A 57671-nucleotide genomic window follows, 5' to 3' on the forward strand; every position below is an offset into this window, starting at 1 on the left:
GGCTGGATAGGTCAGGAAGAGTCGCGGAAGAGGGATCAGGTGAATACGTGGGGCGGGGAGTCTTGAAAAGAGGGGACTCCAGAGGCGGGAAGGTGGCACTCGAAGGAAGAAAAGGCGGCGTTCGAGGGAAGAAAACGCCTCAAAGCGGTGCTTTGGCGGCCTTCCGCGCGCACTCCGCGCAGACCGTCATCCTGCGAGACGAGCTCAGCACCGACAAGATTCCCGATTCGTCCGCCGCTCTGGGGTAAAAAACCTAGGTGACCGCTACGGCGGGTTTTCCTGAAGGCTCTTGCTCAGCGGCGGAGCCGGACTCGGGATGTCCCGGGGCGGCAGGCTTGCCGTAGACTCTTTCCCGCAAGGCCTTGGAAATCGGACTGAGCCGCATCTTTCCCAACGTCCCCTCTCGACGCGGGGCCATCGCCAACAGCGTCGCAAACGCGGCGTGCACCACCATCACCGCCCCCACCTCCGCCGTAAACCGCCGGGCCCCGACGATGTTCCCGTCATCCACCCCCCAAAACACCTTCAGCCGGGCATTTACCCGTTCCACCGCCGTCCGCCCGCGGTACAACCGCTCAAACTTCCGCGTCGCCCGGGGTATCGCCGGAAACCGCCGCAAGTCGATCTCCCGCGGCACACGCACCGTCTTCCCGTAGGACTTCCCCGCATTGCAAATCTTGCTCATCAGACACTCCCACCCCTCGTGCTTGGCCGGACACCGATACTTGATCGTCTCCCGCGACGGCTCATACCCGATGTAGGCCATCCGATACCGCACCATCGGTTGGCTCACCCGATCGTAACAGTACACCGTCCCCGCCTCGTCGTAGACGATGTTCGAGTTCCCATCGTGGCCGGGCAACATCCGCTCCGCCTCCTCCTTCCACAAACTCCGATTCTCGATTACCGCCTTGATCCCCTCCCGCGACAACAACTCATGCACCGGATTCGTGTCGGCCGCCTTGTCATAGGCCAGACTCTTGATCCGACCTTGCGGCAGATTCCGTTTCACCTGCTCCAAAACCGCCGGCAACGTCTCGGCATCCCCGGCCGTACTCTCCGTGACCTTGTACCCCAACACCACTTCGTGCTTCACATCCACCGCCAGGTGCAGCTTGAACCCGAACCACTCCACCACCCGCGTCACGTTCCCGTCCTTGTCCGTGTACTCCTTGCGACCGCCCTTGGGTTGCGGAAGACCTTCCGCCTTCTCCTCCTCCGCCGCCTGTCCCTCCTTCCGCCGCGCCTTCAGCCCCGTGGCGTCCCCGGCCAGGTTCTCTCCCAAGTCCGGCACCACCTCGGCCAACCGTTGCACCATGGTGTTGAACATCTTTTGCAGGAGGCTGCGAAACGGTTCCCGGCCCAGCAGCTCCATAAACCGCGACATGTTCCAGGCGTTGGGAACCTGATCCTCCGATTCGATCCCAATCAGCTTCCGCAGCTCCGCGTTCCGCCTCAGTTCGGCCAGGCACGACTCCACGGTCGGATGCCGCAAGGCGATCTTCAAAAGCCACGTCCCCCAGAGCACACGGACCGGGTAGTCGTTCCGCCCCTTGCCCCGGGATCTCTCCAGAGATGTGAGAAACTCCTCGTCGGGAATGGACGTTAGAAATTCCCGCAGGGTGCGAATGGTGGGACTATCTTCCAGGGTATCCCAGGCGAAGAGAGGTCGGAGGTTGGGGATTTGCATAAAGGTCTTCCTGAGCCGCAGGACAAGGGATTCAGCCAACGCTTTGCGTGCTTTGCAGGGAAAGTTCTTGTTCCGCACCACCCAAGGGGCTTTGGATCAAGCCGATCCTTGTGAACGCATACCTTTACTACGCACCAAATCCCCGCTTGTTCGCAGGCTTGGTCGAAAAATCGTGAAAAATCGCTCCATCGCGGGAAAAACCGCCCCTTTTCCGCACATCCTGCGGGGAAGACCCTTTCCAGGCCCTTCCTAACTTCAATCCATCACGCGAGATGGGAACAACGCAAAGGGCTCGCGTCCAGCAGGCCTGGTATGCATGCGCCGCCGCCGGTGATTAGAATCGTGCGGGGCATCTCCGCATCGTCTCGCCGTAATCGTTCCAGCGCGCGAGCCAGATCGTCGTAAGCTTGCCGCCGAAATTGCTCGAGGTGCGGCAAAAACCGACCCAAATCCTCGAGGAGGCGTCGATCGCGAGAATAACGGTCAGCGGCGGAGTAGGTTACTTTCAAACCCTTCGCGATGGTGCGGATCCAGGCCTCGCCCGCGATACCCAGCCCGATGCTTTTTACGAGGCTTGGGGCGACATAGAAGGCTTGCGACGCCGTGTTCCCAATGTCGACCAACAAAAGCGGCATTTCGTATTGCGGCAAATGTGCCCCGTTGTTTTCGCCGGTGGACGCTGGGTTGATCAGCGAGGCTTGCCGGATGCAGTCGGCGGCAAGCCAATTTATGAGGGCGATTGGTTCGGCGGTCACGGCGTCGGGTACCACGTCCGCGGTGTGGAGTCGATCGAGCGCCTCATTGAGGAAGATGCGATTCATCGCGCCGAGGATCGCGCACGTCTGAGATCCGCCGGAGGGGAGGCCCAAGGCATCGTTCCAAGTGCCGAATTGCCAGGTCATGTTTTCGCCCTTATCGGGCAACAGCCGTTTGGCCTCGAAGGCAAGGACGGTCTCCAGTTGGTCCGGTTCGAAACGAGGCAGGACTGCGGCGGTGGTCACGCTCAGAGTCGGAGGAAAGGTAAGGATCAATTCGTCCGCCGCCTCTTCCTGACGGGAGAAGATTTGCTGCACGCCGTCCTTCAGAATGTCCAAGGTCTGGCCGCGATTCGCGGTGTGCGAGAGCGGTTTTTCGTGCGTGACGAGATCGACGTGCGTAAGTGTCAATCCGCCCGCGACGTTCCGTTCCAGTCGCGCGGCACGGATTGCCGTACCTCCGAAGGACACTCCCCAAGCCGATCGTGCCTTGGGTCGCAGCCAGCGCGAGAGCCGATCCATGAGACGCGCGGACTCGGCCGGAATCAAATTGAGTGAGATCGTCCCCGCGCCCAGTGCTTGCAAAGCGGCCCCCACTGTCGATAGGAACGCCCCCGGGTGTTGTCGCAGTAGTGCGCGATCCACCGTATCGGCCGATTCGATGCGGCGGAATTGCGTGATCCACTCCACGCGCGGCCCCAAAGCCGATCGCGGGGCGTCACGGAGAGGCCGCGCCCACGCCTTCGGTGAGTTCGGCGGAGCTTGGAGATCGGCGACCTCCTTTTCGGAGAGAATCGGCGGATGACCGGGCGGCAGAACCGCGGTCAAGTATCCGATCATGTTTTCCAAATAGGGATATGTGTAGTGGGCCGCCCGAACGAGGCCGACGATGCCGTGCAGGCCGGCGAGTCGCTCCTTCAAGGCCGCCAGATCGGACTCCCAACAGGACTCCGGCAGGGTCTCCAGTACGCGGAGAGCGTCGGCGAACCGGTTTTCTTGGACACACTTCTCCACGAGCTTTTTGACCACCGGTTGAAGTTTGCGGACGACTTCCAAGGCGGACTTGTGTTTCGGTTGCAGGGCCAAGAGTTCCCTCGCCACTTCGAGCGTCCGTCGTAAGTCCTTCCGTTGAATGCAGAGATTCAGTTCCGATTCGAATCGAGCGATTGCCGCGAGGTGAGTCTGATACTGCTTCAGCGACGAGATCACCTCCGGGATTTGCATGTCGCGAGGCAAGCCGGCCAAGATTCGGACGGCTTCTTCATAGTTTCCCGCCCGGGCTTGCTCGGCTGCCCGCGCTAGGACCGTCTCGGTCTCCGCTTTCCGTCGCGCCAAGAGCGGAGCCAGCGAGGCTTGCAATTGATCGGCTTGGCGGAGGAGTTGCGCATGTTCGTACCATGCCTGTTTTCCTCGCGGGATTTGTTCTAGGCAGGCGGCGGCATCCCACGGCTTTCCCTGGACCCTCAATTCCTCGGCTCGGGCAAGGAGATGCCGAATCTTGGACACGAATTTCGCTAGTTCCTCGGAGATGAGGTAGCCGCACACGCCGCAGAAGGTCTCGTCGCTGGGTATACGCGACCGGCAACCCGGGCAAACGCACCACAAGCCTGCTCCGCACCGTCCGCAAAAATTCCTCCGTCCCGAATTCGTTGTACCGCATTCCCGGCAGACGACATCGCGAGCGATCTCGTCCTCTGCGTTGTCTCCCGAGGACTTAGCGGCGGGAGGCGACGTCGCGGCGGGTGTCTGCGGCACCGCTTGCAGGTCCGCCGTCAATTTCATGAGGGCGGCATTGAACAGTCGCCAATCGCGTTCGGGCACGCCGTCCGGAACGATGTCGAGGATCGAATTCAGGTAAGCCGCCAAGGCCCCCGGTTCGCGGGAAAGGTTCAGCGACTTCGCCTCATGCAACAGGGCCGCGTGATCGAACGGCAACCCCAAGTTGCGGAGTTGTCGCCATGCCGTGAACAACGATTGCACAATCTCTCGCTGTTCGGGCGCCACACCGTGGGCCGGAACGGACGGGGCATCGGTGGATTCCATGCGTGGATCACTCATCGTGGTAAGCTGATCTCAGGATCGACGACCGCGGCCCAAATCTGAAACTCAAAGGATGTTGCGCCGGGATCATCGAAGGTGACCCTTACCGTCGCGGGGCGACCGCGGAGACGCACGAAACGGGGACAATCGGACGGAATCTCGATGCTCAAACGATAGTTTCCCTGCACCGCGGGGTCCGGTTTCAACGCCGCGCGTAAGTGGGGCGGGTCGCAGACCGCTTCCTTGATCGCTAACGGTCGAGGCAGGTCGCGCGTTCGCACCGACAGCACCGCCGCGGCACGCTTGCCCTGAGGAATTCGGCCGAAGTTCAAATGCCGTCCGCCGCCCAGAAAAGGGCTGTCGATCGTGATATTAGCGGGTGGTGCGCCGGCGAACGGAATCACCAGCGATCGCGTTTCCGCGTCCGCCGTCGTGTGGACGGCAAGCCGCACCTCGCCCTCCAGTTTCTCGCTCGTGAGTGCGGTCGGGACCTCGACGTCCACGCGATAGGCGCTCCGCGCGTCGAGATGCCGCACGGCATCCGCCGAGAGCGGCGTCACGTTACAGGAAACGCCCTCGGGCGTAACGCTTTCGATTTCCAGCCAGAACTCCGGCCACATTTGGGAGAACACCGTCATGCTCCGTCTCGCCGGCAGTCCGGGTGTCATGCCCGAAAAGTCCAATTGTTTGGGATCCACGGCCAAACGACTTTTGACGATCCCGCTGATGGTCAGCGTCACGCGGCGTCGGTCGGGGTCGTTGGTCAGGATTTCGGCGTGCTGCCGAAACGGTCCGAAATGCCGATCCTCCAGAAATCGGACCGTGACCTCGGCCTCTCCGCCCGGCGGGATCGGTTCGGCGGGCACGTCGCCCGTGGTGCAGCGACACGTGGACTCACCCAATTGCAGTTTAAGCGGCGCCGTGCCCCGATTCTCGATCTTAAAGCGGTGGACGGCCTCCTCGCTCAAGTCCACCGAGCCGAAATCGTGCTCCGGTTCCGGGACGAAGATTTCGGGTCGCAAGGCGGGAACGTCTTTGGTCGGGGTGGAGCCGCGTGTTTGCGTCGTCTCCACCGCCGGGACGGATTCGCCGACCGCCGACGTGTTTCCCTTCAAACGCGAGAGTCCCACCGCCAGGCCGAGGGTGCCCACCACCAAGGCAAACCCCGCAAAAACGCCAATCCAACGCAACATCACTGCGACTCCTATTTTCCGCCGTGATCACCGGTCCGTTGTCGTCGTCTCGGCGACGGTCGACTTTTCCGGCGAAGCGACCGCGGCTTGCACCCGCAGGATTTCCACGATCAAGTCTTGCTGTTCCTGAACCGGCTTGCCTGGGGCGACCGCCGTAATGCGCACGTCCACCGAGACGCGGAGATCGCTCTCGTTCGCCGAAGCATCCAGCCACAAGCCGTTCGGCAAGGGCCTTTCCCTCGCACCGGAGATCATGCGGCGATAATACGAAACCACGGCGGCGGGACGTGCGGCGTCGGCCAGACGGATGTAGCTCACCTCCACCAAGGGGCCTTTCATTGAATCGACGTCGTCGGGCCGGGCCGGAAGCGGAGCGAGGGAGACGGCGCAGCCCGGACAGCCGGCCGAGTGCACGGCGAAACCCACCATCGTTTCCGCGTCCCAAGACCGTCGCCGATCCATGATCGCACCCTCGCCCAGGCGATCCATCCAGCCCGCGATCAAGGCGTAGGTTTCGTCCAACCAGGCCTGATATTCCCATCGCGTCTTTCCTTGGGATGCGAACAGGGGCGCTGCCGGCATTTCCCTGGGTCGGCGCGGCGCGGCGCCGCCAGTTTGGGCTCGGGCGGCCGTGCTCACGGGTCGCGGACCGTACCGCGTCACCGCCGAGTCTTGATGCTCGCGGAGAACGTCCTTCATGACCGGGATCAGGCCCGGGTCCGCGTATTCCAGCGACGACAGGATGCCCTGCGGTTCTTCGGTCCAGCGCCGCCGCAGCAGTTCGCCCAGCGCCCACCGCGTTTCAGGGTGAGGAAGAGTGGCGGCGAAACCCACCACTCCCGCCGATTCCCGTAAATACACGACTCGATCCAACGCTCGGCTGGTCTTCTCCGCGACTTCCTCCGTCCACGGTCCGCCGACAAGCACGCCTCCCGAGGCGGCCAAACCGACGGGCGAAGCCCCGCGCCGGCCCTCCAGCAGCAACCGCCATTGAGAGAAATTCCACTCTTGGGCTCTTTCCCACTCTTGTGCTTGCAAATCGGGCGGCAGTGTCGCGATTACATCCAGCAGCAAGCGAATGTTGGCGTCTTCGGCGCGGGTCACGACATTGAGCACGGTTTTGCGTAGCGGCGAGTCGGGGATGGCGCTGATGCGTTCCCAGATCGCTTGCCGCACATCGCCGTCGGCCGACGGCAGGGCGCCGCCCACGGCCTCCGCCAACCACTGGGAATCCGATGAGGGCGCCAGTCGCACGATGTCGTCCGCCACCGCGGAAAAAACGCGGCTCGAGGCGGCGGCCTCCGCCGTGAAGACCGTCTCCAAAAAGACCCGGGCTGTTGCGGCGTCGCGACGATCCACGACCCGACGCCAACCCCGCAACACGGTGTCTTCCGCGACCGCCGTGCGGTTCCGCAGCAGACCGCCGACAATGCCTCGGAGATGAAGGGTGTCGTCCGCGGTACGGGCTGGGTCGGCGGAGGATGCTTTCCCTTCGAAAAACAGATCCATCAGACGTCCCAACTTCTCGGCCGCCGTAGGGTCGCCCACATGCAAGGCCCCTAGCGCCGACACGGCAGGTAGAAAACGCGGGGATTGCTCGCGCCAGGCCTTCTCGAAGTGCTCCATGGTCCAATCGGAGAATTCGGCCGGATACTCCGTCTTGACGGCGGGGGGAGAGGCCGGTGCCGGAGTCGGCGCCGCCGCAACCTCGTCCTCCGCCTCCAACGAGCGGTTGGGATCGGGGCCTTTCGCCTTGGACGCGGATCGGGGTTTCCTTGCGCGCGCGGCCGCAGCCTCAGTGTCCGCCTTTCTTTGCGCGGCCGCCGCCTCCTGCGCGGCTTTCTCCTCCGCCTGCTCTTGTTCCTTCCGCTGTTTGTACTGCGCCAGCCATTCCTCTTGGCCCATCCCGCCCCAAGCTTGAAGGCGCGGATCGCTCTTGCCGCAACCTGACAGCGCGGACGCCGCCAGCGCTAGCGCCAGCAGCAGCCCGATCCCGCGCTTTCCTCGCGGAGCCGAGCGGAAGATTCGGCGGCCCGGTCCAATCGTTCGGCTCATGATGGATTCCTCGATTCGCGGTCGATCGCTCGGGCGCAAGGACGCGAAGGCCGTCCCCGTCCCCTTTCCCAACTCCTTTCCGATCCAGTCGATTCCCATTTACGTATCCTTCGCGAAGACGGTTGACCCGGGCGAATTGTTAGAAATTGGTTAAAGAGCCTTCGGCGTGTCGCGTTCGCAACTAACATGGGATTTGGTCCCGAATCTTCCGGACATCGCCGGGGTGTCGAGTTCACCCCGGTGGGGCGGGCCGTATTCGTGGGAAACCGACCCGCCCATTTAGAGTGCTCACGGGAGGGATGGTCATGCCGGTACGAAAAAAACGTTCCATGCCGATCGGTCCATTGACTGCGGGCGGCATCGCCGCCGTGTCGTTGCTCGTTTTGGTGTGGTTTGTGTTCCTGCGTCCCAAGCCTAAACCGGTCGTCGCGGAGGCCGCCGCGTCGGACAAGGCCGCCGCCACCGCCGCGCCGCCTCGACCGGCAGTTCCGAATCCCGCTCCCGCCTCGGCTCCGGCCTCCGGTTTGGCGGAGCGTGTCGCGCGTTTGGAGGCCTTCCTGCCCGCCGACGCCGAACCGACCGAAGACCTCATATCGCGGTTGAGTCGTTTGGAGGCCCGGATCGAACACTTGCAGTCCCAGCTTGACGCCAAGACCACCGGTTCGATCATCAATGAGTGGCGGGTCTCCGCCCAATCGCCCGATTCCCCGCCCGCCGTGTCCAACGATTTTTTGGTGACGCGGCCGGTGTGGCGGGTGGCGTGCCGGGTGGCGAAGGAGGTCGGCCCGACGCGGCAGGTCTTGGTCCAGGTCTATCTGCGGCAGGAACCCGACCGTGTCATCGCCGAAATTCCCGCCAACAGCAGCATGGAGATTCGCGGCCGACCGGGCGTCTATTTCTTCCGCGTGACCGCCGTGGGCGCCGATGTCGTCGTCGCCTGGGAAAGTTGATCCGCGCCCGACGAGGCAAAATGTCGCACGCTCCCTTGGCGGTTTCCATGCATTGTCGGTCATCGGGGCGGGCTTTTTGAGGCATCGTCCGTTGCGTACGGCGTCTTTGGGCGGTTGAATCGTTTCGTCGAGGCCGCGTGCCGCGTCCGCCAACCTCTCGGTCATAAACCAAGCTTGCGGCGCCGTTACGCCCCCGACCGGGTTCGCGTGTCTGCGTTTTCCGCTCTTGTGATTTATCAGCGGCACTCCCTCTTGCGGTAACGTCCGTGGCAAATCTCTAGCAAAAGGCAAGACCGGGGACTCATTGGCATAAGTCCCCGGCCCGCATTCCCCGCGGTTGCAAGTCCCCGACATATGCGACCGTCCTCGGACGGTGACGATTCAGGTCAACAAGCACCGAGACATCCTTTCCAGGATGAACGGGCCTATCATTCGAAGTTCAGCGGCTTGCCCGCGTTGTTGTTGCGGATGAACACGCCGTTGAAGCAGCGGAACGGTTCCATCTCCACCGGACCGGGGCGGTAACCGGTCTTGAAGTAGTCCTCGGCCTCGCCGGCCGTTCCGTCACCGTCGTCGTCCCAAACAGAGCCCTTTGCGTTGTTCCCATCTCGCGTGATGGATTGAAGTTAGGAAGGGCCTGGAAAGGGTCTTCCCCGCAGGATGTGCGGAAAAGGGGCGGTTTTTCCCGCGATGGAGCGATTTTTCACGATTTTTCGACCAAGCCTGCGAACAAGCGGGGATGTCATGCGTAGTAAATGTATGCGTTCACAAGGATCGGCTTGATCCAAAGCCCCTTGGGTGGTGCGGAACAAGAGCTTTCCCTGCGAAAGCACGCAAAGCGTTGGCTCAATCCCTTGTTCTCCGGCTCAGGAAGACCTCCATGCAAATCCCCAACCTCCGACCTCTCTTCGCCTGGGATACCCTGGAAGATAGTCCCACCATTCGCACCCTGCGGGAATTTCTAACGTCCATTCCCGACGAGGAATTTCTCGCATCTCTGGAGAGATCCCGGGGCAAGGGGCGGAACGACTACCCGGTCCGTGTGCTCTGGGGGACGTGGCTTTTGAAGATCGCCTTGCGGCATCCGACCGTGGAGTCGTGCCTGGCCGAACTGAGGCGGAACGCGGAGCTGCGGAAGCTGATTGGGATCGAATCGGAGGACCGGGTCCCCAACGCCTGGAACATGTCGCGGTTCATGGAGCTGCTGGGCCGGGAACCGTTTCGCAGCCTCCTGCAGGAGATGTTCAACACGATGGTGCGGCGATTAGGCGAGGTGGTGCCGGACTTGGGAGAGAACCTGGCCGGAGACGCCACGGGGCTGAAGGCGCGGCGGAAGGAGGGACAGGCGGCGGAGGAGGAGAAGGCGGAAGGTCTTCCGCAACCCAAGGGCGGTCGCAAGGAGTACACGGACAAGGACGGGAACGTGACGCGGGTGGTGGAGTGGTTCGGGTTCAAGCTGCACCTGGCGGTGGATGTGAAGCACGAAGTGGTGTTGGGGTACAAGGTCACGGAGAGTACGGCCGGGGATGCCGAGACGTTGCCGGCGGTTTTGGAGCAGGTGAAACGGAATCTGCCGCAAGGTCGGATCAAGAGTCTGGCCTATGACAAGGCGGCCGACACGAATCCGGTGCATGAGTTGTTGTCGCGGGAGGGGATCAAGGCGGTAATCGAGAATCGGAGTTTGTGGAAGGAGGAGGCGGAGCGGATGTTGCCCGGCCACGATGGGAACTCGAACATCGTCTACGACGAGGCGGGGACGGTGTACTGTTACGATCGGGTCAGCCAACCGATGGTGCGGTATCGGATGGCCTACATCGGGTATGAGCCGTCACGGGAGACGATCAAGTATCGGTGTCCGGCCAAGCACGAGGGGTGGGAGTGTCCGATGAGCAAGATTTGCAATGCGGGGAAGTCCTATGGGAAGACGGTGCGTGTGCCGCGGGAGATTGACCTGCGACGGTTTCCGGCGATACCCCGGGCGACGCGGAAGTTTGAGCGGTTGTACCGCGGGCGGACGGCGGTGGAACGGGTAAATGCCCGGCTGAAGGTGTTTTGGGGAGTGGATGACGGGAACATCGTCGGGGCCCGGCGGTTTACGGCGGAGGTGGGGGCGGTGATGGTGGTGCACGCCGCGTTTGCGACGCTGTTGGCGATGGCCCCGCGTCGAGAGGGGACGTTGGGAAAGATGCGGCTCAGTCCGATTTCCAAGGCCTTGCGGGAAAGAGTCTACGGCAAGCCTGCCGCCCCGGGACATCCCGAGTCCGGCTCCGCCGCTGAGCAAGAGCCTTCAGGAAAACCCGCCGTAGCGGTCACCTAGGTTTTTTACCCCAGAGCAGCGGACGAATCGGGAATCTTGTCGGTGCTGAGCTCGTCTCGCAGGATGACGGTCTGCGCGGAGTGCGCGCGGAAGGCCGCCAAAGCACCGCTTTGAGGCGTTTTCTTCCCTCGAACGCCGCCTTTTCTTCCTTCGAGTGCCACCTTCCCGCCTCTGGAGTCCCCTCTTTTCAAGACTCCCCGCCCCACGTATTCACCTGATCCCTCTTCCGCGACTCTTCCTGACCTATCCAGCCTCGCGCTCTTAACTCACTCCCCCGCCAAAAAGTTTACAACGCAAACGGCTCGCTGGACGCCATGATCCTCGGTCCCACCCTTTCCCCGCATCCGAACGCCTGACGTTGCTCCGGACTCTTGGGGCAAGCATCCGCGTCGTTTGGCCGCCTCACGTTCGTGACCTGGTTCCCGCTCGAGCGGCGACAAGAGGGCGGCTGGAACGGCAATCGCTTCGACGGCAGCCGCCTGCTGCAAAAGGCACGGCGTGACCGTCGCTCGCGCCGTGCGAGACAACCCGTACCGGCCGCGACCTTCGCAGGCGTCGGTCGCACCCGTGCGGCCTTTTCTTAATTCATAAAAAAAGTCCGGACTCCCAAGGATGTCCGGACTGTGCGAAAAATGGAGCGGAGGGGAGTCGAACCCCCGACCTCTAGAGTGCGATTCTAGCGCTCTCCCAACTGAGCTACCGCCCCGCACAATCTTTTCGGTTGTCCCGCCGAGAAACGTCGCCGAAACTCCGTAAGGAAGCAGCGCGTTTCGCCTTGCGGTCGCCGCCCAAAAGCTTCACGAGTTCTCTCATGCGACCTAGAGACTGATTCTATGTTTTCTCTTACGGCATGTCAAAGGCGGGTGGCGCAAAAGAGCCCTTTGCGTTGTTCCCATCTCGCGTGATGGATTGAAGTTAGGAAGGGCCTGGAAAGGGCCTTCCCGCAGGATGTGCGGAAAACGGGCGGTTTTTCCCGCGATGGAGCGATTTTTCACGATTTTTCGACCAAGCCTGCGAACAAGCGGGGATTGCATGCGTAGTAAGGGTGTGCTTTCACAAGGATCGGCTTGATCCAAAGCCCCTTGGGTGGTGCGGAACAAGAACTTTCCCTGCAAAGCACGCAAAGCGTTGGCTGAATCCCTTGTTCTCCGGCTCAGGAAGACCTTTATGCAAATCCCCAACCTCCGACCTCTCTTCGCCTGGGATACCCTGGAAGATAGTCCCACCATTCGCACCCTGCGGGAATTTCTAACGTCCATTCCCGACGAGGAGTTTCTCACATCTCTGGAGAGATCCCGGGGCAAGGGGCGGAACGACTACCCGGTCCGTGTGCTCTGGGGGACGTGGCTTTTGAAGATCGCCTTGCGGCATCCGACCGTGGAGTCGTGCCTGGCCGAACTGAGGCGGAACGCGGAGCTGCGGAAGCTGATTGGGATCGAATCGGAGGATCAGGTTCCCAACGCCTGGAACATGTCGCGGTTTATGGAGCTGCTGGGCCGGGAACCGTTTCGCAGCCTCCTGCAAAAGATGTTCAACACCATGGTGCAACGGTTGGCCGAGGTGGTGCCGGACTTGGGAGAGAACCTGGCCGGGGACGCCACGGGGCTGAAGGCGCGGCGGAAGGAGGGACAGGCGGCGGAGGAGGAGAAGGCGGAAGGTCTTCCGCAACCCAAGGGCGGTCGCAAGGAGTACACGGACAAGGACGGGAACGTGACGCGGGTGGTGGAGTGGTTCGGGTTCAAGCTGCACCTGGCGGTGGATGTGAAGCACGAAGTGGTGTTGGGGTACAAGGTCACGGAGAGTACGGCCGGGGATGCCGAGACGTTGCCGGCGGTTTTGGAGCAGGTGAAACGGAATCTGCCGCAAGGTCGGATCAAGAGTCTGGCCTATGACAAGGCGGCCGACACGAATCCGGTGCATGAGCTGTTGTCGCGGGAGGGGATCAAGGCGGTGATCGAGAATCGGAGTTTGTGGAAGGAGGAGGCGGAGCGGATGTTGCCCGGCCACGATGGGAACTCGAACATCGTCTACGACGAGGCGGGGACGGTGTACTGTTACGATCGGGTGAGCCAACCGATGGTGCGGTATCGGATGGCCTACATCGGGTATGAGCCGTCGCGGGAGACGATCAAGTATCGGTGTCCGGCCAAGCACGAGGGGTGGGAGTGTCTGATGAGCAAGATTTGCAATGCGGGGAAGTCCTATGGGAAGACGGTGCGTGTGCCGCGGGAGATCGACTTGCGGCGATTTCCGGCGATTCCGCGGGCGACGCGGAAGTTTGAGCGGTTGTACCGCGGGCGGACGGCGGTGGAACGGGTGAATGCCCGGCTGAAGGTGTTTTGGGGGGTGGATGACGGGAACATCGTCGGGGCCCGGCGGTTTACGGCGGAGGTGGGGGCGGTGATGGTGGTGCACGCCGCGTTTGCGACGCTGTTGGCGATGGCCCCGCGTCGAGAGGGGACGTTGGGAAAGATGCGGCTCAGTCCGATTTCCAAGGCCTTGCGGGAAAGAGTCTACGGCAAGCCTGCCGCCCCGGGACATCCCGAGTCCGGCTCCGCCGCTGAGCAAGAGCCTTCAGGAAAACCCGCCGTAGCGGTCACCTAGGTTTTTTACCCCAGAGCGGCGGACGAATCGGGAATCTTGTCGGTGCTGAGCTCGTCTCGCAGGATGACGGTCTGCGCGGAGTGCGCGCGGAAGGCCGATCAAAGACCGCTTTGAGGCGTTTTCTTCCCTCGAACGCCGCCTTTTCTTCCTTCGAGTGCCGCCTTCCCGGCTCCAGAGTCCCCTCTTTTCAAGACTCCCCGCCCCACGTATTCACTTGATCGCTCTTCCACGACTCTTCCTGACCTATCCAGCCTCGCGCTCTTAACTCACTCCCCCGCCAAAAAGTTTACAACGCAAACGGCTCGGCGCAAAACCGCTTGGCGACACCCCTTTCGCCTTAGCCCATTGCGACATCCAACGCCCCGACGACCCCAGCCGAGAAATGAGGCGACGCCGCACTTCCTCGGCTTCTCTCGCTAACTTTTTTCGTTCGACGCCCGCAACGTTTCGCCGGTTTCAGCCAAGCGTCCGAGATTGAAACAAATTGGAGGCTTGACAGCAGATAACTACCGTGGTAGTATTACCACGGTAGACGAAACACGCGGTTCGCTTGCTGACGGGCTATCACTGACGCGTTCTCGGTTTTCCTTCATCATTCATGGAGTCGATCATGCGTCCCGGAAAACTGCGGCTGGGAGACCTGCAGTTGAAAATACTTCGGGTCTTATGGCACCGAGGCGAGTGCGGTGTCACGGAAGTGCATCAGGCCCTGGGGTCCGGGCGATACGCTTACACCACGGTCGCCACGATGCTCCGCAAAATGGAAGCCCGCAAGCTCGTCGCCCATCGTTCGGAAGGCCGCCGGTTCGTGTACTTTCCTTTGGTGCGAGAGGACGCCGTGGCACGCTCCGCCGCGGCCGAATTCGTCGACCGAATCTTCAAGGGCAGCCTGACGGCGGCGGTGTGCCAGCTCTTGGATTCGCGCGACGTCAGTCGCGAGGAATTGGAGGCATTGGAGCGTTTGATCGCGGAGCGCAAAGACCTAGAAACACCCCGGCATCCGGAGTGTTGATAAAGAAGAGAGAGATGGTTGTCCCGGAAGGACCGACGCGAGGAAAGCTACGCCCCCAAAAACGGTGAACGAGGTTTCGCATCATGCAAGCAGCGTGGTACTTTCCCTGGGCGTTCGCCGCCGTGACGGTGGGCATAATTTACCTGGCTGCGGCGCTTGTGGAACGCATGTGCGCCGCACCGGACCGTCGCCGCTTGGCATGGCGGATCGGCGCGACATGCACTCTTGCCCTGGGTCTGCTGGTTCTCACCGGACTGGATCGCGCCGTGGGGGCGCTACTCTTGGAGTATTTTCCGCCTTCCGTGCGGATCGCATCATCGGTATCAGATTTCCAAGCTGATCCCACCCCGGGCGATCTTGTCGGCGACTCCACGGCACTTGCCGTAAAAATCGACGCGACTCGATACGGCGCCGACCGCCCCTTTCCGCCGCGTGCCTTCGACAATGCGACCGACTTCGCGACCGCGAACGTCGTCGAACCGGCAGGCCAAGGCGAGTCACCCACCCCGCTGGAATCGGGAGCCAACGGCGGCGAAGGCGAATTCAACAAGGCCGCCCTGGTCGGCGGCGTCTGGCTGTTGGGCTCGCTTCTGTGTTGGCTGCGTCTGCAATGGGCACATCTGCGGTTGTGGTGGACTTGCAAGCCGACTCGCAAGCTGACCGGCAGTGCGGTCAACGAATTCGTCGCCCGTTGGGCGAAACCCCTGCATCTGCCGCCGGATATTCCCGTCTATCTCTTGCCCATGCTGAAGACGCCCGTGGCGTGCGGTGTCTTTCGGCCTACGCTCGGATTGCCGGAGAGCTTCAATACCGCGCGACCCGATCCGGCGGAGCAGGCGATCCTGCTGCATGAGATGGCACATTTGGCGTCCCGCGATCCGGGGTGGCGCTACTTGGCCGGTCTCGGCGCGGCCGTCCTTTGGTGGCATCCCGCGGCTTGGGTGATTCGTCGCCGCCTGGATTGGGCCTGCGAGTTTGCGGCGGATGAGGCGTCGCTCCTGCTGGCGGACGGCCCTCGCCATCTTGCCCGCGGACTATTGCGCTACGGGCGAATCGTCGCTCCCGGTCTCCGTTCGGCGGTGGCGGCCGGCGGAGACGGTTTCGGCTCGGGTCTGGCTCGACGAGTCGCCAGGCTGATCAGCATCTCGCGTCAACCGACCAAACAAAGTCGACGCAGTTCCTTTCGAACCGCTTCGACGATCACGATCGTTGTGACCGCGCTGGCGGTCGCTTGTACCACGGTTTGGGCAGGGGTCGTTCAGCCGCTGCCCCAAGAAGAAGGAGGAACGGTGATGACCAAGTTTACGGCATCGTGGCGAGGCTCGTTGTCGGCCGTGGCGCTGGCGGCGATCCTCTCCCCATGGAGTTCGGCGACGGCGGAAGAAGGTCGCCGCGAAGGCCCGCCCCCGCCCAAAGATCGGCCGCCCGCGGTGGAACGAGACCGCGATCGGGGACCGGAGCGAGACCGCGGGCCTGAGCGGGATCGTCCTGAAGGAGAACGGGGCGACCGGGTCGAGCGACCCCGCCCCCCTCAACCGGAAGGCATGCGGGAGGAACTGGAACAGGCCATGCGCCGCATTCAAGGAGCGCAGGCTGAACTGAAGGAGCGGGCCCAGGCCCTCCGCCGTGAAATGGAAGGCGCCTCCGACGAAGCAAAGGCGAGAATCCACGAGGCCATGGAGGGGCTGGAACGCGAAATGCGCGAACTCGAGGCCAAGAAACGCGAGGTGATGGAACGATTCGGTTTCCGTCGTCCGCCGGAAGCGGGTCCGCCGGGTCCTCCGCCCGAGGCCTTGGAGCGCCGCTTGGAGGATCTCCGCAAAGAAATCGGCCGGGCGCGTGAAGAGAATCGCATGGATGCGGTCGAACGTTTGGAGCGAGAGATCGCCGAAGTGGAACGTGCCCTGCATGCCGCTCGTGAGGGAAGGCCCAGGCCGCCGGAAGCCGGTCCTCCCGGTCCGCCTCCCGAAGTCTTCGAACGCCGCATGCGGGAATTGCACGAGCAGCTCGAGCGAGCACGACAAGAGGGCAAGGAAGAACGGGTACGCGAGTTGGAGCGGAGAATCGACGAACTTCACCGGATGCTGCGTGCCCGTGAAGAAGGACGCCCCGTTCCCCCGCCCATGCCGCCGGAGAGAATGGAGCGACTGCAACGGGCTGCGGAATTGCTACGGCGCGAAGGTCTAGGTGATATGGCCGAGCTATTGCTGCGGTCGGCCCGCCCGACGCCGCCAGGCCCCCACGGACCTCCTCCGCCTCCTCCGCCGCCCGACGAACCTCGGTGATTCGCCCCGGCTAAGCTACGGACAAAGCGAATCCGCTCTCCGACCCGGAAGACCGGTGTGACGGAGAGCGATCCGGCGATTACCGAAAGTGTGACACCGGGGAGAGGACTTCCGTCCTCTCCCTCCTTTTTGCGCCAGGGTGCCGGGAGGATCGCCCACCGACTCTTGCGATCTCAATAGCAAGGGCAGTCCGGGCGGGGCGTCACCATCGCCTGACCCTCGAACTCGCGATCCACCACCGCGCTGACGGTGAACTTCCTGCCCGTGAAGTCGATCGCACAATGCCTCAGAGCGTTGAGAAACGGACGGTGACTCAGGGAGACGCAAACGGTAACCCGAATCTCGCCCGGGTTGAGGGTCGGCAACCCGCTGATGTCGCACGGTAAATCACCGCGGACTTGAACGGGATTGTCCGACAGGGGGTCTTCCAGAACCAGCGTCATCGCCGGACCGACGCTCAAGCCGTGCAAACCGAGAACGCTGTGAGCCGAGAGCGCCGTGGCGTCGATGTCCGCTCCCTTCGCCGCCTCCCGTGCAGCGACCGTGGCCGCGTGAACGATGGTTTGTTCGACCAGCATCAAGATCCCGAACTGGATAACGGCCAGAAAGGTCAACACCAGGATGGGCAAGATCAGCACGGCCTCCAGCGTCAGCGAGCCGCCGCGCATGCGACGGCGCCAAAGCAATGGTTTCGTTCGGAAACGATGTGCTCCGGTCGACAACGCCGTCGCGGACTGCGGACGTTGCTCCAAAGCATATCGCGCCGAACGATCGCCGGTTTCGCCGGCCTGAGCGACGGATGGTAGCCTAATGTTCATCCTCACGGTCCCGGGCAGATGTATCGGTCCACGCGCACCAAGCGCGGCCGACCTTCGGCACACGAATAGGCGGCAATGGTGAAAGCGGTGATTCGATAGGCCGGCATGTTCAAGCCGAAAACACGGCAGATCGGGCTGGGCACTTCCATCACGGCTTGAGCACGCACGGCATATTCCGTTCCTACTCCGCCGCCGATTTCCACATAGGATTGCCCGTTATTGTTGGGCGAACTCGCGGGAGGGCACGGCAAGTCGGGAATCCCCGATGGATGAACCGGACAGGTCGGCGAGCAGTCGTTCGAAGTCTCGGTGTTGTCGAAGAAGACCCCGGTGACGGGCGGCAGGGGTGTCCCGTTGATTGCGAACACCACCGTCACCCGAACGCCGTCGCGACCGATTCCGTCGCCGTCATCCTGTCCGCTCCCGTTGGAAACCCCCGCTGTCCGGGCCCCAAAACGGATGCGATCCCCCGGTTCGAAGCCCAAGTCTCCCGAGTTCGGGTCGGGGGAAAAATTGATCGTCAGTGTCGGCGACGTTCCGGCGGTCGGCACGAACTGCACCTGGTTGGCGGGATCGGTGAAACCGAAGACGTCCGTTTGGCAGGGCAGGATCGAGGCCGGCGAATCGTCCGAGAGGATCGGCCCCGCCGAGCTGAAATCAAAGACGCCGCTCCCCCCGCCCGCCTGAAGGTCGATGGTCACGGTTTGGATCGTCAGTCCCGGCGGCGCGTTCGGGTCCGGGCGAAAAGCGATTCCCCAGGCGTTATCTTGAGCCAAATTCCCCGGTCCCTGGGCCGAGGCGTCGATCAACACCGATCCGGCACTGCAACCCGGCCGAATCCCCGCGTTAAAGGTCAAAGGACAGTTCGGATCGTCCGTGAGGATCGCGCCGAAGATCAAGTTCCCCTCCGGCAAGACCGCTCCCCCCGGCCTAAAAACCGTAGCCGTGCACGCGAGGTTCTGATTAGGGTTTGCCGGTCCCGCCGCGGGATCGTAATTCAGACCCAAGACCAAGGGATAGCTCCGAACCGTATTGTTGGCGGCATAAGCCGCCCCGACTTGGCGTGGGATGTAGGTGTCCGTACCGCCCGATTCGGCCCAGTTCTGTACGGCAGCCAAGGCGGCGGATTCCAAACCGTTTTCCAATTCGACTCGCGCCACCCACAAGTGCCCCATTTCGAAGACGAAGGCGAACAGAGTGAGGAAAATGGGCAACGTGAGGATCAACCACAACGTCGAGAAACCTCGGCGCCCTCGGCGGGTACCTCCGCCGACGCGCAATCTCGGTCGTTCGCTGCTTCCAGCAACGATCCCAATGGACTCGACCGATCTCATCGAATTCCGAAGATTCATGGGAATACGCCGATTGAAGCCCGATTTCCCGTTGCGACGCCGGTCGCCGATTCACTCCCGCGGCAAGGCCGTGCGTTGTGACGACCTTGGGAAACGCACACAACGCTCACAGGGTGTAATAAAACACGTTGGAAAATGCCGTAATGTTGCCGGGGAGCACCAAATGCAAACCGCAGGCCCGAAGGATGTCCGGCATGACGGCGGCCCGAGGAACAATTACGATCACTCGGACGTAGCGTCCGGGAGGCGGCACGGAGATGGAATCCACGTCGACCGCAACATTCTGCGGCGATTGGAGCAAGACGGGGGCGCCGTCTAGGTTGTGCTCCAAAGCAATGACCGCGCTGTGAATGCCAACACTCGCCAGTTGTTGGGTCACCGCATCCACGACCGCGGCGGGAACGGGACCCCCCGACACGGCGGAAATATTGGGCGTCCGTGAGGCCGCCAAACCGCCGATCCGCGCCGCGAGCGAGATCTCCTGCATGTTGGCAAAGTATTTTCCGAATTGGATGGCCGCTAAGAGCGCGATTAAAATGAGCGGCAGCACCAACACCAATTCCAAAATCAGCGTGCCCCGCCTTTGCCGCGCAGCGCGAAAGGCTGCCACCCGGCGGCTATCCGGCTTTAGGCGACTTTGGAATTCGTGCATCGAAAAGGCCTTTCCTACCGCGTGCCGTTTTCGCGATCTTCGCGCGTTCCGTCCCGGCGCGAACGTCAACCCGAATTGCCACGCAACTTACATGCCCCCAATTGGATGCCCTAAAGGAGCATAGCTTGCGGAGGAAGGACACGCCCCGACCGCCTCAGGCGTTTTTTGCTGTTCCGTTCCGAATTTTATAAACCGTATTTTGAAACGGGCGTCGACCGCCCTTGGTACGGCGGCACAATCGACGTGATAGGGGTCGCTCCGAACCTTCGACAAGCTTTACGGCGTGCGCCGGACCGCTTTGAACCGTCAATTCGGTTTATGCCGGATTTGACAGGCATGCACCGAATCGACAGGAAGATTTCGCCGCGGCCATGTTTGTACCGGAGCGGCTCACCGGAAAAACTGTCGCCCGGAAGCAACAGAAATTGTTGACGAAAGTCGCCGCCCTCAAGCCGGGATACTCACTCTGCCTCCCGTTAAGAAGCCCCAGTACGTCTTCGAAACGTATAATGGGCAATGCGTCCGCGAGGAACTCGCGCGGACTTGCTGATTTGAAAGGAACATCGTCCCTCAATTCTTTAGGATCACATCCCGATGACGCTGCCGTCTCCCTATGACGCCGTTCTGTTGGTCTCGTTCGGCGGACCGGAGAAGCCCGAGGATGTCATGCCGTTTCTCGAAAACGTGGTCCGCGGTCGTCCCGTTCCGCGTGAACGTCTGCTCGAGGTCGCGGAACATTACCATCATTTCGGGGGAAGAAGTCCCATCAACGACCACTGCCGAGAACTGAAGACGGCCATCGAGCGGGAATTGGCCGCGGCCGGGCGCCCTTTGCCGGTTTACTGGGGAAACCGAAATTGGCACCCCTTTCTGACGGATACGGTTCGCGAGATGGCGGACCGCGGTGTGCGTCGGGCCTTGGCCGTGGTCACTTCGGCCTTCGGTTCCTACTCCGGATGCCGTCGCTATCTGGAGGACATCGAAGAGGCCCGGCGCAACGTTGGCGCCAATGCCCCGCAAATCGACCGCTTGCGCCTTTTCTTCAACCACCCAAGCTTCATCTCAGCCTGGGCCGACCGGATAACAGACGCCAAGCGGCAACTGCCCGACGGTCAGCCGATCCTGGTCTTTACGGCCCACAGCATCCCCACTGCCATGGCACGTTCCGGACCGTACGCTGAGCAACTCCGCGAGGCGTGTCGCATGATCGCGGAGGAATCGGGCCTGCCGCGTTGGGAACTGGTGTACCAAAGCCGCAGCGGTCCGCCGCATGTGCCCTGGTTGGAACCGGATGTCCTCGATTTCCTTCGCGATCTGGCCGCGACCCCGCCCGTCCCGCCGGTCGTGCTGGCTCCCGTCGGATTCCTTTCCGACCACATCGAGGTACTCTACGACCTGGATGTTGAGGCGATGGACCTTGCGCGGCAACTCGGAATCCGGATGACGCGAGCCAAAACGATCCTGGATCACCCCCAATTCATCCGCGGACTCCGCGAAATGCTCGAAGAGCGCCTATCCGGGAGTCCACAGCGGCGCAGCGTGGGACAACTGCCCCCCTGCCCCGACGTTTGTCCCGCCGACTGCTGCGCGGTCCGGTAACCGGACCGTACCATGTCGTTTCGTACCGGACAAAGCACGCAAGCATGCGGGGATCGACAAGAAATAAAAAACCCCGATGCGGCGAACCGACATCGGGGCGTATATGCCTAGTAGCGTGCGATGTTGCTTATAGTGTACCGATTTACCGGCTCCATGTCGTCGAGCGTGAGACTCGACTAGCTGAAATCCTTAGAAAGGAGGTGATCCAGCCGCAGGTTCCCCTACGGCTACCTTGTTACGACTTAGTCCCAATCGCGGAGTTCATCTTCGGCACCTGCCTCCCTTTCGGGTTAGCTCGGCGACTTCGGATGCCCCCCACTTTCGTGGCTTGACGGGCGGTGTGTACAAGGCTCAGGAACACATTCACCGCGGCATTCTGATCCGCGATTACTAGCGATTCCGGCTTCATGCAGGCGAGTTGCAGCCTGCAATCTGAACTGGGGCGCGCTTTTTGGGATTTGCTCCCCCTCGCGGGTTTGCTTCCCTTTGTACGCGCCATTGTAGGACGTGTGCAGCCCTGGTCATAAAGGCCATGAGGACTTGACGTCATCCCCACCTTCCTCCGGTTTAACACCGGCAGTCTCGCTAGAGTACCCGGCATGACCCGCTGGCAACTAACGACAGGGGTTTCGCTCGTTAAGGGACTTAACCCGACATCTCACGACACGAGCTGACGACAGCCATGCAGCACCTGTGCACGTTCCACCTCAGAGAGGCGTGGCCCCGCTTTCACGGGGTTAATCCGTGCATGTCAAGACCAGGATAAGGTTCTTCGCGTAGCCTCGAATTAAGCCACATCCTCCACCGCTTGTGTGAGCCCCCGTCAATTCCTTTGAGTTTCAGCCTTGCGACCATACTCCCCAGGCGGAGCACTTAACGGTTTCCCTACGACCAAGAAGTCATGGAGAACTCCTCGGTCTAGTGCTCATCGTTTAGGGCTAGGACTACCGGGGTATCTAATCCCGTTTGCTCCCCTAGCTTTCGTGCCTCAGCGTCAGAAAAGACCCAGTGAGCCGCTTTCGCCTCCGGTGTTCCTTGGGATATCAACGCATTTCACCGCTCCACCCCAAGTTCCGCTCACCTCTATCTCTCTCGAGCTTTACAGTTTCGAATGCAGTTCCTCGGTTAAGCCGGGGTATTTCACATCCGACTTGCAAAGCCGCCTACGCACCCTTTAAGCCCAGTAATTCCGAGTAACGTTTGGACGGTTCGTCTTACCGCGGCTGCTGGCACGAACTTAGCCCGTCCTTCCTCTGGGGATAGGTCAAGCCGACCCTGAGGGCCGACATTTCCTCCCCCCTGACAGCGGTTTACAACACAACGGCCTTCGTCCCGCACGCGGCGTCGCTCGGTCAGGCTTGCGCCCATTGCCGAAGATTCTCGACTGCAGCCACCCGTAGGTGTCTGGGCAGTGTCTCAGTCCCAGTGAGCGGGGACATGCTCTCACACCCCGTACCCGTCATAGCCTTGGTGAGCCGTTACCTCACCAACAAGCTGATAGGACACGGGCCCCTCCTCGGGCGGATTCGCACCTTTGGTCCGAAGACGTCATCTGGTATTACCCGCAGTTTCCCGCGGCTATCCCAGCCCCGAGGGCAGGTGACCCATGCATTACTCTCCCTTTCGCCGCTCGAGCACCCTTGCGGGCCTCGTCGCACGACTTGCATGCCTAATCCACGCCGCCAACGTTCACTCTGAGCCAGGATCAAACCCTTCAATTTTTTGTTTGCTTACCCCCGGGCAAAACCCAAGGGAATGGCTAACAAATTGAAAGACTTGATCGTTGCTGCCGTGGTCACGGCAGCTTACGTGATCCGGTCGCACCGGCACACGTATGGGGCTACATCAACACGCTACTAAGTTGTCAAAGATCGGCGGTCGATTTCGGATCCATCAATCCTGTCGTCGACCGGCATTTGTTATTCTATCGCGCCGCTTTCGGTCGTCAACGGGTGGTCCCAGCGATTTTTTCGACCACCGTTTCGGCCGCCGGCGGAACCGGCATCTTGCGGCCGCGACCGCCTTGGGGGGAGGATTGCGTCCTCTGTTTTCCCCAGGCGGGAAAAAGCTATGTTACCATCGCCTTTTCGGTCGTGCAAGCCCCCACCGAACACCTCGGGAAGAATTCTTCTTTTTTGCTTCTGCGCCGAGGTTTTCGGCGTGGAACGCCGCCCTTACGCCGCCTAGAATAACATTGATCTTCGGCAGACGACGCTTCGGCCTTGAATCTTTGCCCGGCGACTGCGTGTCGCCCGCACTCTCATCCCAAAGGCATTCGGCGGGAGACGAAGACGCATGATGGCACATCGCGGCCTCGACTTGCCTTCCGCTCGCGGATCTTTTTGCTTTGTTACCGGCGCGATTGCTTTTGTTGCCGCTTTTTCCGGTTTAGCGTCGGCTCAGCCCCCGCACCGCGCGACCGCCCCTTCAAATCAGACCGCCGTTTCCGTCGGTGCCTCATCGGCTTCCGATTCGTTCTACGAAATGCAAGGCATATCGTGGAGCCTGGTCGGCCCCAATTGGTTTGCTCGATTCGGACCGAGACCGCCCGTTGCCGCCCCCGCCTTCGGCAACTTTCCCGGCGACGGCGGCGCCACCTTCGGCTTCGGCCATCGCGGCGACCGGGTGCAGGGTGAGTTCTTTGGACGATGGCCTCAAGGCTACCGCAGCGCCGCCACGTTCCAAAGCCCCTCGCTCATGCTCTCCGACGGCGCATACGGTTGGTGGTGGGATGCCTCGGCCGCGCCCTTTGTGATGGGTGTTGTGCCGGTCGTCGGCGATCGCCCCGCTTTCCCCGAAGGCCGGCCTTCGCTTCACGACCCCCAATCGAACGTCCTCGAACGTTCCCACGCCTTGTCGGCAGCGACCTCGATTGGAATGGAAGCTCCTCAGCAGAATCAGGCTGCAATCGCCGACGACGCGGACGGCGACGACGCGGCGTCGCAGCACTCGAACGCCCCGAACTCTACCTCCCCCACACCCCGGGCCAATCTATCACTTTCAGGAACCCACACCAACACAGCCACCGATGACGCGATTGGCCCCTCGGCACCAAGTCGGGCGTGGTCCACGGCGGTCAGCGAGGGGTTGGGCGTTGAGGAAGCGGCACGCCTTCGTGCCGCCGAACTGGCAACCCAAAATCAAGAGGCGGAGTCGTTCTTGCGCAAGGCTTCCGCCGCCCTTGAGGCCGGTCGCATCGGCACGGCGGAGACCTACTGCCGCATGGCCTTGGCCCGCGCTGTGGGCGATGTCCGCACGGCGGCACTGCAACTTCAGCATCGCATCGCGGCAGTCCGCGGCCAATGCGGCCCCTGAAGCCTTTTCGTCACGCCCTAACCGGCGACGCCGAGCGGATAACAAGTACGTCCGCCCCTCACGGAGTCGGTTTGCCGAAGAGCTGAAACTCCTCTATCGTCGGTCCCTCGGCGGCCTGCTTGATTTCAAGCCGAAAACGACGGGCGACGACGGCGGGAAACTCGACCGAGAAGTCCTCCCCGACGGTGGTGCCCTCATGGCATACGAACCAATCGCCGTCCCGTTCCGCCAAGATTCGAAAGGCCTGGATTCGTCCCGGAAAGGCCTCTTGAATGCTTGCCCGCTTCACCTCACAAGGGACTTGCAAATCCACTTCCAGCCACGCCTCTTTTGTGCCGCCGTCGGTGGCCCAGCGCGTGCCCGGATCATCGTCGAATGCCTTGCCCGGGCCGAACTGCGCGACCTTGTTTTGAAACACGTTGGAGGCCCGGGCGGGCTTGCCGGCGCTGACCGCCCCCGCGGCAGACACGTTCACCGGCGGAATCGCCAAAGCGTCCCCATCGATTTTCAACTCGATGACCGTGATCAACGGATCGGGCGAATCCGCAGTCATGGCAAGTCCCCGGTCCGTCTGGTCCCAACGAAGGCTCCCGCCGGAACGGATCGTCGCCTGAGTCACGCGATTCGGGATCGGGGGTAACTTCAGCGTACCTTCCTCCGGCCAAGCGAAGACGAAGACGTAGATCGTGTCGCCCTTGCAGGTGGACGCACCCCATCGACCGGGCTTGAACGGTCCGCCCCGAGTACCGTAAACGCCGTCTCCGTATTGAGCCAGCCAACGACCGATCTCGCGCAGACGCTCCGCCTGCCGAGGCTCGATCCGCCCGTCCGGCATCGGGCCGACGTTGAGCAGCAGATTACCGTCGCCGCCCACCGTCCGCAGCAGAATCTCGAGGCACTCTCGCAGCGACTTCAAGGTATCGTTCGGTTTCCATGCCCATTGCCGGCAAATCGTCATGCACGTTTCCCAAGGGCGCTCGCGGTCGAAGGTGCCCACGCGCTGCTCCGGCGTGTCGAAGTCGCCGCAGAAATCGCCTTCCGTAATTCCCTCCATCCCCTTACGGCCTTTGTCTACGCGATTATTGACGAGAATGTCCGGTTGACAGCGGCGGATATGGTCGTACAGTGCCTTGCCGTATTCGTGCGTCCACGGCTTTTCCCATTCTCCGTCGAACCACATCACCCCCAACGGGCCGTATTTTTCGATGATTTCCCGCGTCTGATTGTGCAGATACTCCACGTAACGCGGCATATTGGGGTTGGGCTTGGCCGTCCTGCCTCCCGGCGAGCCTAGCGGATAGTCCGGGTGGTACCAATCGCAGATGGAGTGATAAGTACAGAAGACGACGCCCCCCCGACGGCAAGCGTCGGAAAGCTCTCGCAGAATATCGCGAGCAAAAGGCGTAGACATGATGTCGTAGTCGGTGTACGCCGAATCCCAAATGCAAAAGCCGTCGTGATGCTTGGACGTGATGACCATGTATTTCATCCCTGCATCTTTGGCCAGGGCAACCCATTCGTCCGCATTGAATTTCTCGGGGTTGAATTGCTTGTAGAGCGAGTCGTACTCCTCGACGGGGACCTCCCTGCCGCGTGACCAACCGATCTCCGTTCCTTTCAAGCTGACGGGGCCCCAATGGATGAACATCCCGAAACGCATGGCCTGCCAGCGTGCCAAGGCCTGCGGATCGGGCCTGGCGTAGGTCTCGGTCGCCGCATCTTGCCCCCAAAGTTGCCCGCCGACAAATGCTCCCAAGGCCGACGCGATCAAGCCGACCAACGAGATACACGGACTTTTTCTTCGCATGACTTCCCTCCCACGGATTCCCGTTCTTCAACTCGAACTCATCGGACGCCTTCGCAAAGGCCGGCGACCGCCGTTAGAATAGTGACACGCGGGCAACCATGCAACGCGCTCGTACGGTTTCGCCCACCGCTCATCGGCCGTGACGACCGCTCCGTCATGGGGATCACTGCGACACGTGGGGGTGGGCACAACCCGCTGGAAAGGCGGCCATGAACCGAAGTCGCGACAAATCGAAGTCTCTGCTTGTTTTTTTGATGATTGCGGCGTTTCTCGCCGTGCCGCCCGGTTGTCGACGGAAGACCGAGTCGAACCCCGCCCCGGCGGTCTCCCACGAATCGCCGGACAAATCTGAATCGATGGGAACGGACGGTGCCGCGGCGGAGGTCTCCCACGAACAGGAATGGTACCAAGCATGGCACTCCGGGGAGACGACCGGCGGCGTAAGCGTACCGGATCCGTGGCCCGAGATATTCCAAACGCTGACCGATTCTCAAGCCGCTTTCGAATTCGATGCCCAGGGTCGGCTAATCGGCGTGGACATGGCGTCGCGACGCAGGGTCGGCGGGGACGCGGAAATCCGCGCCGCAGTGAAGGTCCCGCATTTGCGTCGACTGGCCGTTTCGGGCTTCGGCGTCACGCCCGAGGGCGTGCGGCTATTAACAACCTGCCCGACTTTGCAGGAGTTGGCCCTGGAAAACACCAAGATCGACGACGCCTCACTGGCGGAATTGGCCGCCTTGCCCGACTTGCGTTCGCTCAATCTGCGGCGATCCGTGAATCTCACCGACGCGGCCTTGCCGACATTGGCGCGATTTCCCAAGCTGGAACAACTGTACCTGCACGACAACAATTTCTCCGCCGCCGCCCTTAACGAGTTGGCGTCCCTTCCCAACTTGCGATTGCTCGATCTTCGCGGTTGCCCGGGCGCGGGAGTGGAGGTTTTAACGAAGATTTGCCAACTTCCGCGACTCTCCGACTTGCGCCTGCGCGGATACGCCATCAACGACGCATGCATGGAGTCCGTGGCCACATGCCGACAATTGTCGGCCTTCACTTTGGAGGAAGCCGCGGTGACCGGCGAGGGCTTCGCCCGTTTGGCCAACCTTCCCCTCACCTCGCTCACGCTCTACAAGTGCCTTTCCATACGAGAGGATGATTTGGCCGTCTTGGCAAAGTTGCCCCATTTGACAAGACTGACGTTGCGGGACATGCCCCTGCGCGGCGACTTCCTACGGCATCTTGCCGGCGCCTCGCAACTGACCGAATTGCGTTTGTACCAGACCATGGTCGGCGACAACGCCGCGCAACACCTCCGCAATTTGAAAACACTCCGCCGTCTCGATCTTTCGAAGACCCTCATTGGTGATTCGGGGTTGGCCGCCGTCGCGGAACTCTCCGCCCTCCGCGAACTGCTGGTCGCGGAGACGATGGTCACCGACCAAGGCGTTTCGGCCCTGGCTCAATTGCAGGAACTAGAGGTCCTCGACTTGACGGGCAACATCGGCATCACCGACCAAGGCGTCAGCACACTGCAAGCCATGCCGAAACTAAAAAAGGTGTTTTTGGACGGAACGTCCGTAAGCCGCGACGGCCTTAGCAGGATGGGCGACCGAGCCCAGGCGTCACTTGCTCCGAGCGAATGAACGCCGCACGCGGTCTGCGACACGCCCCGCAGCCGAGATTGAGCCATCGCGGGACAACCAATTCCCCTCTCCATCCCTCCGCAGCGCCAAACGCGGGCGCCGCGGAGCGGGTCGTTTCCGTTGCCTTAGATTCCCGGCGCTTGACAATCGCAGGCCTTGGTGGACAATCGCAGGCGGTAAAAGGATGAGCATCCAACCGCGGCGCGTTCCCGTCTTTTCAGGAAAGGTGCAGGCATGGTGACGCAATCGTCTTTTGGCCATGACTCAAAATTCCGCGCGACTCGAACCGGTATCGGCGGAAATCGCCGCCGTACCATCCCGCCGGGGATGATCGTGGCCGGATTCTGGGTGGTCATGCTCGCGCCCTATACGGCGGCATCGGAACAAGAGACGCAATCCTCCGCCGGCGAGGTTCGCGCTTGGGAGGGGGAATTGACGCTGCCCACCTATCCCTGGGTCGAAGACATCAACCCGAAGTTCTGGGCGCTGGAAGGCGGACCGCGACTCTCCACGACCGTGCATGGCTCGATCGTCTATCCGTACACCATGCAGGATCACCTGCTCCGCGAGAAACACGATCGCACCTACAAGGCCCTCTTCTTGGAAAACGAATACCTCAAGGTCGTCTGCCTGCCGGAATTGGGCGGACGCATCCATTCGGTCTTGGATAAGACCACGGGCGAGGAGATGTTTCACCTCAACGGTGTCATCAAGCCGGGAATGATCGCCATGCGGGGAGGTTGGATCTCCGGCGGCATCGAATGGAATACGGGACCTCACGGCCATACCGTGACCTGCTTATCGCCGGTCAACGCCCGCGTCGGTCTTAATCGCGACGGTTCGGCGTACCTCTTTGTCTCCAACACCGAGCAAATCTTTCGCACCCGCTGGACGGTCCGCTTGACGCTTCGTCCCGGGCGATCGTATCTGGAAGAGGAGATCGCAATTTACAACCCGACGGACGGCGTGCACCCCTATTACTTCTGGAACTGTACGGCGTTTCCCAACCGCCCGGGCACCCGGTTCATTTTCCCCATGTTTTTGGGAACCGATCACAATGCCCGCGAGTTCTTCCGCTGGCCGATCCACGAAGGCCGAGATTTGACCTGGCTGAAAAACTACGAGACGTACGCCTCGGTCTTCGCCGTGCAATGCACACACGATTTCTTCGGGGCGTACGACGTGGACGCGGATCGCGGAATCGCCCAATTCGCCGACCATCGCACGTTGGGCGGCAAGAAGGCCTGGACTTGGGGGGAATGGGAATTCGGCAAGGTGGCTCAGCAAGACCTCACGGATGAGGATGGGCCGTACATCGAAGTGCAAAGCGGTCCGCTGCCCACGCAGTCGGATTACGGTCGCCTGAACCCACGGCAACGCGTGAGTTGGCAGGAATGGTGGTATCCCATTCACGGTTTGGGAGACGGTTTCGAATTCGCCAACCGCGAGGCCGCCGTCAACGTCATGCGTTCGGCCGATCGCGTCGAGATTCGCATCCTGCCCACGGCGCGATACCTCGGCGCCGAATACGAGATTCGCCAAGGAGAGCAAGTTCGAGCAAAGGGCCGCGCCGATCTTACCCCCGAGCACCCCGCGGTGATCTCGCTCTCCCCGGTCCCGTCGGACGATTCGCCGCTGCACATTCGTTTCTGCGATGCGAGTGGACGGCCGATCTTGGAATACGATAGTCCGCTGCACATTCCGTACGTCGATCCGCCCGACCCCGCCAAGTTCGCCGAAAAGCCCGACGCCGAGAAATCGGCCGACGATTGGTACCAAGTGGGCGCGAAGCGCGATTTGGCGACGGACCGCAGCGGGGCAAGGCAGGCCTATCTTGCGGCCCTGGAACGCGATCCCAACCACGTTCCTTCCCTGAAAGCCCTGGCCGTACTGGATTTCGAGGCCGCACGCTACGACGATGCGCTCGTACGTTTGGAACGAGCGATCGAAACCGCCCCTAACGACGGTTGGGCGTGGTTTTACGCCGGCGTCTGTCACCTGGCGAAGAATCAGCCGGATGAGTCCGCCCGCTGTGCCGAGCAAGCCTCCCAATTCCCGGAAACGGCTTTATTGGGGAGAGACTTGCTGGGGCGTGCCGAATGGCGGCGTGGTAGGCGGGAACAGGCCCTCCAGGCGTTTGATCAGGCGGTTCAAGCCGATCCATCCGACGAGCGGGCGCGCATCCATCGCATGTTGGCGTTATGGAGCTTGGGGCGAACGGACGAAGCCAAGCAGGAGGCCGCCGATCTTTCGCAACTCGACCCCACCGCCCTCCTGCCGCGGATCGTGCCCGCACTGCCCGCCGCGGATGCACTGGAGGCCGAGGCCCAAGAGGCTCGCCGGTTTCTCGGCGAGATCGAGTTCGAGGCATTGGAGGCCGCCGTGACGCTGCACGCTTTCGGCATGGATCGCGAGGCGGCGGCGTGGATTCGCGCGGCGTGTCGCACCGAGGAACCGGAGGAGGCGAACGGTTTTCTTCCGCTCTACTACCTGGCCCGACTTTCCGCCCTGACCGGAGAAGAGGAAGCCTCGCGCAGGTACTTGCGCCGGGCGGCTCACACGACAAAAGAACATGTGTTTGCGTCGCGTCCCGAAGAGTTGGAAATCTTGGAATACGCGGCACAGACGAATCCCGGCGACGCCCAGGCTCGCCTACAATTGGGTTGCCTGCTGGCCCATTTGGGGCGTCTCGATGAAGCGGCACGGTGGTGGCGCGAAGCTGCGGCGATTGCCCCTTCCAACAGCATCGCGTGGCGCAATTTGGGATTGGAGGCGGCGCACCGCAACGACTTGAAGGAGGCGGAAGCCTGCTTCCGCAAGGCGATCGCGGCCCGACCCGAAGATCAAACCTTATACCGTGACTTGGCGGAAATCCTCATAGCGACCGACCGCCGACCGGAGGCCATCGCCTTGATCGAGGAAATGCCGCTCTCCCTGCCGCGGCGATCAGAGATCACCATTCTGCTTGCCCAGGCCTTGGTCGACGAAGGCCGCTTCGACGCATGCGTTCGACTGCTGGAAGGCACGCCGTATTTCACGAATTGGGAGGGTCAAGACATCGTGTGGCGATTGTTCAATCAAGCCCATATCGAGCGTGGAAAACAGCGATTGCAGGCGGGTGACGCCGCGGGGGCGCTGGAAGATTTCGAGGCCGCCCTGACGTATCCGCCCAACTTGCACGTCGGCCGAACCAACAAACCGATCGAAGCGCCGGCACAATACTGGCGCGGCATGGCTTTGAAGGCCCTGGGCCGGGAAACCGAGGCTCGCGCGGCGTGGCAAGCCGGCGCCGCGAGTGCCGACGTCCCCGGCATCCAAAACGAATTTCGCGAAAAATGCCGCGAGGCCCTGCGATCGCTCGATGCGGGAAGTGCGGCGAAACGTGCCCACGTCGCCGACCGAGAATCGTCCGTCGCCCGCACATCGGTTACAACGACCGTCGTTTCTAACGCGGCACTTTCCCCGGCATCCAACCAAGAAGAGCTACCCACTTACGTCTGCCGCAAAATCGACCGCGACTTGGAGGTGACGGGAAGAGCCGACGATCCTTTGTGGGGAAAGGCCGAGGTCGCCGAACTCCGCGACGCAGTCTCCGGCGCCCCCGGGCGCTACCGTACCGAGGCGAGATTGCTCTACAACGAGCGATTTTTGTATATCGCCTTTCGATGCGAAGACGATTACCCCTGGTCCACGCTCACCGAGCACGACGACCCCATCTACGAAGAGGAGTGCGTAGAGGCCTTTCTGTGTCCCTCCGGAAAGATTCGCCAATACTACGAGATCAACGTCAGTCCGCGGGGCACGGTGTTCGATGCCTTCATCCTCAATGGGCGGGCGGTCGGCGGGGATCGCACCCACTTTCGCGGATTGAAAGAATACACCTGCGAGGGCCTGCTGGTCGAAGTCTTCATCGACGGCACGCTCAATCAACGGGGCGCTCGGGGTTGGTCCGCGGAATATGCCATTCCCTTCACCTCGCTCGTCGGCGCCGATGAGATCGTTCCCCGATCGGGCGACGTCTGGCGGATGAATCTCTTCCGTATCGACGCACCCGAGAAAGACCGTCCGGAGTACTATTCCTGGTCGATTCCCGGCGTCGCCGATTTTCATCTTCCGTGGCGATTCGGCACGCTACGATTCGAGTGACCGGCGGCACGCTTACAAACCGCGAGGGCGATTGCGTTTTCACGCCCGCTGCGCGCCGACACAGGTTGATCCGACGATTGCGACGGCGTCTAGCGTTCCGCCTTCAACGTTTTGAAGAGCGGCAGGTGGCGGTAGTACACCTCCAGAATCAGGGCGTGCACTGCCGTCACGTAGATGCGTCCGGCTTGTTCGGCCCAGCGATCCGGGACGGGCTTGAGCGGGTCCCAGCTTCCGTCGAAATCCCCTTGCCGAATTTGCGATTCCAGCAACATGGGCCGAATGCGATCGTTCCAGTCGCGCCAATAATCCCCCTGCATCTGGAACATCACTTGGGTGGCATAATACCAATAATAGGCGTCGCGAAGGCGATACTGAGGGGTACCGAAGTCGGGAAGTTGGCTGCGAATGAACTCCGCTCCTTGTACAAGCGGGGGATGCGTACGATCCCAACCCAAGTAGATTCGCATCAGAAGCCCCTCGGCCGTCATCGCCCGATTGGGAACCCGACCGTGAATCTGGCTGGGGGTTTCGCCTGCGTGCGGGTTGTACATGTATCGGGCGCCGTTCTCGGCCTGAGCCAGGTCAAGCCACCGCGTAACCTTCTCCAGAACCGGGCGGGGAACGTTCAAGCCGGACATTTCGGCGCTTTTCAATGCCATCAGTTGCCAACCGGTCACGGATGTATCGCTTTCCCGCCGCGGTTCGTAGCGCCAACCGCCGTATTCCGGGTGCTGAGATTGCACGATGAAATCGACGGCCTTTTCCGCCGGTTCGCGGAGGGCGGGGTCCCGTGTCATCCCGTAAGCCTCGCACAACGCGATGGCGGCCAATCCGTGACCGTAGAACCTCGTGAAGGGGTCCGGATCCGCCGCCGCGGAATAGAGTCGGCCGTCCGACTGCCGGCGAGCCAGTAACCACTTCAGCCCCCGCTGGACGACCTCCTGGTACTTGCCGTCGGTGTGCGTGTAGCCGGCACCCAAGAATGCCAAGAGAACCAACCCCGTGGCCGCGGTGTCGCCTCGCATGGTTCCGGAGGCGAAGGCGTTCGGATCGAGTTGCGACTCGGCCGGTATGGCGTGCAGGCTCCAATGTCCGTCGGAGAACTGCAACCGGGCGAGGAAGGCCAGGGCGCGTTCCACCGCCTCCTCGGTCTCCGGCCCTCCGCCCAATTCGGCCGCCCGTTGTCCCCGCTGCGTAGGGCTACGCTGCATGAAGGCCTCGGCGGGTTCCAAGGGAGCGGTGTCTGCCAGAGCCGACGGGATCGGAACGGTCCGGCGAACTGCGGCAAAGCGCGAAGCCGAATCTTGCACGACGTCGCTCTCCGGGCGAGAGAACCTGCCGGGGAGGCCGACGCGCAACGACGGCGGACCGCCGACGCCGCCGTCCCCCAGCGAGTCGGACCGCAGGACGGGCAATCCGCCTTCCCGGCGGACGGCCATCAAGCCCGATGCCGCCGGTTCAGCCCCACCGCCCGAATCGTCCCCCGCAAGCCCAGCGATCGTCGTCTCTTCCGCCGGACCCGGTCCGAGCGAGGGCGGCAATCCGGGCGTCACTTGCCCGCGGCGAACCGGCCCGCTTCCGACCGGCAGCGCTGCCATGGGATCGGCCTCCCCGCCGCCCGGTATTCTCACCGGCCCCGCCTCGCGTCCAAAAACTCCAAGCGCAGCCGCAGCCGAATTGGACTCGGGAGCCGCTTCGATCCCGGACGCCCCGCTGCCGCGTATCGGCGCACCCGACGCGATTCCGCCGAACGGCACGTCGAGGCCGGCAGCCCCGTCCGACATACCCTCCAGCGACGATGTCGCGCCGTCAGCGCCGCCGGCGGCGTCGCCGGATCGCGCGACGACACTTTCCGCCCCCGCGGCCCCCGCCATGACACCGCTCAACGCAGCGGCCGAATCCAGCCCGCGCCGTTGTCCCGTCGCGACTCCGGGATTCCCCAAGACTCCCGAAAAGCCTCCTTCGTTTTCTCCTGAACCGCGTCGGGCACCCATGCCTTCCGGCAAACGAATCCCGATACCGGACACTTGATCGCCTTCACTACCACCCAAGCGACCTGCGGCCATGATATCAAGAGGGCTATCCCCACCCGATCCGCCGCGGACTTGGGGCGAGGTTCCGCCGCCGGCGACGGCCAAGGCACTCTCATTCGGTTGCGTTCGTTGCCCGCCGGTCCCGCCTCCGCCTATCCCGCCCGCCTGAGCAGTGGCCGCCGGTTCCGCGCGGGCGGTCATCCCCGGCGTTCCCGGGGCATTCAACCTTGCCCGTCCCGTCGCTCGCAGACCCGCTTCTCCTAACGCAACCACGCCTTCGGTTGCGGCCGCCTCTCCGCGGCGTGCCGTCGCCCGACTCGTCGCCGCAGGGACGCTCAGGGAAACCAATGGCGCATCAGAACCGGAATTCGACGACGCGGCCCCGGGCGTCGCCAAACGGGGCGATCCGGCATCTCGGGAAACGAGTCCCGGCGAGGAGTCGATCGATCTCGCATTGCTCACGGCGGAAGAACGGGGCGACTCCGCGGCGGCAATCGGCAACCCCGCTCCGCTGCCGCTTGCGGCGTTCGGTGATCGCTCCGCCGGTATGCCGGCGCTCAAGGGTGCTGCTCCGCGGTCTTCACCGGGAACACGCCGACCGAAAGTTTGGGGAGTAAGATTCGCCGCGGGAGCCTCCGCAAGGTCGGCCCCGGCCTCGCGCAGCGGGCTCGCGAAGTCCATACGACGAGTGCTACTGACGGCTGCGGAAGGTGACGGTTCGGTTCGTTCCCTACTCTGCGGACGAACGCCGGGGATCGCTTGAGCGGCCTCCGCGGGCAAACTTCGGGTCGTGGATGCCCTGGCCGTCGCCGCAAGTTCCGCGACGGGCTCCAACTCCAATGACTCCGCGCGACGCGCCGCCGCCGAGGCCGCCGACGACGAAACGGAATCCAACGCGGATTGTGCCTCTCGCGTTGCGGACGCCCGGATCGGCCCGCTTTGAGAGGCTCGTTGGGGCGGCGAGAGAGAATCCGCGAAGTTGCGCCGCGGCGCCGTCGCCGTCACGGCGGGGACCGCTTCCGCCCTCGGAGTCACGCTGGGCGAGACACTGGGCGACGGTCGCGTAGAAGGCGCCGTCGGCACGACATCCGGATTCATTTCACTCCGAGCGAGCCGGCCCGCGCCGGAGGGTTCCGGCCTGGGACGATCGTCCGGTTCGCGAAGCGGCGTCCGCGACTGGAAATCCCTGCTCGGCTCCTGACGCGCGACCTCGCTGGGGGCCGGTTGGGGCTGACGGGCGGGCGGGGCGGGGTTCGGGCGAACGGGAGACGCCGCGAGCGGCTGATCGGCTTGCGGTTGATGCTCGAACACTTGCCGCTCCGCCGGTCGCGTCGGCATCTCCATACGGTGCGGCGCCGCAAGTTCCGCCCGAGGCGTCGGCGCGGCCTGCGGATGGGGCGGCGTCTCGGCAACGTTATCGCGATCCCGCGTCGGATCCGGCGCCGGGGCGGCGGGAGTGGTGGGCGGTGCAAGCGCCGTCTCCGGCGAGGCTTGCGGCGACTCCGTCTCGATCGGTCGCTCGTATTCAGAGGGCGCACCTTCAGCGTCGGTACGCGCCGAGAAGTACTCCCGCAAGATTACCCGTTCTTCTTCCGCCTCTGCGCCGACCTCGTCCGCCTGCCGCTGCGCGACCAATCGCAAGTACTGCTCGCGGAGCATGACCGCCAGAACCATGTGCAAGAGCAGGCTGATGATGACGCAAAACTGTACGCGGCGCGCAGCGCGACCGCGGAGGAGTGCCGTCGCCCAAAACAACCCCGCCACCAAAACCGCCACTACGGACAATCGAAAGAAACCGTTGTAGAGTAGGCGGGGATCCCAAAAATCGTCCGTAGTTGCGTAGATCACCCCGGCGGTAAAAGCGGCGAAAATCACGATCGCCAAATTGACCGGCCAAACTTGCTCGTCGAAATCCGCCAACCGATCCGGCACGATCGGCCGAATCACTTGGCGTTTCTTGGGCGGCGGTGGCGGTGGAAGCGATGAACTCATCAGGAATTACGATCGTTTTCTGCTGCGACGTTCCCGCGCCGGGCGAGGAAGCGAAAGCGAACACGGCGCGCCGGCTAACGACCGGTCGTGGAAGGCGGTCCCTGCCCGCTCCCGCCCTGCTGTGTGGCCAAGAGATAGTCCGTGATATGTGCCTTCTTGCAAGCATTGATGGCCGAGACGACCGCCTGCAAGCGACAGTTCTCGTCCGCGCGAATCACGACCGACGTCCTACCGGGATTGCTGGACCAGGCCGAGATCAGCATCTCCTCCAACTCCGCAAGCGGCATCACTTTGCCGGAGACGTAATAGCGCCCTTGCCGGTCGATGTTGATGAACAATTCGCGCGGGCGAGCGATGAGGGGTTGGGCCTCGCTGGCGTCCGGAAGCTTGACGGGCAATTCCCGCTCCTCCTCGGCGAACTTGGCCGCCACTAAGAAGAAAATCAACAGATTGAACACGACGTCGATCAACGGCGTCATGGTCAGGGATTCCAGGGCACGACTCTTGTTGCGAATCGGGATTGCCATGCGAAAAAAGCTCCGGCCCGCCACCGGGCGGCAAAAGATTCAGGCCTTGGCCCCGCTCGCCGGCCCCGCCGAGGCGGCCTGCGCGACCGGCGGAGGCGGCGGAACCGTCCCCGCGTTTTCCACGTCCGGACGCAAACGCCCCTCGAATCGCTCCAGTTGCGGCAACAAGCCGAGCAGCGCCTCGTCGAGTCTCCGCAGGGAGTTCTGAATGCGGCCTTCGAAATAGTGCGCCAAAACCGATGCCGGAATGGCAACGCACAGGCCTGCGAAGGTCGTGACCAAAGCCGTGTAGATCCCCTGAGCCAGCATCTCGGCCCGATTGGCACCCGGCGGCAAATGCGATGTCACGAAAAACGCCTGGATCATGCCCTGGACGGTACCTAGCAACCCCAGCAGCGGCGTCACCGCCGCCGACAGGGTGAGGAACCGGACGTTCGCGTATAAGCGATCGGCCTCACGTTCGCCGGCCTCTTTCATGGCCTGCTCGACCTCGCTCAAAGGCCGGCCGACCTTCATCAGCATCGCCTTCAGAACGTTGGCCGCCGCGGAGGGATATTGTTGGCACAATCGGTAGGCCGCCCGGGGATCGAAGCCCCGCTTCTCCTGCGATATTCGGCCCAAACCGGTGATCAGCGCGTCGGGCAGAATCTTGCGCTGACGCAACCCCAGCGCCCGCTCGAAACCAAAGACCACCGTCAGTACCGACATCAACGTAATGGGGATCATCATCACACCGCCGCGGAAAGCCAGATCCAAGACGTTGATCTGCGGTACGGGGGGCGTTTCCGCCGCATCCGATGACGGGCCGCCGTCCTGATTCTGCGTTGCGGCGGATAAGGCCTCCTCCGCGCGGCGTTCCGCTTCGCGGAAGGCGTCTTCGGTCCCGGGGGTTGCATCGGCGGACTGCGGCGACGCGGCACCGGCAGCGGGGGCACCCTGAGCCTCGGACAACGGTTCCAAAGGCGGACTGGGCGGTTGCGCCCAAACACACGCCGCGTAAACGGCGACCAGTGCCGCCGAAGCGAATGTCAACGCGTCGCGCCGCACTCCACCCGCCACTCGCCCATCGCGCACGGTAAACCCTCCTCGCCGAACCGGGAAAACGGCCCAATTCGTTCACGTCACTGCCGCGTCAATCCATCCAGCTTCGCTTGGGCATCCTTGACCTTGTCGCTTTGAGGGAATTTCTCCAGCAACTCTCGGTACAATTGGGCGGCCTGTTGCGGCTTCTTCAACAATTCCAGGCACAGGGCCGCCTCGAAGGTGGCGTCGGCCTGAACCTTGGCCAATTCCGGGGAGTCGAACCCGTACGCCACTCGGAAGAAGCTCTTCACCGCCTCGTCGTATTTCTTCTCCAAAAACTGCAATTCGCCGATCATGAATTGGGCTTTGGCACCGGTCACGCCCTGAGACCGCGCCGCGGCTTGCGAGAAGTACTCCAAGGCCTTGGCGTTGTCGCCGCGATTGCGATACACGTTGCCAAGCTCGTACAAGACTTCCGCGGCCTCCGGCGCGTTGGGATCATCCTTGAGACATTGCGACAATAAGGTCACAGCCTTATCCCACTGTTTGAGTTGTGCGGCCGACTGCCCGGCATGGAGTCGCTGCAAGACGCGGAAACCGTCGGCGGCGGGGGGCGGCAACTTTTCGTAGGCGGCCAGCGCCTCGGAGTACTTCCCCAATTGGAAAAGCGATTCCGCCTCCATGAATTGGGCGTCCGCCGCGAGGGGCCCCGAAGGATAGGTCGCCCGCTGGTAGGCGAACGTCTTTTGGGCGTTGTCGTACTGCTTCATCTGATAATACGCCCAGCCCAATCGATGCGAGGCCTTTTCCCCCAACTCCGACTGTCCCGCCGCCTGCACCGTCTTGTGGAACTCCTTGGCCGCCTCGATATAGTCGCCCGACTTGTAAAACGCTTCGCCGGAGTGATACCGCGCCTCCGGCGCGTGTTCGCTATTGGGAAACTGCGCGATCAACTTGCGGAACATGTCCACGGCTTCGTCGTTTCGGCCCGCCAACTTCAAGGCCCAAGCCCACTGATAGAGTGCGCGATCCGCGTCCGGATAGTCGGCATGGTCTTTCGACAGCGTTGCGAAGGTCTTGGCGGCCTCCGCGTATTGCTTCAGGTCGATCCGCAGCAATCCCAAAGTGTAGAGCGCGTCCGCGCGATCCAACTTGCCAAGATTCCCCTGCAAAGCGGCCTGCAATTCCTGAACGGCCTCCGCGGGTTTTCCCAGCTTGCGAAGGGCAACGGCGCGCACGTAGCGCGCCTTGGCCGCCGTTTCCTCGTCGGGTTGCTTCGCCAAGAGTTCGGCCAGTAATTGCTCCGCATCTCGGGCGCGATCCTGTTTCACCAGCGTGCAAGCCAATTCGTACATGGCGGAGGGCACGAGCGTTCCCGCGGCGGGCGACTGGATGACGGCACGGTACGCTTTTTCCGCGGCGCCGAAATCCCCCAAAGCGAAACAGTATTCACCCAAGCGAAAACGCGCCCGATTGACTAACGGGCTGTTCGGGAATTGGGCCAGCATCTTTTCCAATACGGTTCGCGCATCGGCGGTACGGTCCAGACGCCGGTAGGCGGAAGCCAAGAGCAGCATCGCCTCGTCGGCGGGCGGCGCATTGGGAACCTTGGCCAAGGCTTGCAGGAAGGATTCGACCGCCTCTTGGACTTTGCCCAACTCCAACTGGCTGCGTCCCAGCAGGACGAAAGCCGCCGCCAAATCCTCCGGTCGCGTCCACTGATTGACCAAAGGCGTCAAGGTTGAGATCACGGCGTCGTGTTTGCCCGACAATTGCCGGGCCAAGAGTTGCCGCAACCGCCAGGCCACGGCCTGCGGATGCGAACCGAATTGCTTCAAGAGGTCGTCGTATAGCCCCGCCGCCTCGTCGTACTTGGTTTCGAGCAACCGCGACTCGGCCGCGATGTGCAGGACTTCCGGCGTCAACGGATGCCGGGCAAATCGTCGCAAGAACTCCTGAGTCAATTGCCAAGCCTGGGATGCATCCTCCACCTGGAGCGCGGCGTAGGCCGCCGCATACAGGGCCTCCGCCGCGGCGTTTGCGTCCGGGTTCTCCGCGGCCGCGCGGTATTCCGCAATGGAATCGGCCCGGCGATTCGGCATCTCATAAAGGGCGTCGCCGCGATCCATGTGTAGCACGGGCCGCGCCGCCTCCGGTGCGGCCTGGAGTTCGGCGTCCGTCAGCAATTCCACGACCTTTTCCGGTTGATTCTGTTTGAGCAGCACGCGGGCGATCCAGTGCAAAGCCTCGGCGCGCAGCTCGGGAATCGCCGCCGTTTTTTGCAGCAAAGGCAGCGACTGGTCGTATCGCCCGGCCAAGTACCAGCACTTGCCCGCCGCCAACTCCGCCCGATTCGCCAAACGCGATTGCGGAAACTCCTTGTTCAAGGACGCGTAGATGGCCGCCGCGGCGTCATATTGCTTCAACTGAACCAGGCAATCGCCCTCCCGAATCCTCGCCTCATCCGCCGCCGGAGTATTCTTATCCTTCGCGGCTTCCGCGAAGGATTGTCGGGCTTGCTCGAACTGCCCCGAAGCGTACAGCACCTCGCCTAGCCGGATTCGCACCTCGCCGACCAAAGCATGCGAAGGGTATTTCTCCCAAAATTGCCGATAGTACTGTGCGGCGGTCTCGCGGTCGCCGGTCTCCTCCGCCGCGAACGCCAGGGCGTACATCACGTTGGGAGCCAATTCGTGACCGGCGAAATCTTGAAGAAACCGCCGATACCCCGCGACGGCTTCCGTCTTTTTCCCAAGCAGATAATCGCATTCCGCGCGATAGAAAACCGCTTCGGCCCGGAGTTTGCCCTGCGGATAGGCGGCAAGATATCGGTCCAGCGCCGCGGCGGCTTGCGGCAGGCGTTCGGCCTTGCCTTCTCGGCCGGACTCCAGCAGCGACGCCCCCTCGTACAGCAAGGCCGACTCTCGCAGATCGGCATCCAATTGGGGGGCTTTTTCCGCCGCCTCAAAGGCCTCCGCCGCAGGCTCGTAGCGCTTCAGTTGGAACAGGCACACACCCAAATAATAACGTGCTCGCGCGGCCCGACCGTCTTGGGGAAAGTCGCGAAGAAAGCCTTGCCATTCCTCGGCGGCCAAGTCCCACGAGCCGAGATTGTGCAACTTGACGGCGGCGTTGTAACGGGGCACGGCGCCGGGCGTCTCCTCGGCCGACGCGTCGGGAATCGACGGCCCGGCCGTCACTGCCGCGAGCCACCATCCCAACACCATCACGCCCCCAAACCGCATAAGCCGGCGCGTTCCGCGTCTCATGCTTCGTCCTCGTCGCTCTGTTCCGCAAAGGGCGGGCACGGTCGGTCTCCGGCGTCCGTTTTCGTCACGGCGACTTCGCTTCCCTTCGCCCGGCAAGACCGGACCCTGCGCTTATCTTATGCTCCCCACGACCTCGGGGGAATACGAGCCGCAGTCTTCGCCCGGCGTCACCCTTCCATCGCATTTCCCGGTGAACGACGCGCGACCGGATCGCACAAGGACGTTCGCAAGACTTTCCATGCTTTGTAACGACCGAGCGGCGCCGGTATAATGCCGTCGCCATGCCCGCCGCCCGACGGTCCTTTGCCGTCGCGGTTGCAACCTTAATGCCCCGGCGCGGCCCGGTTGGGTTTTCGAGTTTTGAAGCAGCATCGCCTTTTTTGGAACAAGGAGTCGGCCCATGCGTACGACACGGACCTTCCATCCCACCGCGGTTCTTGCAATCGCCCTCCTTTGGGTTTCGGCCGACCAATGTGCGGCCCAAAAGATCTATATCCTGACCGATCTGGAGGGCGCCAGCGGCGTCTACCAATTCGCCCAAACACGAGAAGAAGGGCCGCTCAACGAAAAGGCCAAGGAGTACCTGATGGGCGACATTGCGGCAGTCGTGCAAGGTCTGTGGGCGGGCGGCGCCACGGAGATCGTGGTCCTCGACGGCCACGGTTCCCAGGCCTTCGTGCCGCACCTCATGGAACCGGGAGCGGTCTACATCACCGGGAAACCGCGGCCTTGCCTGATGTGCAAGCTCGATGGTTCTTTCGCCGGGCTGGTTCAGTTGGGCGCTCATGCCATGATGGGCACGCCCGACGGAGTCCTCTGCCACACGCAATCCTCGAAATCGGAAAACCGATACTGGTACAACGACGTCGAGTCGGGTGAATTGGCTCAGGTGGCCATCGTCGCAGGATGCTACGGCGTGCCGACGATCATGGTTACGGGAGACGAGGCCGCCTGCCGCGAAGCTCGCCAATTCTTTGGGGACGATGTCGTCACCGTGCCCGTCAAACGCGGGATATCCCGAGAGGCCGCCGAACTCTATCCCTTTGAGGAAACACGGGGCGCCCTGTTTGAAGGGGCTAAGAGGGCCATGACCGTCATCGGCAAGTGCAAGCCCTACCGCATCGAGGTCCCCATCCGCGCCAAGAAGCAGTGGTTGATCTTCGACGCCGACGGTCAAAGCCGCCTGCAAACCAAGGAAGGCATCATCGAGGATCCGCTACAATTGCTCAGCTTCTAAAACGAAGCGGGGCCAAACCCGCGGAAACGCGCGAGGCCGGTCCGCGCGGATGCTTCGCGAATCCCCTGCGTATGGTCGGCGCTCCGCCCCGACCGGGAAGATCGTCGCCGAATCGCAGATCACCTGTTCGGCCCTGACTCACGGATTGGGCTGCACTCCCCGCACTTCCAGGTTCGCGATCAACTTCCCGGCGGAGTCCCAGCGTCCGACCGCGACCGCTCCGCGCGTTTGCAGGCCGCTCGCCGCAAGCGCCGCCTCGTCGTCCGTGGGGAGCAGTGCCGCCGCGCGACCGTCAGCCAATTCCGCCTCCAACACATACCCGCCGGAAATCGGCGTCAATCGAACTTCCCTGCCCACGGATTGGTCTCGGCGGTGGGGGCGGAAAACCGTGACAAACTCGATTCGCTCGGTCGGAAGGGGCGTCTCCGCGGTCACATGCCACTCGCGAATCTTGATGCGATCCCGCGGATTCGGGTCGTATTGGTCGGTTTGCGTGAAACTCAGTCCGGCGGGAGCGAGAAACTCAACGGGACAAAGGACTTGTCCGCTCGCGGCGGTCAAACGATTGTCGCCCAACTCCATTGGCTGGGGTGAATGTAGCCGGTACTGGAACTTGACGGGCCGACGTGCCGCCAACCGGTCGAAGACCACCACCAGTTCCGGTTTGACGAACACGATGGTTCGGGTATACCGATCCAGGACGCGAGGATCGGTACCCGAGGCCGCCTTCGGATCACGGTAGCAATCGCCCGCCTCGCCCTCCACGGCGTCCACGGACGGCGTCGTGATGAAGGCGGTGATTCTCCCCTGCGCTGCCGCGGAGTGCGGAACTTGGCCGATGCCGTCCACCGTGATGTTATTGACCGACCGCGTGCTCCACATCCAGCGTACGTGATGATCGCTGCCGTACACGTCGCGACGCCCGCTCGAAACAAAGAGACGCTCGCCGTAGGCGCTAAGCAAGAAGGAGTTATTGGCGTCGTATCCGTGCGATTGCAAGCCGAACGGGCTGGACTTGAACATCACTTGCACGTTATCCCGACCGTCCAAGAGCGTGGTATTGAGCGCCGCTTGACCGATACCGCGAAAGACTCGCGACGTCGGCAAATCGAGGGGCGCGGCGGGTTCTACCGCGGGCCGCGCGCCGCGGATGAAGTCCCAAAACTCGTTTCCTTCCGGCGGTCCGCCGGTTTGTTCCACATACCACTGCCAGTGCGGATTGCGCGCCTGAGCGGCCAAGACGGCCATCAGCGGCATATTCTGCTCGGCACGCCGATCGGGGACCAAATCACCGAAACCGCCCCCCACCGTATGAGGCGGCATCAAATACAACGCGTAGTAACCCGCTCGGGAGAAGTAAGGTTTGCGGAAGGCGTCGATCCCGAACGTCGCCCGCATCACGTCCGCCCACCAAGTAAAACGATCGATGTAACTGACCCAGTAGCTCATTCCTTCGTGCCAACCGCCGTCGTCGTCGCACCAGACGGGATAGGTGTTGAAAAAGACGGTCAAAGCGAAATAGGTCCAATCGTCGGCTTCGGGTATTTCGCTGTGAAACGTCACCCCGACCTCGCCCAGAAAGTGCCACGCCCGATTGCTGTGACTGGAATACGGCTGCCACAAGTGTCGCGGACAGAGGTGGTTGAACATCTCCCGCCCGCGAATCGTCATCACTTCACGACACTTCCGCCTCTCCTCTTCGGATAGGAGGTCGTACACGAAGGTATAGGTGCGACAAAAGTAGTAGGCATACGGCATGCCCGCCTCGTCGTTGTAACGGTAACCGGTAGAGCCCACGGGATCCCATTGGGCGCAGTCCATGAGGATCCGCTTCGCCAACCGCCCATAATCCGGGTTACCGCCGATTTGGTAGGCGAACCCCAATCGGGCGGCAGCGGCCAAGGCGCGAATCGTGTATTGCCGATTGCCCCACCAAATCTTGACCCACTCCTCACTCTTGGGCGTTACCCCGGGGGGATACTTGGGCGGCTCCGCGGTTTCCGGCGGATTCTCGACGGTAGCGTCGCACGCACGGACCAAACGCTCCCACAATTCCCGCTGCGGCCCCTTCGCCGATGCCCGCAATCGCGGCAAGTCCTCCGGTCGAACGAACAATCGCGGATGCTGCCGGGGAATGCGTGCCAAAAGTTCCTCCCGGCTCGGCATCGGCATTTCCGGCACCCCCGCCGGGACCGTAAATCGCCGTGCCCGACTCCAAGTCGTCTTCCGGCCATTCCCGTCCGTGCCGCGATAGCGCCAGTAATACTCACCCGGCGGCAGCGGCTTGGATGGCGTGTGCACGTTCCAGGGAATGTCTTCGGCCGAATAGGCGGACTGCGTGAAGGCCGCATCCCGGGCCAACGACAATTCCCACGACTTGATCCCGTCTTGCGGTCTCCAGGAAAATGCCGGCGGATTGACCGCCGCCTCCCCGTCTTCCTCGGGTCGAAAACCCCATTCGCCGGGCTTGGCAGGCGACTCGTCCAAGGCGATTTCCGCGGCAACGACCAGGCCGGGTTGCGCCAACACGCATGCCGATAACACCGCTGCCGGCGCAATCAGCCACATTATGGCAGCGAAACACGTCCGCGCCTGGAAACTCCAACGATGCAGCGCGAGGTCTCGAGGCGATGTCTTCATGGCAGGTCTCGGGTCTGACGGGTTCTCGGTGTCCACCAAATCTAAAGGCGGGAACAACTTGAAAACGAAAACAGGCGGGATAGGGAGACGAATTTGTCCAACACACCTCCCGGAAAGACCGCAGCGTCGGACTCAACGTCCTCACCGTCGAAGTTTTTTCACGCCGGCCGAATTTCGGCGAGAATGGCACCTCCAGCATAGCCGGAAGCCTCCGGCACGCAAGGGCCGATCGCTGCGGTAAACCTTGCTAAACAGAAGGGCCTCGAATATAACGGTGGCCGATGCAGCGTAAAGCGTAACGCCGCAAGTTTTTCGTGCATTCCATACCTGGAGGGGCGTTGTGAGCTCTCGTCATTTGTGCATGTATTTGGCGTTATCCCTTTCGGCGGCTTGTTGGTCCGCGGTCTCGCCCTCTATTGCCGACTCTCCGCCGAATCGAATTTTCCATAACGGTCGCATCGTGACCGTGGACGATCAGTTTCGCGTGGCCGAGGCCTTCGCCGTGTCCGGGGATCGAATCGTCGCCGTGGGAACCAATGACGAAGTTCTCGCGACGGCCGGCCCGAACACGGAAAAAGTCGATCTTCAAGGTCGCATGGTCTTGCCTGGATTGATCGATTCGCACAGCCATCCGCCGCCGGCCTCGGTGTACGAGTTCGATCACGAAATCCCCACGATGAATTCGATCGAGGACGTGTTGGCCTACGTCGCCGCGCGGGCCAAGGTCGTGCCCCGCGGGAAGTGGATCGTCGTCCAGCAAGTGTTCATCACCCGATTGAAAGAACGGCGGTTTCCGACGCGGGAGGAACTCGATCGCGCAGCCCCGGAACATCCGGTAATGTTTCGGACCGGACCGGATGCCGCCCTCAATTCGTTGGCCTTGAAGGAATGCGGGATCGACCGCGATTTTCAGATCACGGACGGACAACCCGGCTTCATCGAACGCGATCCGCAGACGGGCGAACCGACCGGCATTTTGCGAAGCTGCACGCGACTGGTAAAGTATTCCACCGCCGACCGCACACCGACCCCGGATGAACGGCGCGAGGCCCTGCGCAAGCTGCTGCGTGCCTACAACGAGGTCGGCATCACGGGCGTGACGGACCGTGGGACCACCGACGCCTCGCTGGAGTTGTACGGCAGTCTTTGGGAACGCGGAGAACTCACTTGCCGCATGTTTTTGACCTACTCGGTCAACGCTCAGCAACCCATGGAGAAGATCGAGCAGGCCATCGAACGAGCAACCTCACACCCCTTCCACGCATACAATCCCTGGGTGTGGCTTCGCGGCCTCAAGATCTACTTGGACGGCGGGATGCTGACGGGCAGCGCCTACATGCTCCAGCCTTGGGGCGTGAGCAAGACCTACGGAATTACCGATCCGGAATATCGCGGCGTGCTCTTCCTGGAGCCTGAAAAGCTGTACCAAATCGCCAAGGCCGCCCTCTCTCACGATTTGCAGCTCACCGCTCACGCGGTAGGCGACGGCGCGGTCCTTGCGCTGGCCGAAGCGTACGCCCGGGTCGACCGCGAGTTCCCCGTCCGCCCGCACCGCCCGTGCATTTCTCACGCCAATTTCATGAGTCCGCAGGCCATCGGTCTGATGGCAAAACACGGTATCGTCGCCGACCTTCAACCGGCTTGGCTCTATCTTGACGGAGCCACCTTGCGGATGCACTTCGGCGACGACCGACTGCGATTCTTTCAGCCCTATGCCACGCTGTTTGCGGAGGGCGTGACGGTCGGCGGCGGTTCGGACCACATGCAGAAGCTCGGGCGAACGCGCTCCATCAACACGTACGATCCCTGGCTTGGAATGTGGACGGTCCTCACGCGACTTCCGCGCTGGACCGATTCCCCGCTCCATCCCGAAGAGGTCATCACCCGCGAGCAAGCGGTTCGACTCTACACGATCAACAACGCCTTCCTGACCTTCCAGGAGAAGATGAAAGGGTCTTTGGAAGCCGGGAAATACGCCGACTTCATCATCATCGACCGCGACATTCTGCAATGCCCGATCGACGACATCCGCGAGACCCAAGTGCTCGAAACCTGGGTGGGAGGCAAACGGGTCTATCCATAGCCTGCTCGAGGTCGGCGGGCGCGCGAGGCCGTCGACGCCTCATCGCCCGCACCGGTCGCGACGCGGCGGAATCTACCGCCGACGGAAATCAATCCGGCAATCAATCCAGATCGTAGATCGTCTCGTCCACGCGAGGCGGGCGGATGTGGCGGACCACCTGCTTCAGACTGCCGCCGCTCTGCCGAAACAGCGGTTCCTCCTGGTCCAGTTGATCGCCCAGCTCTTCCTCAATCGCCTCGGGATCTTCGCCCGCCTCCATGCGGCGGATGGCTTCCTCCATCGCCCCGCCGAATTCCAGGCCCGTGGATTGCGATAGCTTTCGCATGAGGCGTGCCATCTGGCGGGGATTCTCCTCGTCCAAATTCTCCGCCTCGCCCGCCAGATCCATCAGGGCCTGTTCCAACTTGTCCTCATCCAGTCCCGGCGGCAAGAGGTCATCTTCGCCTTCTCCCGACTCGTGCTCCGACGAACTCTTGCTCGCTCGTCCCACCGCGAAGCGCGAGACGCGGCGTTCGAGTTTCGGGCGACCGCACTTCGGACAGTCCGGTCGTTTCGTCGTGTTGATGCGACGCGAAAAGAAGCTGTAAACCGTGTGGCAATCCGCACAATAGAATTCGTAGATGGGCACGGAAACAACCTCCTCGTCTCGCGGAACCGAAAGCCCTGTAGACAGTTCCATCGATAATGTTACTCACCGTCGATGAAACGACCGATCGGCGGCGGAGCACGGCTCGCTCTCGTCCAGCCATTCCTATTATTTTCCTCAGACGGGTTGAAACGGCCAAGAGCGATTGGCCGCCGCGGTCACTCTCGGACTCGACCCCATCGGCGCAGGCGTTCCCCGGAAGCGGAAGCCTCGGTCGAGGCGGCAACTGAGAAGCATCCCGGCGGTCGTCGTATGAAATGCCCCGCCGCTGCTTTTCCGCCACCGTACTTGCTCCTTGCGAGACCGCTTGGAATCGCGTAAACTCATTTTGCGGTTAAGGATAGCCTCCTCCTCGTATTACAGGGACGCGCCATCCATGGGACGTTGGAACGGATACAACGGGCGGAGCGGACGTCTGCCACATCCTCAACGACTGGATATCAACTCGGAGCCGGAAACCGAATACGATACGCGGGCTGAGTTACGCCGCGTGGTTTGCGGTGCTCGCTTGCAGCTCCTCACATGCCAGAGCGCCGACGGTTATTGGCAGGGAGAACTGGAGGGAGACGGCATCCTTCAGAGCGAGACCGTTCTGGTGCTCGCGTTTTTCGGCAAGGAGCGATCCCCGTTGGCGGAGGCCCTCGCCAAACGACTCTTGGATACGCAACTGCCGGAAGGCGGTTGGGCCTTGTATCCGGGCGGACGGGCCGAAATCAGTGCCTCGGTCAAAGCCTATTTCGCGCTCAAGCTGACCGGCCACGATCCGGCGGCCGAACCCCTGCAACGCGCCCGAGAAATGATTCTCTCCCTGGGCGGGGCCGAACGCGTCAACAGCTTTACGCGATTCTATCTCGCGATGCTGGGCCAGATTCCTTATTCACTTTGCCCGGCGGTGCCCCCGGAGTTACTCCTGCTGCCCTCTTGGTTTCCCGTACATTTGCACGCTTTGAGCGCGTGGTCGCGAACGATGGTGGTGCCGCTGTCGGTAATCTGGGCGAAAAAACCGTCGCGACCCTTGCCCGCCGAATTGGGAATTCGCGAACTCATCCTTCGCCCGCCCGAGAAATGGCCGCCGATCCGCAAGCCGGGCGAAACCGTGCGTCGCGGCTTCGGTTGGGGCGCCTTTTTCCGCGGCATTGATCGCTTGTACAAGGCGGCGGAGCGTTCCGGACGCCTGCCGGGGCGACAACGGGCACTCCGCGCCGCCCGCGATTGGATGCTCCGGCGAATCGAAGCCGGGGACGGGTTGGGAGCGATTTATCCGCCGATCGTGTGGAGCCTGATCGCGCTGCATGCCCTGGGAGTTTCCCCCGACGATCCCGCCGTTCGCAAGACATGGCGTCAACTGGAGGGATTGGTCATCGACGACGAGCGCGGGACGCGTGTCCAACCATGCCTTTCGCCGGTTTGGGATACGGCGATCAGTATGCGAGCCTTGTTCGCTTCCGGGGCCGACGGCCATTGCGCGGCCGTCCGTAAGGCCGCCGCCTGGCTGATCGACAAGCAGATCACCACGCACGGAGATTGGTCCGAAACGGTCCGCGCCGAACCCGGCGGCTGGTGCTTCGAGCACCGCAACGACTTCTATCCCGATTGCGACGATACGGCGATGGCACTGATGGCCCTGCATGGGTTCGTCAACGGCAAGTGCAACGAGCAGTTTCCTCAGCCTTTCGCCCTGATCGACGAACGCGCGGCTCACTCCCCATCGGGCGTCGGTCGGCCCGGCGATGACGAGGAGGAAGACCTCCTGGAACGGGCGACGAGCGCCATCCATCGCGGCTTGAACTGGCTGCTCGCCATGCAGAACGATGACGGAGGCTGGGCCGCCTTCGATCGCAACAATTGCCGCCGGTTCCTCTGTCACGTCCCCTTCGCCGACCACAACGCCATGATCGACCCCAGTTCGCCGGATTTGACCGGTCGGGTCTTGGAGGCCTTGGGAACGCTGGGCCGAAGATTGGGCTGCCCGGAAGTCGATCGCGCGGTCCGCTATCTCCGCCGCAATCAGGAACCGGACGGAAGTTGGTTCGGCCGCTGGGGCGTCAACTACGTCTACGGCACCTGGCAGGCCGTCACGGGCCTCCGCGCGGTGGGCGTGCCCGAGGATGATCCCGCCGTGCAGGCCGGGGCCCAATGGCTCATCAGCCATCAACAGGCCGACGGCGGTTGGGGCGAATCCCCCGATACCTACGACCACCCCGAGCGGCGCGGACGCGGACCGACGACGCCGTCGCAGACGGCTTGGGCCGTGATGGGCCTGATCGCCGCCGGCAAGCAATCCCACCGCGCCGTCCTGCAAGGCGTGCGATTCCTTCTCGATCGCTGGTCGCCCGAGCGCGGCTGGGATGAACCTCATTTTACCGGGACGGGATTTCCGCGAGTCTTCTACCTGCGCTACCACATGTACGCGCTTTACTTTCCGATGATGGCCCTGGCGAAGTTCGCCGCATCGACGGGGCACGACACTCCACCGCCGCGCCCCCGAGTCCGCGTCGTAACTCCCGCCGAATCGCCGCGTGAAAACCTGCACACGGCATGAGGCCGACTTCACGAACCCCGTCCCATAGGATATTCCATGCGATTCCCACTCTCCCTGACACGGACGCTCAGCGCATATCTGTTGCGCCAACGTTTGGCCGGACGCCGCCGCTTTCCGCTTGTCTTAATGCTGGAACCGCTGTTCGCCTGCAACCTTCACTGCACGGGTTGCGGGCGAATTCGCGAGTACGCCGACCTCATGCGAAAACGAATGACGCCCGAGGATTGCCTCGCGGCGGCAGAGGAATGCGGCGCCCCCGTCGTCAGTATTTGCGGCGGCGAGCCCCTGATCTATCCTCATCTGGTGGAAGTCATCCACGGATTGCTGCGACAAAAGCGGCACATCTATCTGTGCACGAATGGGCTGCTCATCCCGCGGGTGTTGCCCGACATTCCCCGAACGTCGCGCATTACCTGGAACGTCCACATCGACGGCATGGAGCAAACGCACGACGCCGTCGTCGAAAAACCGGGGGGCTTTCGCGCGGCGGTGGCGGGTATTCGCGCGGCCAAGGAGGCCGGTTTTCGCGTCAATACCAATACCACCATCTACCGGCAGACCGACATGCACGAAATCGTACTGCTCCTGGAATACCTCACGGAATGCGGCGTGGACGGATTCCTGCTCTCGCCCAGCTATCCCTACGAGGTGTTTTACACGAGCGGACGCGTGCCGCTTCCATCCACACACGGTTCCGCCGATGAATCGCTCGACCCGGACGCCCTCTTTCTGACTCGCGCGGAAATCCAGGCCAAATTCGCGTCCGTTCGCGATCGTCTGCGACAATTCCGGTTAGTGACTTCACCCCTCTATCTCGACTTTCTGTGCGGCCGACGAGAACTTTCCTGCGCGGCCTGGGCCAGTCCGACTCGCAATGTGGCCGGATGGAAAAGCCCCTGCTATCTGATCACCGACGGACATTACGCCACGTTTCGAGAATGGATGGAAAAGACGGATTGGGACGCATTGGGACCGGGTCGCGACCCCCGCTGCGAACACTGCATGGTCCACTGCGGCTTTGAGACGGGCGCCGTCGTGACGGCCCAGCAATCGCTGCACGACACGCTCGCCCTGGCGATGTGGCAATTCGGCTGAGTGCGAGGCGGAGCGCCGTTCGCCGATCCGTTCGACTCGACCTCGGCCGAAGCCTTCGCGGATGTCGGCACGTCGGACATCGTTGACTGCGAAATGACGGCCGTCGAGCATGGCGGCCGTCTCTTCAGCCGGGAAAACGCTGCGAGAACGATCCGCAGGGTGTGCCCCTCGAGCCGAGCAGGTATAATTCCTCACGAAGTCCTTCGCCGCCCAACCGGGACGTCTCGGTAAAAGGCGGCGGTTTTGGTTACGCATACGCCGGACGTTCCACGAACGTAGGTTGGAACTCCAGCGGACCGCTTGCTTCCAGGAGGCGACCGATGCTGCGCGTATCATGGTTGTTACCAACGCTTTACCTGTGGGGCCTATGGGCGGTATTGCCGACCGCGGCGTTCGGCGACGAGGGCGCGGAAACCGCCTGGCGGAGCCTTTTCGACGGCAAAACGACGGAGGGCTGGCGGGGGTACAAGATGGATCGCATGCCGCCGGGTTGGAAGGTCATCGACGGGGCGTTGGTCCGCGTGCAAGGCGGCGCCGGCGGCAAGGGAGCGGGCGGCGGAGACGACATCATCACCGTCGAGCAATTCGATGACTTCGAACTCGAGTTGGAATGGCGACTGATGGACCGCGGCGGCAACAGCGGCATCATCCTTCGCGCATCCGAAGACGCCGTGACATCGTGGCATACCGGACCCGAGGTTCAAGTGCTCGACAACACGGCGTATCCCGGGCGCGATCCGCGGCAATTGGCCGGCGCCTGCTACGACCTCTACGCCCCCGCCAAAGATATGACGCGTCCCTTGGGAGAATGGAACAAAGTTCGTATCGTGGCCAAAGGCAACCACATCGAGCACTGGTTGAACGGCGAAAAGATCGTCGAGTACAAGTTAGGAAGCGACGACTGGAATCGCCGCGTCGCCGACAGCAAATTCAAGAACATGCCGCACTTCCAAAGGCCGCCCGCCAAGGGCCATATCTGCCTACAGGATCACACAAGCCGCGTGGAATATCGGAATATTCGCATTCGTCCCCTGAAGGAGTCCGAATGATAACGGAGGTCAAGACCGTCACGGCGCGGGCACCGCATCGTAGACCGCAACCTCGAACGGTGCCAGTTCGAAGCGTCGCGGTTTGCCCGCCTCGACCACGATCGGGCTTCCTTCCCAATCCTGCCAAGGGCTGACCAGACGATAGACGACCGGGACGCCGGGAGGGAGTTCGAAGGCCTGCGCCACATCGATCTCGACGGATCGCGCCTCCGATGTGGGATTGCGTAGAGCCAACATGCCGCCGCGAGGTTGCCAAGCGGCGAAACCGTACGCCTCTCCCGCGCCCGGGTCGCCGCCGATCCAATGGACATCCGCCAAAATATCGGCGTTCTTCGCCGACCAACGCGCGCCTTCCGCCAGAACGTCCCACATTTCCGGCGTCAGCGACTGGGGTCGAACGTACAGTTCCTGCAACTGCGTGCCCGAGGCGAAGAAGGATCGCACTTCGCTCTTCCATTCGGCAAGGTTGTCGGAAAGCCCCGCCGCCGTACCGTAGCGGGCATGCACGATGCCTTGCGTCATCAAGGAATTCAAGGGATAGAGCGGCGCTCGTCCGACCACTTGCCGATACACGATCATATCGCGGTAGGTGATCCATTGCTGCCGCCGGGAACCCGTCCCATGAAAGCCCATGTCGTTGCCGTCTCGCCAAATGGAATCCACATAAAGGAGCCAAAAAGGCGACGGCCAGGTGCCGGTCGTGGCATTGATGAATACATCCGCCCGATGCTCCCGCAGGTCGCCGGCCAATCGCAGCAAGGCGTCCACGTCGGCGGCGAATTCGTCGCCGGCACCTCGAGACGACAGCCCTTGCGACAAGCCGTCGAACTTGAAGGCATTGACGCCGTAACGGTCCATCATTTCCAAACAGACGTCGCGGAATCGGGCATAGTACTTCGGTCCGGCCAACGAAAACCCGTTGCGATTGGTCTCGAAGCCTTGCGCGCGGCCGTATTGCAGACGGCGCTCTTTCCATTCTCCGTAACCGCCCCAAGGAGAAAGCCAGACCCCTACGGCGCCCCCCGCCTTCTCCGCCGCCGCCCGGACCGCGGTAAACCCACGCGGAAATCCTTCGTGAAAGCCCCAGAGCGTCCGCGGGTCGTCCCAACCGTCGTCCAGCAAAAAGCCGTGAAGCCGCACGCCCCGTTGTGCGACCAGATTCCGCTCAAAGACCTCGATCGCCTCCAGGCATTCCCTTTCATCCATGGCTTTTCCCGCCCACGAGATGTCGTACCAACTGTTGTAGTGCAGAAAGGGCGCGTACGGTCGCGGTCGCTGTCGTTCCAGATAATAGGCGAATGCCCGGCGCAATTGACCGACCGGTGACACGCCGAAGACGCAACTCCGCGAGAACGACGCGGGCCCGGCGCCGGAGGGATACCGGGGGACCTTGGCGGAGCAAACGACGGCGCCGTCCCGGATGCCGTTATTCGCCGTAGGGTGTTCGCACCCCAAGAACACGTTGCCCAGCACCACGGGCGACCCATCCACGCTTCCCGCTTCCTGCCCTCCGGGCGCAGCGACCCGAAGGACCGTCAGTTCCGCCGCGTCCCGGACGCCCTCCTCGCCGCGCAGGGTCCACTCACAGCGTACGTAATTCGCGTCGTCGCGGAGTTCGGCCGCCCAGTCCAGCGCAAGGTCGCCCTCTTGCAAGCGGAGAGAAGCGCTCGCCCGCCATCCGCCCCGGCGATCCGCCGCTCGCAACGCGGCGGGGTTCGGCGGGATCCGCTGCAACCGGATCTCGTCCGTCGCAACGAACGATGCGGCCGAATGAATCGTGCCGTCCCCCAGCGCGAGCGCAAAAGACTCGTCCGGAACGGCGTCGATCGACATTTCGGCGGCCTTGTCCACGATTTCGTACAAGCCGAGGCGTCCCGACTCCAACCGCCAAACCACGCGGAGGACTTCATTTTCGAAAACAAGACGATGACCTTCGATTCGAGCCTCCGCCCGCCCCGGCGGATTTCCCGGATACGTCAGAGCCTCGACCGTGGAAGCGACCGCCGATCCCAACACGGCGACCGTGACGGCAATCAGGGATCTTCTCCAACGCTTACCGACTTGCATCGCTCGCCTCCAATCCGACCTTGGCCCGTTGAAATACCGCCGATCGCATGCCGGCGAAACATTGGTACAGGAAACCGATCGCCGTGCATCCCGGTAAGGTGAGTTTGCGGCCTTCGCTCCATCCGATGCGCCGACAAACCGCCGGACATTCAACCGGAGGAGTCCTTCGGCAGCGATTCTTCGCCCCGATCCTCCCCGCTTGGCGACGACTCCTTCGAGTCTTCCACCGGTACCAGCTCGCTCTCCGACGGTGCCGCTGCCGCCGAGTTCGGCCGCGCGGCGTTTGTCGGCAGCAGAGACTTCTTCCCAATTCGGGGTCCCAGGATCATGGCGACGGCAAACAGCCCCAACGTTTCCGCCGTAATGAGAACGCCTTGGTACTTGGGCCAAACGGCGCAAACGATGGTCGCCGCCAACACCGCCGCGGCAGACAGCATGATTCCTAGCGCCAGTCGCCAACCGGCAAGGAAGATGGTTCGGATCGTGACAAGCAGGATCGGCGCCGCGGCCGACAAGACCACCGCATACCCCAACGGCAGGTACTCCTGGGCGTAATACATCAAGGGATAGCTTCCGGCGAACAGCCCGACCGTCAGCAAGAGCATCCAGCGATCAAACGCGGGTCGCTCCGCCGCCAGGGCCATCAGTCCCGCCGCAAGGCCGAAGAAAACAATGCTCAACGGTCCCAACCAACGGAGTTCCCCGAGGCGATCGACGGGGGCGATTCCCAACACATCCAGTTGGATGGCCCGCCCGAAAAGGAGGCGATCGTATTCCCAAGTGTACTCGGCCCCGCCCCCGGAAGACCCGACCCGCGTGGGCTGGAGGGAAAGCTCCATCAAACGCACGTCGGAACCCGTCGTCCTGAGTTTGAGCGAAAGCTTGTTCTCGACGCCTCCCGGGGGAATATCGAGACGAAAGACGCCGCGTCCGACGGCGGCATAGGTTACTTCCAGCGGTTGGGGCATTTCCTTGAGTGGGACGCGACATCTCAGCTCACCACGGGAAACCTCGACGGCTTCGCAAGGCTCGCCGTTCAGGGTAATTTGCAATTCCGCCAACGAAATGATCTCGGGCGGCAAAGGCAGGGAAACGAGGCATTCGCTTTCCGTGTTGGTCGGCGAGCGGGCTTCGAGATTTCCTTGAAATTGCGCCTCATAGATGGAAACGGGCATTACGGTCCCCACGCTCAAGCGAGGAGTCAAGGTGACTTCCGCCTGAAGCGTCGTGATCTTCGCCGGCGAAACGGGCGCAGACGGTTCCACTCCCGATTGAGGCGTCTCGGGAGCAAATACGGCGACCCCCTGCTCCGGCGCCGCGGATTTCAACGCCGACCGCCGCGCGGACTCCCGGGCGCTTTGCACGGCCGGAAGGAGGAGTCCGATCAGCACGCCGATGATGAGTATCACTACCAGCAGTTCGACGAGCGTGAACCCTCTGCTATTTCGCTGCATGACGGGACCTCCCGATGAGAAAAACCGATCGTCGCCTCTCGGTGCCATCACCGCCGCGACCGCAGTATATTCCGACCGCACCGCCCCGGCAATCTTTTTCGAATCGGCGTCGTTGCACGGAATGTGCGATGTCAGAGCCGATATTAGTCGGTATGCCCCGAGTTTCGTCAGGCCCTTGAGATTGCGTCTCTCGCCCGGGATAATGGAGTTCCCTCCATACCGGAGGGCCGACGCCCTAAGCGGTGTCTTGCGTCACGAAGAATCTCCCACCCCTATTTGCGGCCCGATCGTTCGACCGTCAATTTGCCCATACACGCCGTAGGAGGCCCCCATGAACGTCTTGATGCTCGTCGGCGATTACGTGGAAGACTACGAGGTGATGGTGCCCTTCCAAGCCCTGCAAATGGTCGGCCTGGCCGTCCATGCGGTATGCCCCGGCAAGAAGTCGGGAGAGCGTGTGCGCACGGCGGTCCACGACTTCGACGGGGCGCAGACGTACTGCGAGCGACCGGGCCACGATTTCACCCTCAACGCCGACTTCGACGCCGTCAACCCCGACGATTATGCCGGATTGTGCATTCCCGGTGGCAGGGCGCCGGAGTACCTTCGGCTGAACAAACGGGTGTTGGAGATCGTGCGCCGTTTCGCCGAAGCGAAGAAGCCCATCGCGGCGGTCTGTCATGGGGCGCAGTTGTTGACGGCGGCAGGGGTTTTGAAGGGTCGCCTGTGCACCTGCTATCCCGCCGTAGGCCCCGAAGTGGCCGCCGCCGGCGCCACTTATGTGGAGATTGACTTGGACAAGGCCTACGTGGACGGCAACCTGGTCACGGCCCCGGCCTGGCCCGCCCATCCCGAGTGGCTGCGACGTTTCTTGGATCTGCTGGGTGTAACCATTCAACTGCCGGAGTGATGAGAGTCCCGCCGCAGTCCGGCGTCCTGGAGCGACACTCGATATCGGGACCTTCCGCCGTGAGAGCAGAAGGCAATCCGACGCTGGTCGCCGAACTCGCAGGCCGCAAGCCGATCGTTTTTCGTGCCGCCCGGCGATAACGCAAACTCTACGTTAGCAACAGAGGATTTCACGATGACTTCTTTGCCGCAAACCGTCTTGGGTCTGCTGATCGGGCTGGCCCCGCTCGTTTTGGCCTGCTCGCAGGACGCCGCCCGCGCCCCGGCTCAACCAACTCAAGCGACACAAGCTGCCGATTCGCAACCCGGAAGCGCCGCGCCCGAAGCGACTGGGCGCCGTTTGAGTTCCGCCTCGGTAAGTCCGACGACCTCCGGCACGGTCCCCGGCCCGACTTGGCTGAGATTCCACGGGCCGCGGGGAGATAACATCTCCGACGACACGGGGCTTCTCAAGACCTGGCCTGAGGACGGTCCGGAACTGCTGTGGAAAGTCGAGGGCATCGGCAACGGGTTCGCTTCCGTTACCGTGTCGGACGGTCGGATTTTCACTGCCGGCAACGTCGAAGATCAACTGCTTGTTTCCGCTTTGGACATGGACGGGAAGATCCTTTGGCAAACGCCCAACGGGCCGGCTTGGACGAAGAACTACCCCGGCGCACGCGGGACGCCCACCTTGGACGGCGACCGCGTCTATCACCTCGGCGGATCGGGCGACTTGATTTGCCTCCAGGCGACGGACGGGGCCGTCCTATGGAAGACCAATATCCTGGAAAAGTTCGGCTCCCAACCGCCGGAATGGGGACTCGCCGAGTCGGTGCTGATTGACGGCAATCGCGTCATCTGCACGCCCGGCGGTCCGAATACATGCATCG

32 protein-coding genes, 1 tRNA gene and 1 rRNA gene (1 of these 34 only partly in view) are annotated in these 57671 nt (G+C 62.5%); 16 read left to right on the forward strand and 18 right to left on the reverse strand.

Annotation, left to right across the window (positions count from 1 at the left end; all coding sequences use genetic code 11):
• Positions 1-253 precede the first annotated feature (253 nt).
• The 4 genes from ACYQ6J_RS04090 to ACYQ6J_RS04105 all read right to left on the reverse strand — a co-directional run bounded on the left by ACYQ6J_RS04090 (position 254) and on the right by ACYQ6J_RS04105 (position 7832).
• Positions 254-1690, reverse strand: coding sequence for a transposase (locus tag ACYQ6J_RS04090; protein WP_460182922.1), 1437 nt, complete (start codon positions 1688-1690; stop codon positions 254-256).
• Positions 1691-1953: 263 nt separating this feature from the next.
• Positions 1954-4488 carry a hypothetical protein gene (locus ACYQ6J_RS04095; protein ID WP_460182923.1) on the reverse strand — a complete coding sequence of 845 codons (2535 nt, stop codon included), beginning with the start codon at positions 4486-4488 and terminating at the stop codon, positions 1954-1956.
• A gap of 11 nt (positions 4489-4499) precedes the next feature.
• Positions 4500-5678 (reverse strand): DUF1573 domain-containing protein, encoded by a 1179-nt coding sequence (locus ACYQ6J_RS04100; protein ID WP_460182924.1) that lies wholly within the window; start codon positions 5676-5678, stop codon positions 4500-4502.
• A 27-nt stretch (positions 5679-5705) separates the two neighbouring features.
• On the reverse strand, positions 5706-7832 hold the full coding sequence (locus tag ACYQ6J_RS04105) for a hypothetical protein (protein ID WP_460182925.1): 2127 nt from the start codon (positions 7830-7832) through the stop codon (positions 5706-5708).
• Positions 7833-8038: 206 nt separating this feature from the next.
• Here ACYQ6J_RS04105 and ACYQ6J_RS04110 point away from each other — a divergent pair, with 206 nt between their 5' ends.
• Positions 8039-8683 carry a hypothetical protein gene (locus ACYQ6J_RS04110; protein WP_460182926.1) on the forward strand — a complete coding sequence of 215 codons (645 nt, stop codon included), beginning with the start codon at positions 8039-8041 and terminating at the stop codon, positions 8681-8683.
• A gap of 880 nt (positions 8684-9563) precedes the next feature.
• On the forward strand, positions 9564-11000 hold the full coding sequence (locus tag ACYQ6J_RS04115) for a transposase (RefSeq protein ID WP_460182927.1): 1437 nt from the start codon (positions 9564-9566) through the stop codon (positions 10998-11000).
• 633 nt (positions 11001-11633) lie between these two features.
• Here the strand turns inward: ACYQ6J_RS04115 and ACYQ6J_RS04120 are convergent.
• Positions 11634-11706, reverse strand: a tRNA-Ala gene (locus ACYQ6J_RS04120).
• Between the two features lie 461 nt (positions 11707-12167).
• On the opposite strand from ACYQ6J_RS04120, the gene ACYQ6J_RS04125 reads away from it, so the two are divergent.
• The 3 genes from ACYQ6J_RS04125 to ACYQ6J_RS04135 all read left to right on the forward strand — a co-directional run bounded on the left by ACYQ6J_RS04125 (position 12168) and on the right by ACYQ6J_RS04135 (position 16901).
• Positions 12168-13604 carry a transposase gene (locus ACYQ6J_RS04125; RefSeq protein WP_460182922.1) on the forward strand — a complete coding sequence of 479 codons (1437 nt, stop codon included), beginning with the start codon at positions 12168-12170 and terminating at the stop codon, positions 13602-13604.
• Between the two features lie 610 nt (positions 13605-14214).
• A complete protein-coding gene (locus ACYQ6J_RS04130) occupies positions 14215-14616 on the forward strand; it encodes a BlaI/MecI/CopY family transcriptional regulator (protein ID WP_460182928.1) in 402 nt (133 codons plus the stop codon).
• A gap of 83 nt (positions 14617-14699) precedes the next feature.
• Positions 14700-16901, forward strand: a complete 2202-nt coding sequence (locus tag ACYQ6J_RS04135) for a M56 family metallopeptidase (RefSeq protein WP_460182929.1) — start codon at positions 14700-14702, stop codon at positions 16899-16901.
• 173 nt (positions 16902-17074) lie between these two features.
• Here ACYQ6J_RS04135 and ACYQ6J_RS04140 read toward each other — a convergent pair whose 3' ends face one another.
• The 3 genes from ACYQ6J_RS04140 to ACYQ6J_RS04150 all read right to left on the reverse strand — a co-directional run bounded on the left by ACYQ6J_RS04140 (position 17075) and on the right by ACYQ6J_RS04150 (position 19723).
• Positions 17075-17569: a TadE family protein gene (locus ACYQ6J_RS04140; protein WP_460182930.1), complete on the reverse strand. Its 495-nt coding sequence runs from the start codon at positions 17567-17569 to the stop codon at positions 17075-17077.
• Between the two features lie 152 nt (positions 17570-17721).
• Positions 17722-18951 carry a TadE/TadG family type IV pilus assembly protein gene (locus tag ACYQ6J_RS04145; protein WP_460182931.1) on the reverse strand — a complete coding sequence of 410 codons (1230 nt, stop codon included), beginning with the start codon at positions 18949-18951 and terminating at the stop codon, positions 17722-17724.
• A 226-nt stretch (positions 18952-19177) separates the two neighbouring features.
• Complete coding sequence (locus tag ACYQ6J_RS04150) at positions 19178-19723, reverse strand: TadE/TadG family type IV pilus assembly protein (RefSeq protein WP_460182932.1); 546 nt, start codon at positions 19721-19723, stop codon at positions 19178-19180.
• A gap of 594 nt (positions 19724-20317) precedes the next feature.
• Here ACYQ6J_RS04150 and ACYQ6J_RS04155 point away from each other — a divergent pair.
• Positions 20318-21322, forward strand: coding sequence for a ferrochelatase (locus tag ACYQ6J_RS04155; RefSeq protein ID WP_460182933.1), 1005 nt, complete (start codon positions 20318-20320; stop codon positions 21320-21322).
• 193 nt (positions 21323-21515) lie between these two features.
• Here ACYQ6J_RS04155 and ACYQ6J_RS04160 read toward each other — a convergent pair.
• Positions 21516-23043: ribosomal RNA gene (locus tag ACYQ6J_RS04160) — 16S ribosomal RNA — on the reverse strand.
• A gap of 574 nt (positions 23044-23617) precedes the next feature.
• On the opposite strand from ACYQ6J_RS04160, the gene ACYQ6J_RS04165 reads away from it, so the two are divergent.
• Positions 23618-24637: a hypothetical protein gene (locus tag ACYQ6J_RS04165; protein ID WP_460182934.1), complete on the forward strand. Its 1020-nt coding sequence runs from the start codon at positions 23618-23620 to the stop codon at positions 24635-24637.
• A gap of 58 nt (positions 24638-24695) precedes the next feature.
• Here ACYQ6J_RS04165 and ACYQ6J_RS04170 read toward each other — a convergent pair whose 3' ends face one another.
• Entirely contained in the window at positions 24696-26444 is a 1749-nt protein-coding gene (locus ACYQ6J_RS04170) for an alpha-L-fucosidase (RefSeq protein WP_460182935.1), read from the reverse strand.
• A 209-nt stretch (positions 26445-26653) separates the two neighbouring features.
• Between ACYQ6J_RS04170 and ACYQ6J_RS04175 the strand changes: the two genes are divergently transcribed.
• Entirely contained in the window at positions 26654-28087 is a 1434-nt protein-coding gene (locus ACYQ6J_RS04175) for a hypothetical protein (RefSeq protein ID WP_460182936.1), read from the forward strand.
• 234 nt (positions 28088-28321) lie between these two features.
• A complete protein-coding gene (locus ACYQ6J_RS04180; RefSeq protein ID WP_460182937.1) occupies positions 28322-32233 on the forward strand; it encodes a carbohydrate-binding family 9-like protein in 3912 nt (1303 codons plus the stop codon).
• An 89-nt stretch (positions 32234-32322) separates the two neighbouring features.
• Here ACYQ6J_RS04180 and ACYQ6J_RS04185 read toward each other — a convergent pair whose 3' ends face one another.
• The 4 genes from ACYQ6J_RS04185 to ACYQ6J_RS04200 form a co-directional block, all read right to left on the reverse strand.
• Positions 32323-36258 (reverse strand): hypothetical protein, encoded by a 3936-nt coding sequence (locus ACYQ6J_RS04185; RefSeq protein WP_460182938.1) that lies wholly within the window; start codon positions 36256-36258, stop codon positions 32323-32325.
• 74 nt (positions 36259-36332) lie between these two features.
• The gene (locus ACYQ6J_RS04190) at positions 36333-36785 is read right to left on the reverse strand and encodes an ExbD/TolR family protein (RefSeq protein ID WP_460182939.1); all 453 of its coding nucleotides are present in this window, start codon (positions 36783-36785) and stop codon (positions 36333-36335) included.
• A gap of 39 nt (positions 36786-36824) precedes the next feature.
• A complete protein-coding gene (locus ACYQ6J_RS04195; protein WP_460182940.1) occupies positions 36825-37859 on the reverse strand; it encodes a MotA/TolQ/ExbB proton channel family protein in 1035 nt (344 codons plus the stop codon).
• Positions 37860-37906: 47 nt separating this feature from the next.
• Positions 37907-41077 (reverse strand): tetratricopeptide repeat protein, encoded by a 3171-nt coding sequence (locus tag ACYQ6J_RS04200; protein ID WP_460182941.1) that lies wholly within the window; start codon positions 41075-41077, stop codon positions 37907-37909.
• 400 nt (positions 41078-41477) lie between these two features.
• Here ACYQ6J_RS04200 and ACYQ6J_RS04205 point away from each other — a divergent pair, with 400 nt between their 5' ends.
• A complete protein-coding gene (locus ACYQ6J_RS04205) occupies positions 41478-42314 on the forward strand; it encodes a M55 family metallopeptidase (protein WP_460182942.1) in 837 nt (278 codons plus the stop codon).
• A gap of 138 nt (positions 42315-42452) precedes the next feature.
• Here ACYQ6J_RS04205 and ACYQ6J_RS04210 read toward each other — a convergent pair whose 3' ends face one another.
• The gene (locus ACYQ6J_RS04210; RefSeq protein WP_460182943.1) at positions 42453-44954 is read right to left on the reverse strand and encodes a DUF4962 domain-containing protein; all 2502 of its coding nucleotides are present in this window, start codon (positions 44952-44954) and stop codon (positions 42453-42455) included.
• A 340-nt stretch (positions 44955-45294) separates the two neighbouring features.
• On the opposite strand from ACYQ6J_RS04210, the gene ACYQ6J_RS04215 reads away from it, so the two are divergent.
• Positions 45295-47037, forward strand: coding sequence for an amidohydrolase (locus ACYQ6J_RS04215; RefSeq protein ID WP_460182944.1), 1743 nt, complete (start codon positions 45295-45297; stop codon positions 47035-47037).
• A 100-nt stretch (positions 47038-47137) separates the two neighbouring features.
• Here ACYQ6J_RS04215 and ACYQ6J_RS04220 read toward each other — a convergent pair whose 3' ends face one another.
• On the reverse strand, positions 47138-47665 hold the full coding sequence (locus tag ACYQ6J_RS04220; RefSeq protein ID WP_460182945.1) for an FmdB family zinc ribbon protein: 528 nt from the start codon (positions 47663-47665) through the stop codon (positions 47138-47140).
• A 394-nt stretch (positions 47666-48059) separates the two neighbouring features.
• On the opposite strand from ACYQ6J_RS04220, the gene ACYQ6J_RS04225 reads away from it, so the two are divergent.
• The 3 genes from ACYQ6J_RS04225 (at position 48060) to ACYQ6J_RS04235 (ending at position 52369) form a co-directional block, all read left to right on the forward strand.
• Entirely contained in the window at positions 48060-50225 is a 2166-nt protein-coding gene (locus ACYQ6J_RS04225) for a terpene cyclase/mutase family protein (protein ID WP_460182946.1), read from the forward strand.
• 36 nt (positions 50226-50261) lie between these two features.
• On the forward strand, positions 50262-51320 hold the full coding sequence (gene hpnH, locus ACYQ6J_RS04230; RefSeq protein WP_460182947.1) for an adenosyl-hopene transferase HpnH: 1059 nt from the start codon (positions 50262-50264) through the stop codon (positions 51318-51320).
• Between the two features lie 320 nt (positions 51321-51640).
• Positions 51641-52369, forward strand: coding sequence for a 3-keto-disaccharide hydrolase (locus ACYQ6J_RS04235; protein ID WP_460182948.1), 729 nt, complete (start codon positions 51641-51643; stop codon positions 52367-52369).
• Positions 52370-52387: 18 nt separating this feature from the next.
• Here the strand turns inward: ACYQ6J_RS04235 and ACYQ6J_RS04240 are convergent, their stop codons facing one another.
• Positions 52388-54436: an alpha-galactosidase gene (locus tag ACYQ6J_RS04240; RefSeq protein WP_460182949.1), complete on the reverse strand. Its 2049-nt coding sequence runs from the start codon at positions 54434-54436 to the stop codon at positions 52388-52390.
• Positions 54437-54585: 149 nt separating this feature from the next.
• Positions 54586-55890 carry a type II secretion system protein gene (locus tag ACYQ6J_RS04245; RefSeq protein ID WP_460182950.1) on the reverse strand — a complete coding sequence of 435 codons (1305 nt, stop codon included), beginning with the start codon at positions 55888-55890 and terminating at the stop codon, positions 54586-54588.
• Positions 55891-56221: 331 nt separating this feature from the next.
• On the opposite strand from ACYQ6J_RS04245, the gene ACYQ6J_RS04250 reads away from it, so the two are divergent.
• Both ACYQ6J_RS04250 and ACYQ6J_RS04255 read left to right on the forward strand, forming a co-directional pair.
• Complete coding sequence (locus ACYQ6J_RS04250) at positions 56222-56800, forward strand: DJ-1/PfpI family protein (RefSeq protein ID WP_460182951.1); 579 nt, start codon at positions 56222-56224, stop codon at positions 56798-56800.
• Between the two features lie 174 nt (positions 56801-56974).
• Positions 56975-57671: the 5' portion of a PQQ-binding-like beta-propeller repeat protein gene (locus ACYQ6J_RS04255; RefSeq protein WP_460182952.1), read on the forward strand. Its footprint extends 683 nt past the window's final position; only the first 697 of its 1380 coding nucleotides appear in the window; its start codon is at positions 56975-56977; the stop codon falls past the right edge of the window.

This window comes from Thermopirellula anaerolimosa (genome assembly GCF_054657335.1).

Coding starts and splice junctions, on each gene's coding strand:
- hpnH (WP_460182947.1), top strand. CDS start 50,262: ATGCGATTCCCACTCTCCCTGACACGGACGCTCAGCGCATATCTGTTG.
- ACYQ6J_RS04250 (WP_460182951.1), top strand. CDS start 56,222: ATGAACGTCTTGATGCTCGTCGGCGATTACGTGGAAGACTACGAGGTG.
- ACYQ6J_RS04135 (WP_460182929.1), top strand. CDS start 14,700: ATGCAAGCAGCGTGGTACTTTCCCTGGGCGTTCGCCGCCGTGACGGTG.
- ACYQ6J_RS04165 (WP_460182934.1), top strand. CDS start 23,618: ATGATGGCACATCGCGGCCTCGACTTGCCTTCCGCTCGCGGATCTTTT.
- ACYQ6J_RS04200 (WP_460182941.1), bottom strand. CDS start 41,077: ATGAGACGCGGAACGCGCCGGCTTATGCGGTTTGGGGGCGTGATGGTG.
- ACYQ6J_RS04245 (WP_460182950.1), bottom strand. CDS start 55,890: ATGCAGCGAAATAGCAGAGGGTTCACGCTCGTCGAACTGCTGGTAGTG.
- ACYQ6J_RS04240 (WP_460182949.1), bottom strand. CDS start 54,436: ATGCAAGTCGGTAAGCGTTGGAGAAGATCCCTGATTGCCGTCACGGTC.
- ACYQ6J_RS04090 (WP_460182922.1), bottom strand. CDS start 1,690: ATGCAAATCCCCAACCTCCGACCTCTCTTCGCCTGGGATACCCTGGAA.
- ACYQ6J_RS04130 (WP_460182928.1), top strand. CDS start 14,215: ATGCGTCCCGGAAAACTGCGGCTGGGAGACCTGCAGTTGAAAATACTT.
- ACYQ6J_RS04125 (WP_460182922.1), top strand. CDS start 12,168: ATGCAAATCCCCAACCTCCGACCTCTCTTCGCCTGGGATACCCTGGAA.
- ACYQ6J_RS04175 (WP_460182936.1), top strand. CDS start 26,654: ATGAACCGAAGTCGCGACAAATCGAAGTCTCTGCTTGTTTTTTTGATG.
- ACYQ6J_RS04095 (WP_460182923.1), bottom strand. CDS start 4,488: ATGGAATCCACCGATGCCCCGTCCGTTCCGGCCCACGGTGTGGCGCCC.
- ACYQ6J_RS04205 (WP_460182942.1), top strand. CDS start 41,478: ATGCGTACGACACGGACCTTCCATCCCACCGCGGTTCTTGCAATCGCC.
- ACYQ6J_RS04105 (WP_460182925.1), bottom strand. CDS start 7,832: ATGGGAATCGACTGGATCGGAAAGGAGTTGGGAAAGGGGACGGGGACG.
- ACYQ6J_RS04115 (WP_460182927.1), top strand. CDS start 9,564: ATGCAAATCCCCAACCTCCGACCTCTCTTCGCCTGGGATACCCTGGAA.
- ACYQ6J_RS04210 (WP_460182943.1), bottom strand. CDS start 44,954: ATGAAGACATCGCCTCGAGACCTCGCGCTGCATCGTTGGAGTTTCCAG.
- ACYQ6J_RS04100 (WP_460182924.1), bottom strand. CDS start 5,678: ATGTTGCGTTGGATTGGCGTTTTTGCGGGGTTTGCCTTGGTGGTGGGC.
- ACYQ6J_RS04225 (WP_460182946.1), top strand. CDS start 48,060: ATGGGACGTTGGAACGGATACAACGGGCGGAGCGGACGTCTGCCACAT.
- ACYQ6J_RS04170 (WP_460182935.1), bottom strand. CDS start 26,444: ATGCGAAGAAAAAGTCCGTGTATCTCGTTGGTCGGCTTGATCGCGTCG.
- ACYQ6J_RS04155 (WP_460182933.1), top strand. CDS start 20,318: ATGACGCTGCCGTCTCCCTATGACGCCGTTCTGTTGGTCTCGTTCGGC.
- ACYQ6J_RS04140 (WP_460182930.1), bottom strand. CDS start 17,569: ATGCGCGGCGGCTCGCTGACGCTGGAGGCCGTGCTGATCTTGCCCATC.
- ACYQ6J_RS04185 (WP_460182938.1), bottom strand. CDS start 36,258: ATGAGTTCATCGCTTCCACCGCCACCGCCGCCCAAGAAACGCCAAGTG.
- ACYQ6J_RS04190 (WP_460182939.1), bottom strand. CDS start 36,785: ATGGCAATCCCGATTCGCAACAAGAGTCGTGCCCTGGAATCCCTGACC.
- ACYQ6J_RS04235 (WP_460182948.1), top strand. CDS start 51,641: ATGCTGCGCGTATCATGGTTGTTACCAACGCTTTACCTGTGGGGCCTA.
- ACYQ6J_RS04110 (WP_460182926.1), top strand. CDS start 8,039: ATGCCGGTACGAAAAAAACGTTCCATGCCGATCGGTCCATTGACTGCG.
- ACYQ6J_RS04150 (WP_460182932.1), bottom strand. CDS start 19,723: ATGCACGAATTCCAAAGTCGCCTAAAGCCGGATAGCCGCCGGGTGGCA.
- ACYQ6J_RS04180 (WP_460182937.1), top strand. CDS start 28,322: ATGGTGACGCAATCGTCTTTTGGCCATGACTCAAAATTCCGCGCGACT.